The organism is Bacillus sp. SRB3LM (assembly GCF_015712745.1).
In the GTDB taxonomy this organism is placed as follows: domain Bacteria; phylum Bacillota; class Bacilli; order Bacillales; family Bacillaceae_G; genus Bacillus_A; species Bacillus_A thuringiensis_K.
This window is the reverse complement of record NZ_VWVQ01000007.1, coordinates 173,015-229,855: the sequence shown is the minus strand read 5'-3', so window position 1 is coordinate 229,855 and position 56,841 is coordinate 173,015. Positions and strand designations below refer to the sequence as shown.

The window sequence follows — 56,841 nt, the reverse complement described above, 5'->3', positions numbered from 1 at the left end:
TTTTGTTACGTTTCTTTTTCTAAAAAGGATTACGCTCATATAATAGCGAAAAGTGTAATAACATGAAAAATATAGGGGTGGTGTTATGATACTTTTAACGATAGGAGCAATTTTGTTAACGTTGTTTATTTTCTTTATTATCGGTTTCGTTACGTTTATGATGTTTGTTGATAAGGCGACACCTCAAATATATTATACACCTTGTGAATCAGTGACAGTGAAAGCTAAAGGTAAACAGAGAAGGAAGAAAAGTTGAAAGTTGGCTTTTCTTCCTTCTTCTATTACATCCCCGAAAGAACTAATAACAATAACCCAAATAAAAAACTAATAAAGGAAAGAAGAACGATACATATGGAAAATACACGATTATTTCTCCATTCGCGCCAGAAAGTTATAAAACCTAAAATACAAAGGAAAAACCAAATGGGTAGGAATAGGAACTCACTAATTTTCTCGGGAAGTAACGCATAAAAAGTTGATAAATATAAAATCCAATTTGTAAAAAATAAAATGCAAACGATAATAGATTGTAAGTAGGGCCGTTTGGAAAACTCCCCCTTTTTTACGGTTACGAAAATAATAGTTAGCACTGAGAAAAAGGCAATGAATATGAAAATAAGTAAGAGTAATGTAAGTGTCATTTACATCTCCTTTATAAGAGTGTTTTTTACAAGAAATGAATCTATTACATTATATGCTTGTTTTGTAGAGTGCCCGTTATATTTTTCAGTGTACGGATTTAGAAATCCATGTTCACCGTGTAGTTGTTTTATTTCTAATAAAGGGTTATTCTGTTGCTGCAATGTGTGAATGAAAGAGGATACTGAAAAACTAGCTTCTTTTTCAGGGAATATAAGTAGTGTAGCGCATGTAGGCTTTATGTGAACATAGTCGCGTATACGAGAACCGTAGCATCCGATAATAAAATTTATTTTCGGATTGTTACTACATAGCCATGAGATGGTAGCTCCAACACTAAAGCCGATAAGTCCAATATGTGTATAACTACTAGAAAGATGAGAAATGAATTCTTCAATTTGCTTTTTTCCATAATCAAATCCAATATGATTTACAAAATGTTCATATGCCTTTTCTTCATCACGATAATCAAATGCATGTTGTAAGTGTAGAAAATTAGGACAGAATACGTCTATATGAGATGAAGTAAAGTGCTGGGCAACGTGATGCATATGGTCGTTCACACCATATATTTCATGAACAATAACGAGAGCTAATTTTTCCTTCATAGTTATATTGTGCCTCTTTGAGACTTAAATTCTTTCTCAACAAGGCAAATACGCAGGTGGAAGTTTTCATACCATTGCTCACGACCTCTTTTTTTCGCTTCTTTATGTAAGGCGTTCTTTTTCCAATTTTCAATTGCATCAAGTGATTCCCAATAAGAAATTGTTATTCCGAGCCCAGAATTACCTCGTGCACTTTCTACACCTAAAAATCCAGGTTGTTGCTTTGCGAGTTCCTCCATTTCTTCGGCAACGGTATTATAGTCAGTTGTATCATTTGATAAATTAGAAGTGAATATCACCGCATAATAATGACTCGCCTTTTGTGAAGCATTTTCCATATAAATTTCCCCCTTTTAATAAGTATTTTAGCATGTAAAAAAGAAAAGAAGCACTACGCTTCTTTTCTTTTTTTACGCTGTGAATTTTAATCCAGCATATATTTTACGACCTTTTTTTTGAATCCAACACACTTGTGCATTTCTCTTTTGAATATTACGTTCCTCCATTGTTACTTGTATAATTTGGTCAATAACAAGTGGGATGTTCGTTTGTACTTGGCATCCACCTGTACTATAGTCGATAATAGTCGCTTCAATCGGCATCCCATTCATATGCAATGTTCCAGGAGACATCAGTTGCTCACGTATATGTTGTCTGCGAAATTGTCTTGGTGCTTTTTTTGTGTTTTTTATGAAAGATGCAATTGCTAGTGTAAGAAATGCTTTATCGTACACCTTTTCCACCCGGTCATTAACCGGTTTACTAAATAAATGAAGAATGAGTTTACAATATTGCTCATGGGATACATCATCAAATGATACACCAACTTGTACAGAATTTTCTTGTCTTTGAATCCATTTTTTTGTACTATGAATCTTTTTTACCTCGCCAAAAGATAACGTATAGGAAGATAGACTTGATAAAGTTTCAAATGGAATGGAGGAATCTAATTCAAAACGTGCCCCCGTTTCACTAATATCAAGGATATTGCAAGAAATGATCATATCTTCGGCATATAAAGTACCTGGTAAATTTACTACGAAACGTTCTGAATTTCGAAAACGCGGTCTTTCAAATGCTACAAATAGTGAAGTGACAATAGCTATCCCGTTGTATAGTACCCAGAAAATATTAATATATAAACTTTCTCTTTCAATATGATATTGCTCAGGATATAAGAACATAAGTGTTGCACGAATCAGTGCAATAATTGTTAAAATGAGTAATATGAGATGAGGGACGCTTGCAATCCATAAAAAATGCCTTGTATTATTTTGAACTCCTTTTCTTGTCACATGAAATTGAAATTTTTTACGTAAGAAAGTTTCTGATAAAATAGCAAATCCCATATAAGGAGCCATAGCAACTTCGTACACATGACTCCACGTAGTTGTTCGTTTTTTATTAGAAACAGCTTTGAAAATAAGCTGTGATGTTAAAAAAGCAGGTGCCCAGAACATGAATAAGTGCATGAAATTAATTTCTAAACTATAAATATCAAATATTAAAAATAATAGCGGTGCTAGTAAAAATATCATTTTATAAACACCGAAAAACCAATAATGGATTCCATCTGCATATAAAAGACGCTGCATAAAAGATAATCCTTTTATAGTGAAAGGATTCCATTTTTTTACGACTTGAATATTCCCTCTACACCAGCGGTCACGCTGTTTTAATAAATCACTAAATGTTTCTGGGGATAATCCAACAGCAAGTGTTTCATTGACAAATATAGTTTCCCATTTGTTAGCTTGTAGTAGCATACCAGTTGCCATATCTTCAGTAATAACTCCAGTCGCAAATCCTCCAATTTCTTCAAGAGCGGTGCGGCGAAATAGGGCGTTACTACCAACATACATCGTAGCATTAAAGCGATCTTTTCCTTCTTCTAACTGGCGCATAAAGAAATCTTGTTCATTGGCGATGTTATCTTCAAAAAACAAATTATATTGGAAAGGATCAGCATTATAAAAAACTTGTGGTGCTTGTACGAATACAACATTATTTTTAGAAAAATAACCAATCGTTCGCTCTAAAAAGTTAGCTCGTGGTATCATATCAGCATCCATTGTTACGATAATATCACCTTTTGAATGAAGCATCGCATGATTTAAATTTCCAGCTTTTGCATGCTTATTTTCTGTGCGAGTTATGTGCTGAACAGAAAACTCTGCCGCAAGTTGCTTTACACTTTCACGGCGCCCATCGTCACAAATATAAATGTTTAGTAACTCTTTCGGATAAGTAATCAACGTACAAGCAGCTACAGTACGTTTTAACAAATCGATCGGTTCATTGTAAGTTGCAATAAATATGTCGACAGTAGGTAGTTTTTCGAAAGTGGATAATGGTACTTCTTTCCGTTTATATGGCTTCCATGAAACAATGCTGAAAACGATAGATTGTAAGTAACCAGCCCATTCTGTAATTAACAATATAATACCAGCGATAATACTTATGAGATTAATAGTTGGTAACGAATAAAAAGTTCGCCAAATAAGATAAATAGCATTACAAATGAGAAATAGAATAATAAGTAATTTTTTTGAGCATAAATATTTGTGTGCAAGGGCGTAAGTCATAATGATTACGAAAAAAATAATGCCTAAACCTTCGTATATAGAAAGGCTCATACAATTCCTCCTTTATGTATAGAGTAGGAAATGAAAAAAACTTTATATTATTCATCTATAAAGATTTATTTATTTCCAAATCATACATTATCACAAAATATAGGTTTATAGTATAAATTTTACATTTTCTTATTATAATCTTAAAAAATTAGAAGAAATAATAGTTGTATTTTTGATTCATAAGAAAAATGCCACTTCAAAAGAGAAGTGGCATTTCTTATATTTCCTCTAAGCTATTAACTGGAACAGTTAATTCGCGTCCTGGGTTTTTTACTTCATATATGCGGGCGGTTTCATTGCTTTCATCGACGTGTTGAATCATAACAGGCATGCCTTGAAAATTGACATTGGCTTGTTCTGCTGACATAGAAAGCTCTATTGCACGTTGTATATTCATTTATATTCCTCCCATCATTATTATCTTTGCTAAAAAAGAGGAATAATATACCATTTAGAGACATTCTTAAAGTTTTTGTATTATTTGTAATGTTTCTTTAATAAATGAAGTGAAGATGGAATCAGGATAACCATCTATCGTTTGAACTGCTTCTTTTGCTTCTTTCAGAGCAGCTGGTTTATCTTGAAGTTCTATATGACACAGGGCACGATATGATCCAGCTGTTAATAACCATGACTGATCAAGTGGATGACTCATATAATCTGGAATATTAGCACGTTTTAATGTTTCCAAAGCTTCCTCGTAACGTTTTAAACCATACAGAGATTTTCCTTTTTCAAGATAATACAATCCATCGTCTTGAAAGATTGGTTCATCTTTTAGTTTTTCTCGAAATTGTTCTAGATGTTTTAATGCGATTGTATATTCATTAGTAATTGTGTTGTAATAGTATGCTTTTAAAATATCAATAATTGCGATGGATAGAATATCTTCTGTAAAAATGGCAAATTGCTCAGATTTTTTTATGTAATATAAATATCGTTCTTTATCAGCTGTAATGACTTTTTGGTAAGATAAAATCCGGTAAAATTCATCTGTTTTATAATACACTTGATGCTTTTTTGAAAATGCAAGTGCATCTAAAATGACTTTTTCACATTTTTCATAATTGCCGTATGCGAGTAAAATAATGGCTTCTTTTAAGTATAGTTGTATATGTGTAATCAGATCCATTTCTAAATTCTTTGCTTTATATTCATCACGAATTGTAGCAATCATCTGTAAACATTCTTTATATTTTTTACGTTTGAAGAGCATATAGTAAAACAGTAGTTTCGTTTCAGTGCTTTCTCGATATAAAGTATATTTTTCAAATATAGAAACAGCAGTTTCAACGTAATATTCAATATGATAATCGTTCATAATAACTGCTCCTGTTAGGAACTGTTTATATAAGCGAGCTGTATTTAAAGTAGAAGGTAGCTCTGTTTGAACGATAGGTAGTAAAGTCTTGTATACTTCATCGCATTTATTTGCTTTTATTAATAGCTCCATTTTTTGAATGAGTTCTACAATTTCTCCTTCATCTTCTTCTAATAAAAAGCTCATTTCACATTCAAGTTTTTCAGCAATATATTGTAATGTTTTCATAGAAGGTGTAGCTTTTCCATTTTCAATTTGACTAAGCATACTTTTTGTCAGTTCCGAACCTGCCAGTGCTGTTTGCGTAAGCTTTTTTTCTTTTCGTAATGCTTTAATTTTTTCACCGAGAGTCGCCATATTATTGCTCCTTTATATTTAATAAGTTTAATTGTATTTAACTTTTTGTTGTGAAAATTGGAAAGTTGATTATATAATAAGTTTAACACAATTTAACTTTTAAGGGGAGAGAGTCAAAAATGGGAGAGATAAGTATAGGACAACATGATTCAAGAATGAAGATTGCAACTAGAAATATCATTTTAATGATGATTGGAAAAATGACGTCTTTATTAGGCGCAGGTATTTATACGTTCGCAATGGGGTTATATGTATTAAAGACTACTGGTTCAGGGATGGGGTTTGCAATTACGCTCGTTTGCGGATCAATTCCAAGGATGATCTGTGGCCCAATTGCTGGTGCTGTAGCAGACCGTGTGAATCGAAAATGGCTTGTCATTGGTACTGATTTATTAAGTAGTTTAACGATGCTTAGTATGTTTATTCTTGCTACTATATTTGGACCATCACTTCTTTTTATTTATATTTCAGCAGCATTATTATCAATTTGTGCAAGTTTTTATTCCGTTGCATTAACTTCGTCTATTCCGAGTTTAGTAGATGAAGGACGTATTCAAAAAGCGAGTGCTTTAAATCAAACGGCGGCTTCTTTATCAAATATTTTAGGGCCGATTATTGGCGGAGTTGTATATGGTTTCTTTTCAATTCAGTCGTTCTTTTTGTTAAATAGTATTACGTTCTTTTTAGCGGTTATTTTGCAATTATTTATCGCATTTGATTTATATAAAAAAGAAGTGGCTGAGAGTACAGAGCATTTCTTGACGAGTATAAAAGAAGGTTTTTTATATGTAAAAAGACAACGTGAAATATATGGTTTAATGAAAATAGCATTGTGGGTAAACTTTTTTGCGTGTGGTCTAACAGTTGCACTTCCATACATTATCGTCCATACATTGCATTTATCTTCAAAGCAACTCGGTACTGTAGAGGGAATGTTAGCAGTTGGGATGTTAATTGGTGCAATTGCGTTATCAGTACGTAAAGAAGTGAATAATCCGTTTCGTTCTATTTATACTGGACTGTTTTTGTTTGCAGGTTTAAGTTTATGTACAGTCTTTCCGTTGTTAGTTATCATTCCAAAAGTAGCAAGTTTTATTTACTATATTGCTTTTATGATGTTAACTGGTATAGCAATTATGATTGTAAACATTCCAATGCAAGTACATATGCAAAAAACGACAGATCCGAGCTACCTAGGGCGTGTGTTTGGCCTACTTGAAACAATTGCGACTGCAATCGCACCACTTGGTATGATTGTATATGGACTACTATTAGATATGTTGCCAACTAGCATTGTTATGATGACAATAGGCGGAGGTTTATTGTTAGTTGTATTAGTTGGAGTAAAGCAACATATGGCGAAAAAACAAGTAGATGTGTCCGCTTAAAAATAAGAAAATAATAAAAATTTGACTTATCATTATAAAAATGACTAAATTAGTATTTTAGTTTTTGAAACTCTTTTTCATGTATGTTAAAGTAAAGTGAGCTTGCAAAGAAAAGGAGACAACAGCATGAAAAAATTAAGTTTTGTTATGCTTTTTCTGTTAGTCGTGATGGCTGGATGTAGCAATTATGACACATATATTGAAACAGGTATGCAATCATTGAAAGATGAAAAATATAGTGATGCAGCAATGTGGTTTGAAAAAGCAGAAAAAGAGAAGTCCGGGAATGAAGCGAAATCATATAAAGAAATGGCCGAGAAAATGGATCACGGAGCAACAGCATTAAAAGACGGTAAGTATTTAGAAGCGAAAGACATTGCAAATGAAGTGTTACAAATGAAAAAAGACGATGCACTTGAAAAAGCTGTAACATCAAATGCAGAGAATATGCTTCAAAAAGCAAAAGATGTGGAAGAGAAAGTAAATGAAAGAGTGGCAAAGCGTAGAAAGGTAGAAGAAGAAGGAATCGATAAAATTATTAAAGCTGTCGATAGTATAGATGAAGTGAAAGAAAAAGAGAAGAAAGTATCAGAAGCATTAGATAAGGCTGAAGAGGCGCAAGCAAAAATTGAGGCAAAGAAAAATAAATAGATTTATAGTTTAAAAGGCTGTCGTGCATAACGACAGCCTTTTAATTTTTTGTTGCAAATGAAGTGATGCTCTGTAGTAAAAAAGAAATGATTTTAGAATTCCATCTGTCCTCATGATGAATCGTATAAATATTACGCTGAAATTCAAATTCAGGGATTGGTATATAGCATAGCTCATTTCGTTGTATTTCTTGTTCGATAGCCAGTTTAGAAATCAAGGCAATTCCATTACCATATTTTAAAATTTGTTTCATCGTTTCTAATGAGTCTAATTCAATTTCTGATTGGAATGTAATGTTGTGCGCTAACGTCCATTGTGTAAGTAAGTCTCTCGTTGTAGATGGATTACGATGCAATAGTATGCGTTCCTTTTTGATATTTTGTAACGATACATTGTCTTTCTTTGAAAAATGATGTTCTTTGGAAAAAGCAAGAACAAGTGTATCGGGCATTATATTCGTTTGTTTTAAAAGTGGTTCATCAAATGGAGCAGCGGAAATTATCCCAAGATCGATTTCGTGATTTTGTAGCATCATTCGAATTTCAGGGGCTGTTTTAACTAGTAGTGTTATTTTTATATTGGGAAATTCACATTGAAATTGATGAACGACTGCTGGCAAAAGATAAGTCGCTGGTACATAACTAGCGCCGATTGTTATAGCACCTTTATGAAAATCTTTAAACTCTTGCGTGACACGTCTAGCTTCTTTCATAAGTGCATCTATTTTACAAGCATAATGGTGCAAAGCCTCACCAGCCTCTGTTAAGAAATACCTTCCAGAACGTAATTCGAATAAAGACACACCGAGTTCTTCTTCTAAGCTTTTTATATGAAATGTAATAGTTGGTTGTTTAACGCCAAGTTTTTCTGCAACGATTGTAAGCTTTTTGTATTTCTTAATAAGTACTACAATTTCTAATTTTAAGAGATTCATTATGAATTGCCGCCTTTTTATTTTAACTATAGAAAAAATCTATAGAAATAAATAGTTTATTAGAAGTTTTTTAATTTAATCTTTACAGTACATTAACATTCAGTATAAATCTTCCATATAGAATGAAAGCAGGTTAAGAATGAGGGGAGAGAGGTGAAACGATGGATATTATAATTAGTGGATTAGAAAAAACATTTGGAAAAACACAAGCGTTAAAGCCATTGCAGATTGTAATGAAACAAGGGGAATTCACTACACTTTTAGGACCTTCAGGATGTGGGAAAACGACTTTACTTAGAATGATAGCAGGACTTGAAGACCCAGATAAGGGAGAAATATATTTTGGAGAGCAGTGCATGTATTCTGCTACAAAAAAGATAAAGACATCTCCTCATGAACGGAATATCGGTATGGTATTTCAAGATTTTGCTTTATGGCCGCACATGACTGTTTTTGAAAATGTTGCATTTGGTTTAAGGGCTACAAAACAAACGAATCATTTACGAGAAAAAGTAGAGGATGCGATAAAGCGAGTTCGCCTGCAAGGTATGGAGAAAAGGTATCCACATGAACTTTCTGGTGGACAGCAACAACGTGTCGCATTCGCTAGAGCAATTGTAACAAAACCTCATTTTATTTTGTTTGATGAACCGCTAAGTGCACTCGATGCAATTTTGCGAGAAGAAATGAGAATAGAGCTTATGGATATCGTTCATTCCATTGGTTTAACTGCACTGTATGTCACTCACGATCAAACAGAAGCAATGTCAATGTCAGACCAAATTATTGTCATGAAACAAGGAGAAGTATTACAAAAAGGAACACCGGAAGATATTTATGTGAAACCGTCTCATGAATTTGTTGCCAAATTTGTTGGTAAGGCGAATTGGCTTGTAGAGGGTGAAAAAATGATTCGTCCAGAGCATGTGAGTTGGACAAAAAATGATGTGTGCGAAATGTATACAGGTGAAATTCAGCACGTTATATATGTAGGAGAACGTTATGAAGTGAAAGTAAATATGGGGACTTTAGGCATCTGGACAGCCTATCACAATAGTAAGCTAAGCATCGGGAAACCAGTATCTTTATATGTGCCAAAAAAATGTATTCATCATATAGGGGGAGAATCGTATGAAGAAATTCAGTTCGCTTAAGTCTTTATTTGTATGTACTTTACTATTTTCTACTGTAGTAACAGGTTGTAGTTCAAAGACAGGTAATGCAGATGCAAAAAGTGAAAATACGAATGAAAAGAAAATTGTTGTATATAGTGCAGGGCCAAAAGGATTAGCAGAAAAAATTCAAAAAGACTTTGAAAAGAAAACTGGTATAAAGGTGGAAATGTTTCAAGGGACAACTGGTAAAATTTTAGCGAGAATGGAAGCTGAAAAGAAAAATCCAGTCGTTGACGTTGTCGTACTCGCTTCCTTACCAGCGATGGAAGGATTAAAGAAAGAAGGTCAAACGTTAGCTTATAAAGAGGCGAAACAAGCTGATAAGCTGCGTTCTGAATGGTCAGATGATAAAGGACATTATTTCGGGTATAGTGCTTCAGCATTAGGGATTGTGTACAATACAAAAAATGTGAAGACGGCGCCTGAAGATTGGAGCGATATAACGAAAGGAGAATGGAAAGGGAAAGTGAATCTTCCAGATCCAGCACTTTCAGGTTCAGCTTTAGACTTTGTAACAGGATACGTGAAAAAGAATGGACAAGATGGATGGAATTTATTTGAGCAGCTTAAGAAAAATGAAGTTACAGTAGCAGGAGCAAACCAGGAAGCGTTAGACCCAGTTGTAACAGGTGCGAAAGATATGGTCATTGCGGGTGTTGATTATATGACGTATAGCGCAAAAGCAAAGGGTGAACCTGTTGATATCGTATATCCAAAAAGCGGAACAGTTATTAGCCCACGTGCAGCGGGGATTATGAAGGATAGTAAAAATGTTGAAGGTGCAAAAGAGTTTATTGATTATTTGTTATCCGATGATGTACAAAAACAAGTTTCTAAAGCGTATTTATTGCCGGGTAGAACAGATATAAAAGCTGAAAATAGACCAAATGTAGAAGAGATTCCAGTATTAAATATTGATTGGAAAACAGTTGAGAAAGAGCAAGATGAAATAGGAAAACAATTTAAGAAAGTATTTCAATAAGATGGTGATTCCATGGTAAATCGATTCGTATCAGTAAGACAATTTGGAATGACGGTAGCGTTATTACTTGTGGCGATGTTAATCGTCATTCCACTTTTTCTTATTTTATTTTCTAGTGTATATGAAAATAGCAGTTGGAATTTTTTAAAGCCTTTTGAAGTGATGCAGAGTGGTGGATTAGCTGGAATTTTTCTGAATTCGATGCTTCTAGGTGTACTCGTTGTAATAGGAGCTACAATATTTGCATTTCCATTGGCATTTATTATGAGCAAAACAGATGTAGGAAAGTATAGTAAGTTAGATATTGTTTTTATGATTCCATTTATGACACCGCCGTATATTGGATCGATGGGCTGGATTTTGTTCATGCAACCTAACGGCTATTTTGAACAATTTTTCCCGATGCTAAAGACAGTTTCATCATCGTTTTTTAGTTTAGGAGGTATGGTATTAATTATGAGTCTGCATTTATTCCCATTCCTTTATTTCATGCTGAAAAACACGTTACTTCAGATTGGGAGTAGTAAAGAAGATGCTGCAGCAGTTCATGGCGGAAGTTTTTTCTATCGCTTAAGAAAAATAATATTGCCGTTATTAGTATCAAGTTATGTAATGGGTGCTTTACTCATTTTCGTAAAGACGATTGCTGAATTTGGAACACCGGCTACATTCGGACGTAGAATAGGATTCCACGTGTTAACATCAGAAATCCATAAATTTATTTCGAGTTGGCCTATTGATTTTAGTAGTGCAACAGCATTATCTTCTTTATTACTTAGTGCTTGTATGCTCATTTGGTATATGCAAAATGTATTGAATCGAAAGTATTCATATGCAATGGTTAGTGGAAAAGGTGTGAAATCTAAAAGATATACTTTGTCTAGATTTACACGTGTTGTAGCATGGATGTATGTAATTGGCTTATTAATCGTATCAATTGGAATTCCATACTTTTCTATACTTATTGCATCTTTGTCAAAATTAAGAGGCGACGGTTTACATGTAAATAACTTTACAACAAGCCATTATGAGGCATTGTTTACAATGGGATCTCCGGGATTAGAGGCTTTATGGAATAGTTTTCTTTTTTCACTAGTAACAGCGATTATTGCGGTAATGATTGGAGTCTTTTTGGCACTTATGATTCGAAAGGGGAAAAAAAACTCTGAAAAATGGCTTGATATGTGCGGTATGTTACCGAATATGGTACCAGGAATCGTTATGGTTGTAGGTCTTATTCTATTTTGGAATTCACCATATATGCCTATGTCAATTTACAATACACCAATCATGGTTATCGTAACGTATGTTGTTCTGTTTTTACCTTACACGGTGCAATATGTAAAATCATCACTCGGACAAATTGATGATTCTCTCATGCAGGCAGGAAGTGTTTTTTCTGGAAATTATATTTATATTTTTAGAAAAATAATATTGCCTCTTATTATCCCAGGCATTCTTGCTGGATGGGCGATGACATTTACAATTTCGATAAGAGAGTTAGTAGCATCGCTTCTCGTATTACCTCCATCAGTAGAAACGTCAGCAACGTTTATTTTTGCTCAATTTGAACAGGGTGAAGTATCTATAGGCATGGCGATGGCCGTTGTTTCTGTTGGACTTACAACAATGTGCTTATTACTGCTGCAACATATGGAGCAAAAGCGAAAAGGGGTAGCATGATGAGGGTAGAAGTATGGGGAGGAGCAGGAGAGTACGGTCGCTCCTGCTATTTTGTAAAAAATAAAGAGACGAAAATAGTATTTGATTGTGGTATTAATCGATCTTATGAGGATAGTTATCCAAAAATAGAGAGAGAAGCTGTTCCATTTTTAGATGCGGTATTTTTATCACATATTCATGAAGATCATACGATGGGTGTACCTTTATTAGCGAAGTATGGTTATAAGAAAAAAATTTGGACGACTCGTTATACGAAGGAGCAACTGCCGTTATATTATGAAAAATGGAGAAACTATAATGTGATGCAAGGGTGGAATTTACCTTATAGCGACCAAAATATAAAAGATTTAAATTATGTATGTATTGATGAGATTAGCAATCCAAATGAATGGGTACAAATTACTCCTACATTGCGGTTTCAATGGGGATATAGTGGGCATGTATTGGGAGCTGTTTGGTTTTTAGTTGATATGTGTAATACATACGTGTTTTATTCAGGCGACTATTCAGCAGAGTCTAATATACTACGAGCTAATTTACCTGAGAGATTGGGCCACAATATAAAAGTTGCAATTGTAGATGCCGCTTATCACACAGAGGATGTTTCGCAAAATGAAAGATTAGACGATCTATGTGCAGAAATTGAACGAGTTATGCAAAATAAAGGAATAGCATTATTACCGCTTCCACAACTTGGTAGGGCGCAAGATATAGTATTGTATTTATATGAACGATATAAAGAATTTCCGCTTATAGTAGATAAAGAAATTTTGGCTGGATTTGAAGAGATGTTCGTATATAAAGATTGGATAAAAAATAATGAAGAACTTAAATGGATTATGGAGAGTTTAAAAAGAAACATAATAGTGATGGATAATGACATTAGTATGCAAAATAGTTACGGAATAGTTGTAATGAGTGATGCGAATATGCAAACGAAACGAGCACAGTTATACTATGAACAGCTTCGGAATGAAAAGCGGAATGCCGTTATTTTTACTGGGCATATTGCGAAAGGGAGTTTTGCAGAAAAAGTTATGAAAGAGCATGTAAGGAATACATGTAGGGTGAATCGAGTTTCGTATAAAGTTCACCAAAGTATAAGAGACGTTAAAAAGATGTTAAATACATTATTACCAGAACATACGGTGCTAGTGCACGCTTTGAAAGAGGATACGGATCGATTACAACAGAAGCTAAGTACAGCAGGATATGAAAATGTATATTCACTTGCAATGGAACGTATAGAAGTCATTTAAAATGCAAAGGGGATAGGTATATGAAAAAAGTATTTGTATTCGTAAGCATTTTCTTTTGTTGTTTCCTTTATAACGTTAAGGAAGGGTTTGCTGCTAGTCCAATGAAACCTAGTTTTGAAGTAAAGTTATTATTGAAGCCAGAACAAGTATTAGGTGATAACAAAGAAATGAAGCAAGAGGTGCTAGAACATTTCCAAGCTGGTACAAAATATGAAAGAATACAAGTGCAATTTTTAGATACTGCAAATAAAAGTTTAAGTGAGGAAGGTTGGTTCGCTAGAATTCGAAAGAAAGAATTTAGTAAAGATTTTGAACTAACATATAAAAAAAGATATCCTATTCCAAATGGTGTAATTCAAGATGCACTAGAAGTAGCTAAAAAAGAAGGATTCGATAGTAATACGGATAGTTATGAGGCGGAAATAGATTGGGGATTTGAGAAGAAAACATTAAGCATTTCAAATAAGAAAAGTTACAGTGCTAAAGGATATGGAATACTTGATTTACCAAATAAACAAGCTGCTCAAAAAATGTTAATAGAAAAATTACCAGGGAAAATGAACAAATGGTTGTATACAAATTGGGGAGAAGAGATGTTAAAGAATTCCCGTATTTACGGTCCTGTATTAATGCAACGATATACAGGAGAGTTTGAAAACATAAAAGCAAATATTGAAATTTGGCCATTAAGTAATACCGGAAAATTAGAAGATGACTTCGTAATAGAAGTGTCATTTAAAACAAATGAAGAAAGTATTGCGACAAAGCAAAGGGAATTATTAATGGAGAGTTTAGAGAAAAAAGGCTGGTTGTTACCGAAAGATAGTTTGAAGACAGAGCTTATTTTTCAGTAAATGAGAAAAAAGGAATCCATATTTCGTGGATTCCTTTTTCTAATATATGAGTATTAAGCTAAGTCAGCTGACACGAACATATCACTATTTTGAAGGTTTTTAGAGCGTAAACTATAAGCAACTACCTTCTTTTTATATTGTTTTACAACATCAACATGCTCTTCATGACTATAAATATAAAATGTGAAATCTTTTTTACCACGTTTTGCATTGATAATTAAAGGAGTACCCTCATTGTGTGGCGGTGCATAATAGCGATCTAAAAATAAACCTTCGTTAAAATCATGAATAATTTTTGATTTCTTTTCGCCTACTAAGTTATTTCCGTTCATTGTAACAGTCACATTCTCTTCTTCCAGTTGTGGATGTGTTTCAAAGCGACTAATAATGGATTCAATAACAGTGTTAGGAAGGCTAGAAACGATAATTTTAAATGCTCCAAATACAACTAACATTACAATAAACCAAGTCGTCATAGTATATCATCCCCTTTATTCTATTTAATAATATAACTCATATGGTAATAGTACATATGGTGAAGTTTTGTATAATTTGTGAAAAATATGCCATTTTCACGAACGAAATGTTAGAAAAATCAATTTTGTTACAAAAAGTTGAAATCGAAGTATTTTAAAAGAAAAAGGTTTATAATAAAAATATAACTAATAACCACATTACTAATTATAAGGAAGTGTAACTATGAGTACTGTAGCAATCGTATATGGTATTATTCTTTCCACAATTATTGTTTTGTTTTTTGTTGGGGTTTCACGTTATATTCATAAATGGAAAGAAGGCGTTGCGAAATTAAATCACATTGAAGAAGAACTTAGTGATTTAATGTTACATCATGGTAAGTAAACATTTATTTTTTAACTAAAAAATGTGAAGAATATCACAAAACGTGCTTTCCTAATGAAGGCATGTTTTTTTGTTATGTGAAAGTTAGACATATTCATGAGATTTTCCATACAATACAGTGTGAAATAAAATAATGATTCTTTGTGTGTAGGAAGAGTCAATCTGTTTTGTATAATTTTGTAATTTCATTCGGTATAATTATGATATAGAAGGAAATTTGTTAGAGGAGGTATATTGTGAACATATTAAAGATTATAGGAATTGTTGCAGGAGTCATTATAGTAGCCGTTATAGCTTTCTTTGTTATTATGAAGTACTACTTGTCAAAAGAAGATCCGAATTACGTATTAAAGTACATAAAAGAACATAAAAGTGATAAAACATGTTCATTACTGATTAGAAAAAATGGGGAAATACTAACATCTATAAATGAAAATGTAAAATTGCCTTTAGCGAGTACAGCAAAAATCGTAATAGCAGTTGAATTTGCTAAACAAGTATCAGAAGGGAAAATAAGTAAAGATGAACAAATTTCATTGCAGGAGCTAGAAAAATATTATGTTAAAAACACTGATGGTGGAGCACATCCTGACTGGTTAGAAGATGCCAAAGTGAGAGAATTAGTGAAAAACGGAAAAATTTCTTTAGAAGAAGTCGCTAAAGGGATGATTCATTATAGTTCTAATGCAAATACAACATATTTATTAGATAAGCTTGGATTAGAAAGAGTAAATGAAAGTATAAAAGAGTTAGAGCTTACTAGTCATGACAAGTTCTCTTCGTATACTGCTTCACTATATATGAGAGGGTATGTAGAAAATGAGCTTCATGAGCCAGAAAATCAATCATTAGAAATGATACGTAACATGTCAAAGGATGAGTATAATAAACATGTGTTACAAATTCATGAATGGATGAAAGATGAAGAAGCATGGAAGAAACGGGATATCCCATTAAAGGTAGATATGGAATTTCAGCGAATTTGGTCAGATCGATTAGTGGGTGCAAACGCTAAAGATTATATGAGTATAATGGAAAAGATAAATAGTAGAAATTATTTTCCAAAATCAATGCAAGAAGAGATCGAGAACATTTTCAAAGGAACAGTTAAAAATAGTAAGTTCGAATATGCTGGTCAAAAAGGTGGTTCTACCGCATTCGTATTGACAAAAAGCTTGTATACTACAGATAAGAAAGGGAATAAAGTAGAAATTGTCATTATGTTTAACGATATAGAAGATCAAGTTTCATATCAAAAACTGAGAAATAATATAGATTATTTTATTCAAGATGCTATAACAGATGAAGAGTTTAGAAATAAATTATAATGAAATAATTTTATTATGTAAACAAAGGGGCACTTATGAAAAGTGCTCTTTTGTAATACAGGATTTTCCAATCTTATTATTGAATATAGATGGAAAATAAGAAAGGAGGTTAAAAAATGACAACAATATATTTCGTTCGCCATGCCCATTCTACATATACAAAAGAAGAACGGGAACGACCTTTATCTGAAAAAGGGCACTGTGATGCAGAAAATGTAACGCATTTATTAAAAGATAAACATATTGATGTTGTTATTTCTAGTCCTTACAAAAGAGCAATCCAAACTGTACAAGGAATTGCGAATACATATAAATTATCAATACAAACTGAAGAAGATTTGCGTGAAAGATTATTGAGCACAGAGCCAGTATCAAATTTTAATGATGCTATGCAGAATGTGTGGAAAGATTGGAGTTTTGCATACGAAGGCGGAGAATCGAATACTGTAGCACAAAAGCGCGCTGTAATATGTATACAAAATATATTAAAAAAATATGAAGGTAAGAATATTGTAATAGGTACGCATGGAAATATTATGGTATTACTAATGAATTATTTTAATTCGAAATATGATTTGGAGTTTTGGAAAACACTTCATATGCCTGATGTGTATAAATTAAATTTTGATAAAAATCGTTTCATTTCTGCTGAAAGAATAGAGAAAACAGGTCATCGGTTAAATATTTTGTAAAAGTTTATCAAAAAAAGAGGAAAGAGAGAAGTTATTGTAGAAGTATGACTTTGTAACATAAAAATTATATGTTAAAGGAGGCTGTTTACATGTTTGAGAAAGAGAAAGAAGGGCTTATTGAAGTTCACAACGTATATGAAATTGCACCAGCAGATGGAACAATTATTGGTATGGCAACAGAAGAAGAAATGGAAATTGCTGCTGAACTAGAGCTGCAGTACTATGCCCATTCTCGTTTGCTAGAAGCAAATATTCAGTTAGACGGTTCCTCCTATAAAGAGTTACTTCAGGAGTTCCAGGAGTACGAAAGAAAATCAATGAGCTTTTGGCGAGCAATACATAAGCGTTTAGCTGTGCCATGGGCATGGGTATTACGTATTGATGTTGCGAATGGCCCTATTTATGTAAGTAATGGGAATGCTTATTACGAAGAAATCGATGATGAAGAAGATTATGAATAGATAAGTAAGGAAGCAACTTTAGTTGCTTCCTTTTTTTATTTATAGAGATTGAACAGCCCCAATAATAATATCAGGCCGATCAATTTCGATTCCGTGACCAGCATGTTCGGCAATTATATATTGGCTATGTATGGAGAGTTGTAATTGTTCATGGATCAGTTCTTGCCACATTGCTTCAAGTTGTGTTGCTTCCTCTTTTGGCATGCCACCCTCAGTTAACTGAGTAATAGAATAATGAGGATCTCTACCGATAACGATTAATGGTATTTCTAATGTTTTATATAGCTCCTTTATTGAGCGAGCACAATTTTTCCACTCATATAGTTCAGAAGCTGTTGCTTTATATAACAGAGGAGAGGTAGAAAATTCAATGTACTGTCTTGATTGGTTAGCGAGTATAGATTTTAGTTTATTAGAAAGCATGTCTACATCCATTTTGGAGTATGTATTATATTTTTCAAGCCACATATCATCCGAGTCAGTTTGATCAGAAATTGGTAAATGAAGTTCATCTAAACGGTGTAAGTTCATCGAAGTAGAATCAACTAAAATAAGTGCTTGCAGCTTATCTTCATGTAACATCGCAAAATGTTGTGCACATAATCCTCCATAGGAATGACCGATTAGAATAAATGGCTCTTGAATAGCTAGTTTGTTTAGTAACATATGCAGCTCTTTTGTAACTTGCCTTATTGTACGTGGTTGATTTCCTAGCTCACTTTTCCCGTAACCTGGGCGATGGTATGAAACGACTGTAAAGTGCTGTGAAAGCTTTTTTATAATAGGAAGCCAATCATAAAATGAGCAACTCATTCCGGTTTGAATGACTACAGTTTGTTTACCACCTCCTTTTATATGTACTTCTATATTTTGCCCCATTATTTCTACAAATTTATGAATGTTAATTCCTCCTAAGCTTGAAATAATTTTTGACAAGCAAAAACGATACACCAAACACCTATACCGAGTAGGACAGATGTACTAAGTGTAAATGAATTTTTTAAACCAATATAGACAATAAATAATAGTAGTGCTGATGCGGGGAATCCATATAATACCCCTAAAGCAAATTGACTCAATTCTTGTTTATTCCCGCCTTCAAATGAAATCCAAAATAGACTAAGTAAACTCACGAGAGGAAGGGCAGCAATAAAGCCACCTATCGTACTGTAGTGTTTAGCGACTTCAGTGATAACGCCGATAATAAGTGCCGAAACGATTACTTTAACGAGGAAATGCATATTTTGCCTCCTTCGCTAATAACGAAAATGCTTTTTCAATTAATTGTTGTTCTTCTTTTGATAACTGTGATTCTAATATTTTTATCTTTTCTTTATCTAGTAAAGTATGTTTTTCTAATACTTCAATTCCTTCAATTGTTAATGTAAGGTTTACCACTCTTTCATCTTTTTTATTTCTCTCTTTAACGATGAACCCCTTTTGAATAAGGCGCTTTATATGTTCAGATGCTGTGTTATGAGAAAGGCTAAGCTCAGTAGCGACTTTTCCAATTGTTATATCTTTCTCACGAGAAACGATTTGTAAAATACGAATTGCTTGGTGGGAAAGATTGTCCTCGTATTCGTATCGTAAGTGATAATAAATGCTCTCCCAATGTTGATTAATGTTGTTCATAATAATAAATCCCCTTTTTTATATCGTATAGTAAGATATATTCGTTGTTTTAGAAATAAAATCCTTTTATTTGGATAAAAAATGTTGAAAAAGTTTATTTTTATTGAAATATAAGGTAATCTATGTGTAAAGGTATACATTTAGCAAGAGAGAGGATGATAGTTGTGAATACATTCAAATGGATGAGTCATGAACAGATGTATGTAGATGAAATACATGTTGAAAAATGTGGTCCTCTTTCAGTCGGCGTATATGGGGGAAATCAAGAAAGTGATGCATATGAACGAGGAGATGCGGTACTTGCTTGGTGGGACCCTGAATTACAATTTGAATTTGTTATGATTTTTGATACACACCACAAAACAAAAAATATTGATTATATAATAGAAGCGATTTCAGAAAGAAAAGAGAAATTAAAAGAGTTATTTTCCTATCCAATACATTTAGCTTTTCATCATACACATATGTACTTATTAGCGTTATTTACAGATGAGTTATTTATTAAAAAGTGTGATCAAGATGATGAGGAACTCGCTTGCTTAATTTGTTTACGAAAAGGCGAATTTTTATATTGGTTATCAGTTGGTGATTGTTTCGCGTATTTATTCCATTCTGAGAAAACGAAAAATGGAAAAGGACGATTAAATAAACGGAAAAATTACGAATATATTGGCAGGAAAAATATTTTTGCAGCAAATACACCTTGCTTTACGTCAGGTGTAAGAGGATTAGAAAAAGGAATGAATCACATTGTAATGGCAACGGACGGTATTTTAGAGTGTGACAAACGAAGGTTTGATGATGATCAATCTTTAGTAGAAATATTACACGACGGAAATAGCTTGCAGATTGAGCCCGTATTAACAAATGTACTGCAGTGGAAAGGTAGAGACTGTGCCACGATTATTGGATGGTCTATTGATACTGATAATAAACAATGTGCTAATTAATATAAAAGGAGTTCAAGGTTTTTATCCTTGAACTCCTTTTTGTTAAGCAATATGGATGTGATATGTTTTCAACCATTCATTTACTTGTAGCATATACTCCATGGCACTTCTTGCTTCAAAATTGTTAATCACTTTATTACTTTGATCAGCAATTGAAAGTAAGATGGAATGGTTAATAAGTGAGAAAATAGGATTGTTTTTATTGTTACACATATCAAGTGTTAAATTACGGATTGTTTGTAAGTAGTGTGGATCTTGTGAAGTTGGATAAGCGCTTTTTCTTCTATTGCGTACATCGTCAGGTAAAGCTGGTTGTAGTGCTCTACGTAAAATGCCTTTTTCAATATTATCAATACTTTTTATGTTGAAAGGAACATTCCATAAATATTCAACTAATCTATAATCGCAAAACGGTACACGAACTTCAAATCCAACAGCCATACTCATACGATCTTTACGGTCAAGTAAGAAAGGAAGGAATCTTGTTAAAAATAAATAAAACATTTGACGTTGTTTCGCGGATTTTTTACTTTCGCCTTCAAGAGTAGGTACTTCAAGTATCGCTTCTTGGAATCGTGTATCAATATAGTCTTCTAGATTACATTGGTTACTTACTTCATTTAGTAGAAGAGGAGATGTATTTTTCCAATTTGTTAGCCAAGGAAACTTATCTACATATAGTAGTCCTTCTTGATGAAACCAAGGATATCCACCGAATACTTCATCAGCCGATTCGCCGGATAAAGCTACGGTCGCATCTTTTTTCATTTCGCAAAATAGTAAATATAGTGAAGTTTCCATTTCACCAGCACTCGGTAAATCTTTTGCATGAAGGGGAACGAATAAGTGATTTGCTAATTCTTCAGCATTCACAATAATATCATGATGCGCTGTCCCGACATGTTCAGAAACGCGTTTTACCCAAGGAGCGTCTAAACCAGTGCGAGCAAATGTCAGTTCGAAATCTTTTGCGCTATTTACAAAGTCAACAGAATACGTATGAAGTGTTTTATTTTCAGCAGCAAATTCTTTACCCGCAAGTGCAGTAATACCGCTAGAGTCTAATCCGCCTGATAACATACAAACGAGAGGAACATCGGCAATTAATTGTCTTTTTACTGTATCTTGTAAAATAGATAAAATATGCGAAGATGTATCTTCTATAGAGTCTGTATGGAACTTACTTTCTAAATTCCAATATTTAGTAACTACTTTTTTATGACGTGTAAATGTTATAGAATGTCCAGCACGTACTTCTTGAATATGTTTAAAGACGCCACATCCTGGAGTGCGAAATAAGCCTAATCCAAATATTTCATTTATTCCATTCGCATCAAGTTCAGCAGGGACAGATGGATGCGCTAATAATGCTTTAATTTCAGAGCCGAAAATAATACTGCCATTTCTTTCTGTAAAAAAGAGTGGTTTTACACCTAAATGATCTCGTGCTAAAAACAATTGTTGCTTCTGATCATCCCATAAGGAAAAAGCGAAAATTCCGTTTAAATGTCGTACGCAGTCTTCTTTCCATTCTAAATAAGCATGTAGTAGTACTTCTGTATCTGAATGGGTTTCAAATGCATGCCCACATTTTTGAAGCTGCTCTCTCAGTTCACGGAAATTATAAATTTCTCCATTATAAGTAAGAGCATACGTATAATCACCAGCACGAAATGTCTTAGGCTGTGTCCCGCCTTCTGGATCAATTACAATTAAACGCCGGTGTGCAAAGGCCGCATGAGGTGAAAACCAAAATCCTTCAGCATCCGGACCACGATGCTGAATACTATTTGCCATCCTTTTTAAAATAACATGTTGATTTGAAAGGTCTTCTTTCCAATCTACCCAACCTGTAATTCCACACATACACATCTCATCTCCTAATTTTTAAAATAGATTAATGAAATAAAATGTACACTAAATTAAAGAGTGACTATATAAATAGTGTACTACATGAATTAAATTACAGACTTGAGAAAGTTTTCCTTGAATGCATAGTTATGTGAGAAAATGGCTAAGGGAAAGTATTCCATTACATACAAAAAATAAAAAAGATGAGAGAAAAAATTTTCTCAGACGTTATATAGGGTGTAAAAGCTTTTACAAAACAATAAGGGGAATCGCTACATGAAATCAAATGAGAAAAATTTTATAAAAAGATTACAGCGGCAAAAAGAAGACGCGTTAGAATTCGTTGTCGATACATATTTACCACTCATAAAGGGGATCACGCATAAAGTTCTACTTCCCATTCAAAATGATGGACTCATAGAGGAATGTATAAACGATATATTTCTTTCCATTTGGAATAACGCAAATAAATTCCATGGAGAGCCGAGTGATTTTAAAAAGTGGATTGCAGCGATTGCGAAGTTTAAAGCAATTGATTATTACCGGAAATCGACTAAAACAGTAGAAATCATTTCAGATGAGTTTCATATCAGTACAGAAAAATCAGCAGAAGACGAATTAATCGTTATGGAAGATAGGGAAGAATTATTGAAGCTCATTAATCAATTAGAACCGCTAGATCAAAAGGTGTTCATTATGAAATATTTACTTGGTATGAAGACAGAGGAAATAGGTGACAAGTTAGGATTAACTCGGGCAGCAATTGATAATCGAGTGTACCGGGGGAAAAAGAAACTACAACAAAATGCTACGAATATTAGTTTTGGAGGTAGTGTAATATGAAAGACATTTATGAACTATTAAATGATATTGATATAGATGAAAAAGAACTAGAAGAAATTGAGACTTCTGAAATCGAAAAGGAAAAAGTAAAACGAAATGTAAAACAATCGATACGTACGAAGAAAAAGATGAAAAGTTGGAAAAAAGGTGTCGCTGCTGCATCTATTTTAGTAGGATTATCAATTGCAACACTCGGTATCGGATTTCCTACATATGCTGGGGGATTGCCAATTGTAGGTGACATATTCCGATTTTTAGATAATGGTAGAACAGGGTTATATGAAAACTCTAAAGCTGACGCAGGGAAGATAATGGAGCCTCATTATAATTATAAACAATACGCTACAGTACTAAATATGACAAAAGAAAGCAAGGGAATAAAGATAACGATTAATGATGCGATTTTTGATGGGAAGACAATATCAATAAACTATTCTATAGAAAGTAACAGAGATTTAGGCGAGAATCCAATTACGTTGGATTTTTTAACTATTAAAGGAGCAGGTGCCCAATCAGGTAGCAATAAAATTACTAAAGTCGCAGATAGAAAATATACAGGTTTAATCAAAACAAGTAGCGATCTAGTTGGTAGTAAAGAAACTATAGTAAATGTTGAATGGATTGTACAAAGTATAGCCATTTTAGAAACTGAAGAAGAGATAAAAGGGGATTGGAATTTTAATATTAATCTAAAAGGAATAGAAAATAAAGAGCAATTGATTGGAGGTAGTACAGAAAAAGATGGTGTCAAAGTAAATATGGAGAGAATGGAAATAACACCAATTTCGTTTATTCTATACTACAACCAAGAAGTATCTCAAGAGATAAGGGGTGTATGGGATGGAGTAGATGTCGATTTAGAAGTGAGAGATGATTTAGGTAATCAGTATTATGGAGAAGGAAATGGAGGTTCAGGTGAAGATTCTTATAATTTTAATTGGAGTAAAACATTCCAACAACTTAATGAGAACGCTACTAAGTTAATAATAACACCTCACGTTAATTTAAGAATCCACACTTCTGAAAATTATGAATCGGTAACAATAGTTGAAGGACAAGTAAAGGAGCGTTTTGTACCTCGAAGACTGGGAGGCAATCAGGCTATTGTGTTAGATAATATTGTAATCGACTTAAAGAAATAAAAGAAAGACTGCCTAAAACCATTAGGCAGTCTTTTTTACATCAATAACTAGTTACGAGTAACGCATGCGGATGCTGCGTTTTATACTCATCTTTCCACGGAATGTTTAGTTGTTCCCACGATTCGCCGCTATCATTGGATTGAAAGACGCCATTGTTATTTAACGTGTAGAACGTATGTGGTTCGGCTTCGTTTGTCGCAAACATCGAAATGACTGTACCGATTGCAGATGGTAGTCCTTGTTGTACTTGCTGGAAAGGAGTATCTTTCGTTTTTCGATAAATATAAGACTCATAAGGGATACGATGATGAGCGAGATCAGCACTTGGCGCGGCAGAAACGAGAATCGTATCACAATCAGCTGGATCAATAGCCATGCTGTATAAATAATGATGTTCAAGTCCTGCACTACATGAGATCCAGCTGTTTCCATTGTTATAACTCTCAAGATAAGCACGATCAGGTCCGCCCATAAATCCGTCACCACATGATGCATAAAGGCGATTTGGTGCTTCAGGGTGCATAAGTAATTGATGAGCATCGATAGGAGCACCGAATTTTTTATCAATCCATGTATGCCCTTTATCGTTACTTTGAATAACAGCACCAGCTTCGATTGAAACGTGTATTGTATTAGGGTTGTTTGGGTCAACTGTAATCCAGCGTACGTGATGGGTAAAAGGTCTAGGCGGAAATGCCCACGTATAAGAAGATAATAATGATTTCATATTTTTAAGTTCAGTCCACGTTTCACCACCATTTTCAGAGCGAAATAAGGCGCTTGGTTCTGTGCCGACATAAACGACACCATATCCGTTAACTTGTTCATTTGAGCTTATTGTTATGGAAGTGATAGAGGAGTGCAAAATACCATCTTCTTTAGGGAAATCAAAGTAACGATAAGAATCTCCAATTGGTCTCCATGAACCCCCACTATCGTCACTTAACCATAGACCTCGTCCAAATGTTCCGCAATATACACGATTCTTTTGAAATGGATCAACAGCGATACAGGTAGGTTGCATATTTTGTAAGTGATAAGTCGTTTCATAGTTATCATTGTGTTCTTTCACTACAACAAGTTCACGTTCCATACAGAGAAATAAACGTTTCATTTAAGTAACCTCCTTAAAAATTCTTTCATTAGTAAACAATATGAAAATAAAAAAGAAGTAGTCTTGTTTTATTTGAGAAAAAGGGATTGTTTAAAAAATAGCGAAGTGTGTATACAGAGGAAGCGGGCGTTTACAATCAGTCGATTCGGGATAAACACGGGGAGTTTGTTTCATACTAACATACAGATATTGTACTTAAAGGAGTATAAGTATGGGACATTCGCATGATCATGGTCATTCAAAAAATAAAAAGGCGTTACTAATTGCCTTCCTACTAACAACAAGTTTTATGATTGCAGAAGTTGTTGGGGGATTTGTAACAAATAGCTTAGCACTACTATCTGACGCGGGGCATATGCTAAGTGATGCAGTATCTTTAGCTTTAAGTTTACTTGCGTTTAAACTCGGAGAAAAAACAGCAACAACTGCGAAAACATACGGGTATAAGCGAGTCGAAATGTTAGCAGCATTATGTAACGGTGTCGTTCTTATTGTCATTTCGGTATACATTTTTATTGAAGCAATCCGTCGTTTTAAAGAACCAGTTGAGATTGCTAGTAATGGGATGCTCATTATTGCAGTCCTTGGTCTGCTTATTAATATTTTATCAGCTTGGATATTAATGAGAGGCGGAGATGTGAAAGGTAATTTGAATTTAAGAAGTGCTTTCCTGCACGTACTAGGCGATCTATTGGGTTCCGTCGGAGCGATTATTGCTGCGTTACTTATTAAATTTTTCGGATGGACTGCTGCAGATGCGATTGCTAGTATTCTTGTGTCTATTTTAGTCATTATTAGTGGATGGCGTGTAACACGTGATACGGTTCATATATTAATGGAAGGTGCACCACAGCACATAAATGTTGAAGAGGTAAAAAGTACGTTATTAAATATTCCGATTGTCAAAGAAGTTCATGATTTGCACATATGGTCTGTCACATCAGATTTTCAAGTATTAACATGTCATCTTATTATTAAAGGGAATGAAACGCAAAGTGTATTAAAAGAGGCTACGTACGTATTAAAGGAGAAATTTCATGTAGAACATGTCACCATTCAAGTAGAAATAGATGGTGAATTTAATCATGATGAGACAACTTGCAAAGTATGAAAGAAAAAGGATAAGAAAAAGTGTCATAACATTTTTCGCACGGCATACATATATATAATGTGGCCACAAGTACTTTGCAAGGTAAATATTTCATGAAATTACTTTACTTATAAAGAGTCATCTTTTATAATCAAAAGTGGTAATTGATAGAGATTATCATTTTCAATGATCGTAGAAAGGAGTTTTTTAAAAGATGAGTAGTCAACTCCGTTTTGCTGTTGAAAATCGTAAGAGGCATTTAATTGATGAGTTAATTGGAGCAGGTGTGTTTAAGATTCGCGACCGACAATTATACGAGCTGTCTTTAGAGGAATTGGAAAAAGAGTACGAAGATATGGAAGATTATGCGAATATTCAGGCGTAGCTATATAGATTAGTAAAAGGAGAGCTGGTTACGATTTTGTGTAACCAGCCCTCTTTTTATTTCGTAGAAATTATTTTTTGTATTTCTTTCATGGGACGGAGCCAGTTTTGGGTCATTATTTGTTCCATTTGTTTTTCGTCCTGCTTCTGTAATGCTTGAATGATAGAGTGATGTTCTTCAATAGATTGACTTGCTGGAACAAAGTTTTGGAAAAACAAATATTCAAGACGTAAAACGTGAAGTTGCATATTTTCTAGAAAGGGTTCAATATATTGGTTTTTAGCAATAGAAGAAATTGTATTGTGGAATTGTATATCTAATTCTAAAGCTTGTTTTGCGTTTTTTTTCTCTATAGATTGCTGAAAATGCTCATTTATCTCAGAAAGTAGTTGAATATCAGCGTTTGTAATGTTTTGAAGAGCTTGCTTTCCTATAATAGAGTGAAGACCAGCCATCGTTTCATAAATGATAGATACGTCGTCTAACTTAATAGGAGCAATTTTCGTTTTTTGCCCTGGTACCATTTCCACTAATCCAGAAAGCTCTAATATTTGAAGTGCTTCTCTTACAGGTGTTCTGCTTACTCCTAGTGCCTCAGCCAATTCCCCATCATTAATTTTTTCATTGGGCTTCAGTACACCTTCAATAATCCAATTTTGTAGTTGATTTAAAACGAGTGATTTTGCTGAAACTCTTCCTGGTTTTTTATAATTTTGAGGGACAGGCATAGTGAATTCAATCCTTTCATTGTATATTTTCCTTTTTTGCATGAACAAGCTTTAATTTTTGTTTCCCTTCATCCGGCTTTTGGCTTAAGATGAGCACCATTACAATGACACAAAAAGCGCCTAATAACTGAAAAGATTGAAATGGCACTTGCAATATAAGTACAGAAGAAATAATAGCTGCGAGTGGTTCTGTGCAACCAAATAATGTTGTTTCTTTCGGAGTCAGGTATCGTATGCTGTCTAAGTATAAATAAAAGGCAATAAGTGTCCCGAAAATGACGACAAATGTGATGAGCGGTAGGGTACTTAGTTTTACATATTTCATAGTTGATAATAAAATGAATTCGTTTGTAGAAATAAAGTGTACAATCGTTACACCAATACCCCCAATAATCATGCCCCATCCAACGATAACGGAGGAAGACCATTTTTCTAACAATTCCTTTGAATATAAACTATAAAAAGCGAGAGATAATCCAGATAAAATCCCCCAAATAATAGCTGGTGTAGAAACAGCCAAGTTATGAACAGACCCGTTTGTTAGTAAGAGAAAAGTGCCTACTAATGAAAGGGTAATTGAAATGAAATCAATTTTTGATGGACGAACGTTCCATTTGAAAAGTAAGTATACAGTGATGAATATAGGAGCTAAATATTGTAATAATGTTGCCACGGCAGCATTTCCTTCTTTAATTGAAGCGAAATACGTATACTGTACAGCAAGCATACCGAATAGACCAAACAAAATCATTTTAATAGCATCAGATTTTTGTTTCCAAATGCTAAATATCTCTTTTTTTCTCGTTCCGAATGAGGAAATAATGAGCAAAATAATTCCAGATATAAGTAAACGGATCGTAACTAACCATTCGGTTGAAACATTGTCATATTGAAAAAGTTGTTGTGCAGCTGTACCAGACAAGCCCCATAAACAAGCACCGATTATGACCATTATAATTCCTTTTAATCGATTTGAATCCATATGATCTAAAATTCTCCTTTCTAAAAATACAAATTGAATACAATATGCAATATATCACAGAATGACTCATTAATAAACTGAAATTTCTAATTTGTTTTTTATGTATAGTAAAATATTCTAGAGGAGGGGGAGTATATGTTAGCTGGATTTTTAGTTTGTTTATTTGTTGGGTTACTTATCATTTTTTTAGGGTATCAAATACATGTGAAAAAGAGGGTGTTTTTGTTAGCAGGATATCAAGAAGAAACGTTTGTTGGAGATAAAAATAAATTAGCGAAGCTTTCAGGATCATTTTCTTATATAGTTGGAGTTGCTACTATAATATTACCGCTTGGCTTAGAAAAAATAGGTAATGTAGTTGGTATCGTATATGCTATATTAATTGTTTTAGGTACAATTGTATTCATAATTAAAGCAAACTTATTAAATAAGAGTACTATAAAGTAAAAAGGCTTCATTCTACTGAAGCCTTTTATTAATTGTTATGAAGTATAAGTAAAAGCCGGGATAGGATCAATAAATGTATTCCAGTTTTGTTGCATTTCTTTTTCTGTTAATAGACAATCATCTAATGATTGTTCAATTAACGAACGGTTCATATCAATTCCAATAAATACGAGTTCGGTTATTCGATCTCCATATTGTGTATCCCAGTTTTTCAATACTTCTGGTTCTTCTGCAATCATTTGATTTCTTTCAGTTTCAGGTAATGCGGCTATCCATTCACCGGCTCCTTGAATTGTAATAGAGGAGCCTGCTTGAGATAGAAGCCCTATTATATTATTACGAGATGCCAGCCAGAAGAATCCTTTCGCTCTTACAACATCTAAAGGCCATCTTTCTAGCCAATTCATAAGGCGCTCGGGATGGAAAGGATATTTGCGGCGGTAAACAAAGGAATTGATACCGTATTCTTCCGTTTCCGGTGTATGATGGTCACTATTTAATTCTTGTATCCAGCCGGCCGATTGACTGGCTTCTTCATAATTAAATAGATTTGTGTTTAAAATTTCTTGTAATGGTACTTTGCTAAACGAAGATTCAAGAACTTTTGCATTAGGATTTAATTTTTTTAGTAAATGATGAAGCTCTATTACATCTTCTTTTTCTAGCAAATCTATCTTATTAAGAATAATTACGTTTGCAAATTCAATTTGATCTATTAATAAATCAATAACTTCCCGGGTATCATTCTCATCGATTGCTTGTTTTCGGTCTAATAAACTTTCTCCATCTGCAAAATCATCCCAAAATCTATTTGCATCTACAACTGTAACCATCGTATCGAGGCGACAATTTTTCGTTAAATCAATGTTAAGAACTTCGTCTGTATAAGTAAACGTTTGAGCAACTGGAATAGGCTCACTTATACCAGAAGATTCAATAATAATATAGTCAATATCACCATTTTCCACAAGACGATTCACTTCTATCATTAAATCTTCTCGTAGTGTACAACAAATACAGCCATTTTGAATCTCTACTAGTTTTTCCTCCGTACGTGAAAAACCACCCTTTTTTATAAGAGATGCATCAATGTTTACTTCGCTCATATCATTAACGATAACAGCTACTTTTAAGTTATTCTTATTAGTTAAAATGTGATGTAGTAAGGTAGTTTTTCCAGATCCTAAAAAACCACTTAATACAGTGATAGGTACTTTTTTCATGAAATGATCTCTCCTTTAAATCGTAATGATTACGTTTTATATTAAACGATGGGAAAAGAAAAATCAATAATAAATCATAATGATTACGATTTAAGAATAGAAATAGACTATAAAATTTGTGCTGTAGTATGAAGGCATTTGGACAAGCACATGTTTACATATAAATAAAATGGAGGCGAGAAGCTTGGTCTTTAATAGAGTTTCAAAAGAATTAGTAGGCATAGCTCTTATCGCTATGTTTCTCTTTTTATTATTTTTTGTAGATTTTACAAGTCTAGCAAATTTGCACAAAAATATGCCACAGGAATGGTTGAATGTGAATACAGTATTTTTAAGTATCATTTTTGAAGCAATACCCTTTATTTTATTAGGGGTAATTGTTTCTTCATTTATTCAAGTGTTTGTGACGGAAGATATGATTCAAAAAGTAATGCCGAAATCTCCGATTGTTGCAATGATTCCAGCAGTATTTGTGGGAGTTCTTTTTCCAATGTGTGAATGTGTCATTATACCAATTGTAAGAAGGCTCATTCAAAAGGGGCTACCACTTCATTTAGGCATTGTTATTTTATTGAGTGCACCCATTATGAATCCAGTTGTTCTTTTATCTACTGTATATGCGTTTCAAAAAAATGATTACGTTGTATATGCACGCTTTGGGATAACAATTCTAGTTGCTCTATTCATAGGTCTAATTGTGTATTATTGCTATCGCGAAAGAAATGTTTTAAAAGATGTAGAGGTTTCAGTTCAAACAAGCAAAAAAAGAGTTGGAAAGGTGTTACGAATCACACTGTAGATGAGTTTTTTGATACTGGTAAGTATTTATTGATTGGTGCTTTTTTAGCAAGTGTATTTCAAACGTTTTTTGATCGGAATGTACTGGATGCAGTAGCACATAACGAAGTAATTGCCCCCTTTATTATGATGGGATTTGGTTATGTTTTATCAATTTGCTCTGCAGCCGATGCTTTTATAGCGGCATCTTTTGGACATGTCTTCTCAGTAAAGGCACTTCTCGCATTTCTTGTGTTTGGGCCTATGCTTGATATGAAAAATACGTTAATGCTATTTGCATATTTTCAAAAGAAATTTGTATTCTTTTTGATGGGAATTGTCATTGTATCTGTGTATACCATCCTGCAGATCATAATGTTATAGGAGGTGAGAAAGAATGGAGAAAGAGGAGCAGAAGGCATATCATCGCTATATTCGTGGAATTATTTTAATTGGTTTAGCAATGCTCTTATTTAAACTACTTGTAACAGGGAATATTTATAATTTTATCGCTCCAAAAATGATTAAATTTACGTATATAGCTTTTGTAGTGATTTTACTTCTTGGTTCTTTACAAGTTTGGAGAGAAAAAGAGGGTGATTGTAATTGTTGTAAGCACCATACAGCATTAAAATCAGGGATAAAAAGTTTCTTTGTATATGTTTTATTTGTTGTTCCGATAGTTAGTGCTTTTCTCTTTGGAAGTGTAACAATTGATGGAAGTTTAGCAGGAAAAAGGGGTATGAATCAAAGTGTACAGGCGAGAAGTATGGAAGGTAACGAAAAAGAGGGGAAACAGGATGATTTTGATGGGCAAGAGGTATTCGATGATCCAGATGAAACATCAAATTTATCAACGACTTATGAAACGGAAGAGCAAGTAGTAAAAAGTATGTTAGGACAACGAAAAATACAAGTAGAGGATAAGGATTATGTTCAAACAATGAGTATAATTGGTCAAAATGTAAAAGGATTTAAAGGGAAAGAAATTACATTCTCAGGGTTTATGTATAATGATAAGGATGTGACGGGTAATAAAGCGGTAGTGGCTCGATATGGCATAACTTGTTGTATTGCGGATGCATCAGTCTGGGGGATGATTGTTACGGGGAAAAATGTTGAAAATATTCCAGAAGAAACATGGGTGAAAATAACAGGATTATTAGATGAAACGACATATAAAGGAACAGTCTTTTCACTTGTAAAAGTAAACAAAATCGAGAAAATTAATAAGCCAACTGACCCATATGTATATGATGTTTTACCTCAATAGAAAAGAATAAATTCTTCATATTTTCATGAAATAGAATCATAATCATGGCGATAAAAAAATAAAGATAAGAGTAATTTGGTTTGTTAAAAATATGTGCAGAAGGAGTTATGCGATGAACTGGGTTACTCATAAACCATCATTTGAATTTGAAACATTTAGTCCTATTATTCGGTCACAATCTGCGTGGAGTGGACATTTAGATTTTGCATATGACTTAGTACGATTTGAAAAACCAGAAACTTTAGTCGAGCTAGGTACACATTTAGGAGCTTCCTTTTTTAGTTTTTGTCAGGGAGTAAAAGATGGAGGGTTATCGACTAAATGCTTTGCAGTAGATACTTGGGCTGGAGATGGGCACACAGGTCCATATGGAGAAGGGGTTTTTCAAATAGTAGAAAAAGTAGTGAGCGATAACTACCTTAATATAGGAAATTTAATTCGATCTACTTTTGATGATGCTGTAGACCGGTTTCAAGATGAAACGATAAATCTTTTGCATATTGATGGATATCATACGTATGAAGCTGTTTCTCACGATTATAACACCTGGCTGCCTAAAGTCGCGAAAAATGGTATTGTATTATTTCATGATATTGAAGTTAGAAGTGGTGATTTCGGCGTATATAAGTTTTGGGATGAGGTAAAAGCGAAGTACCCTCATTTTCAATTTGCGCATTCATATGGACTGGGAGTGTTATTTCCGAAGGGTTGTAGTGATAAGTTTGAGGAAATACTTAAAAATAAAGAAGAAATACAAAATATGTATAAATAAAGGTAGGGCATGCATCATTTTTATGATGTGTGTCCTATTTTTGCGTGGGAAATAATGGTGTGAATTAAAAAGTGAAGATAGTTGTAAAAAGTTTTGTTGCAGCAAATATTAAAAAAGTTAGTATGGGATTTTTCTTTGTAAATAAAGTGAAGCTTTAATACGTTCATGTCAGTCCGGGATGTTACAGTAGTTAATTTCTTACCTAAGTGCTTTGCGCTTACTGAATTTTAAGGCGGAGGTCTTATTGGCCGAAAATATCGGGATAAATAAAAATACAACATTTTTTATATTTTTCATTGCGAAAAACGTAATCTACTTTTACAATAGAAAGGGTTGTGAATATATTATACTGGAAAAATAAATCGAAATAATATGAAAATTTTGTTTTGTCTTCGCTAATTGTATATTACATACATGTAAGACGACATACGTCATGTTATCGACTTGTAAGGAGAGAAAAAAATGAAAAGTGTAAGATTACCATCGATGCTAGAAATCATAGTTCTTTTATTACTATTTCTTGCTGTTGTCTTTTCCTTCCAAACGATTTTTGATCTCCCAATTCAATTAGCGCTATTTATTTCATGGTTTTTAGTAATTGCGCTTGGATTAAGATTAGGATTTCGTTATCAAGAATTGCAAGATGCAATTACGAAAGGGATTTCTAACGGATTAGAAGCAATACTGATTTTAGTTGCAGTAGGTGCTTTAATTGGAACATGGATTGCTGGTGGGGTAGTACCAACATTAATTTATTATGGATTAGAATTTATTCACCCTAGCATATTCCTATTAGCAACATTAATTATTTGTTCTATAACTTCTATCGCGACAGGAACGTCTTGGGGAACAGTAGGAACAGCAGGTATTGCTATGATGGCGATTGGTGAAGGACTTGGTTTACCACTTCCGCTTGTTGCTGGTGCAGTTCTTTCAGGAGCTTATTTCGGTGACAAATTATCACCACTTTCTGATAGCACAGTTCTTGCAGCTTCTATGGCGAAAGTAGATGTTATTGCTCACGTTCGAGCTATGCTCGTATTAGATGTTCCGGCTTATATTATTACTAGTATTATGTTTACTGTAGCTGGTTGGATGTATGGCGGAGATAATGTTGATTTGAATCGAGTAGAATTTTTAAAAGAAGCTTTATTAAAGCAATTTGATATTAAAATATGGATGCTTGTTCCGGCGATCATTGTTATCGTTCTATTAGCGATGAAGAAACCGTCTATGCCAACAATTGCAATGGGAGCTTTAATTGGTGCAATTTGGGCAACTCTTTTCCAAGGGATGAACTTTGGAGAAGCGATTGGAACAGCTTATAACGGATTCTCAATTCAATCTGGTGTTGAGTTTGTTGACAAGTTATTAAACCGTGGTGGAATTAACGGTATGCTTGGCTCAGTAGCTGTTATTATTTTCGGTTTAGGATTTGGTGGATTACTTGAAAAACTAGGTGTTTTAAAAGTAATCGTATCAAAATTTGAGAAGAAATTAAATTCTGCAGGTAATGTAACGTTGTCTACATTAATCGTGGCATTCTTAGCTAATATATTTGGTTGTGCGATGTATGTATCACTAATTTTAACACCAAAAATTATGGAAGATAGCTATGATAAATTAAAAATAGACCGTCGTGTATTAGCACGTAACTCAGAAGTAGGTGGAACGTTAACTTCAGGTATGGTTCCATGGTCTGATAATGGTATTTTTATGGCTGGTATTTTAGGTGTAGCAACGTTCTCATACGTTCCGTTTATGTGGTTAAGCTTCGTATCGTTAATTTTAGCAGTTATTTATGGATATACAGGCAAATTCATCTGGTATGTAGATGATGCAGATAAAGGAAAGCAAGCATCATAAAATAAAAATCACCTTCTACAATATGTAGAAGGTGATTTTTTTATTTTGTAATAGCATCTGCTGAAGTTATTTCATTCTCATATTTAGCAATTTTTTGTTGTATCTTTTTTAAGTTTTTTTCAGTGTCTTGGATAAGCTGTAAGACATTGGTCTCCTGTTGTTTCATTAATTCCAACCGTTGAAAGATGGTAGATTCTCCTTCCATAGACCAGTCGATAAATTGTTTTATTTTTTGAATAGGCATACCAGTGTTTTTTAAACACAAAATCATTTCTAAATATTTGAGTGCTTCTTTATCAAAAACTCGATCTCCTTTTTCATTTCTTTGCAGAAAAGGGAACAGTCCTTGTTTATCGTAATAACGTATTTGAGAAATAGTTAAGTGTTGCATTTTGGCGACTTGCCCAATTGTATAATACATATCATTCATCCTTTTGTTACCAAGGTATAATGCCATTTTTATTTAGTATTTTACCATTATAGTTTGTTTCACTTAATGCATATTTAATAATAATTTTAGCACTTTCAGTGGTTGTATGGCCACCGGGGGAATTTCCATTAAGATCTGTAGTTGTAAAACCAGGAGTTACCCCAAATACTTCTGGACCGTTAGTAGCAAATTCTTTACTAAAAGCTAATGTTAAAGCATTAATAGCTGTTTTGGAAGAATTATATCCTAGTGTATTGATTGGATGTGTTTCACCATTAGCAAACATTGTTAGTGAGGCCATGTCAGTAGTTATATTTATTATTTTACTGTTTTTTGAATTCTTTAATAATGGTAAAAAGGCTTGTATCATTTGGAAAGTTCCAAAAAAATTAACTTCAAATCCTTGGCGTAAAGTTTCAATATTTAATTCACTAGGTAGTGTATTGAAGTCTATCGCTATGCCTGCGTTATTAATTAATAAATGTAAGTGGTCAGTCTTTTCGTAAATTTTCTTTGTTGCTTCTTGAATGGATTGTGAATTTGAAATATCTACTTGAATATAGGAAACGTTTGAAACATTTAAAGATTCTACGGCTTGTTGTCCAAGTTGTTCATTACGAGCACCTAAAAATACGTGATAATCTTTTTCTGCTAATTGACGAACAAGTTCATATCCAATTCCTTTATTCGCACCTGTTATAAAAGCATATTTTTTCATATTGAATTCCTCCAGTAGTGTTATAGTAGGTTACAATGGAAAGGATACAGCCTAAACTTAAGTTTAGGTCAAGAGGAATTTTTTAAAATACATATAGAATATCTATATATAAGAGTGAGAATTCTTATCATTTAAGAGAAAGTCTGTTATTATAAGAGATGTAGATATTATATTTTCAAGGGGATGAAAACATGGAGTACAGAATTGAAAGAGATACATTAGGGGAAATAAAAGTTCCAGCTGATAAATTATGGGCAGCACAAACACAACGTAGTAAAGAAAACTTTCCAATTGGAACAGAGCAAATGCCGCTTGAAATTGTAAAAGCATTTGCAATTTTAAAGAAGAGTGCAGCGCTTAGCAATCAAAAATTAGGAAAGCTATCACAAGAAAAAGCAGAAGCAATTGTAGAAGCTGCTGATGAAGTGATTGCAGGGAAATGGAATGAACATTTTCCGCTTGTCGTATGGCAAACAGGTAGTGGTACACAGTCAAACATGAATGTGAATGAAGTAATTGCAAATCGTGGGAATCAAATTTTGAAAGAGAAGGGATCTGACGTACATATTCATCCAAATGATGATGTGAACATGTCACAAAGTTCAAATGATACATTTCCAACGGCACTTCATGTAGCTTGTGTAATCGCAGTAGAAAATCACGTATTACCAGCAATTACGAAATTAAAAGAAACTTTAGCAGAAAAAGTAACTGCATTTGAACATATTATAAAAATTGGTCGTACACATTTACAAGATGCAACACCGTTAACTTTAGGACAAGAAATTAGCGGATGGCACCGTATGCTTGAAAAAACAGAGCGTATGATTGCAGAGAGCAATACATATATGAAAGAGTTAGCAATTGGTGGAACTGCGGTTGGAACAGGTATTAATGCTCATCCTAAATTTGGTGAGATGGTATCAGAGGAAATTAGTCAATTTACAGGTAAACAATTTGTTTCTGCACCAAATAAGTTCCATGCATTAACGAGCCATGATGAAGTTGTATATACTCACGGTGCATTAAAAGCATTAGCTGCGGATCTAATGAAGATCGCTAACGATGTACGTTGGCTTGCAAGTGGTCCACGTAGTGGTCTTGGAGAAATTATTATTCCAGCAAATGAACCGGGAAGCTCTATTATGCCAGGTAAAGTAAATCCAACGCAAAGTGAAGCATTAACGATGGTTGTAGCACAAGTGATGGGGAATGATGCAACGATCGGATTTGCTGCGAGCCAAGGTAACTTTGAGTTAAACGTATTTAAACCTGTTATTGCTTATAACTTCTTACAATCAGCCCACTTATTAGCGGATGCAATTGTTTCGTTTAATGACAATTGTGCAGTTGGTATTGAAGCAGATAAAGAAGTAATTAATGAAAATGTGAATCGTTCACTAATGCTTGTAACAGCGCTAAACCCACATATCGGATATGAAAATGCAGCGAAAATTGCGAAGCATGCTCATAAAGAGGGATTAACTTTAAAAGAAGCTGCATTACAATCTGGACTACTAACAGAAGAGAAATTTGATGAAATTGTAGATCCGAAGAAAATGATTGCTCCAAAAGAGTAATAGAAAAAGCCAAGGTTCTTAGTATAGAATTTTGGCTTTTTTGATGTTCATTTTTATGTTTCATCTACTTGCAATACTGCAAGTTTCAAAATATATTATTTGTTAGCAGGCGTATTCATTACTCTCATCTGTGGGCAGTTCTCTTTTAAGAGTGAAATGAATTTTTCTTCTTCTTGTGGTACGAAAGTGGTCACTGAGTCAAATAAATTATAATTAATTTCTAATTGTTGCCTAGTCCATTTTTTTGAACGAAGTTTTTTGCCAGAGTACTTAATATGGCGAATGTCTTTGAATGAGATTTCAGTACGAAGTATGAAACCGTGTTTTACAACAAGAGATGATTCCGTTACGTTGTAGTGAGAGAAATAGAATGAAGAAAGATTCACGATATTTAATAGCATCATGAGAGTGAAAAAAATAGAATTTTCATTTTGGAAGAATAACGAAACGAAAAAAATAATTATAAATAATGTAATGAAAATGACGTGGAATGGATTTTTTTTCGCTTTAAATTTCAAGTCAGTCACCTCGGTTTACTTGTTCTTTAACTAAATTAAATCATAATATTGTAATAAAACGTATGAATATGCAGAATTGCATATTCATACGTTTTATTATTCATGTAAAATTTCTTGATGGGATAAATTCAAAAGAAGTTTTGTAATAGTGGAGTGGCATGAAGTGACTTACAAGAATAGAAAGATAGCGTTAGTCATAATTAGTTGTATGATGATTATGAGTAGTTGTGCTAATAAATTTGTTGAAGATAGAAATCGAAAGCATACATTTGTACGAGCAAGTAAAGTTTTAGTAGAGACTGTAAATAGAATATATAAAAAGTAAAGGATGTTTTCTTATACGAAAACATCCTTTTTGTCGTTAAAATTGAATACTGAAGTTTTGTAATGAGTGAATACAGGTTCCATATTCACTAATCGCATATGTATTCTGTGCAATTTGCTTAACGGTAAACCAAGGGTCTTGAAGAATATTCATATTCTATTTCACATTTTATAAAATGAATTTGTATAAACATATTCGCTTTTCGTTGTATTAAAGAAGTTCGGTAGATGTTTTTATAAAAGTTTATAAAATGGGTAAACGAAAGATTGAAATGTTTGTTTACGTTGTGATAAGATGGTAAAGTGACAATAAACGTTATGGTAATTTGTTTGGTTTTAAAATAAACATTTTGAAGGAGTGTTTAGTGTGAATGATATTTCAGAGAAGTTTTGGGATGCGTCAATAGAAGAATTAAAGAAAGGGTATGTGTTTGATGAAGCAAAAGAGGAGTACATTTGCTTAGCTTGTGGTGAAACATTTATTAAAGGTGTTATTTATCAAGATAATCAAGTTTGGTATGAAGCAGAAAAGTTCGTCCAATTGCATATTCAAAATGAGCATACATCTATGTTTGATTATTTATTAAATATGGATAAGAAATTTACTGGTTTAACGGATTTACAAAAGAGAATGGTTCAGTTTTTCCATATGGGACTGAATGATAAACAAATTGTAAAAGAGTTGGATGGCGGAAGTACATCAACAATTCGTAATCATCGATTTACACTGCGAGAGAAAATGAAGCAAGCAAAAGTATTTTTAGCACTAATGGAATTATCAGAAGAAAAATCAAAAGTACAAACGAAATTTGTGCCAATTCATAGAACAGCAACGATGGTGGATGATCGATACAATATTACGGAAGAAGAAAATGATGAAGTATTAAAAGCTCATTTTACAGAAGGGTTAGATGGACCTCTCTCTAAATTTCCGAAGAAACAAAAGCGTAAATTAATTATCTTACGTCATTTAGTAAAGAAGTTTGATAGTAATAAAAAGTATACTGAAAAAGAAGTAAATACAGTGATAGAAAATGTATACCCTGATTTTGTAACTTTAAGAAGATATTTAATCGAATATGGATTTTTAGATCGAACAGCCGATGGAAGTCAATATTGGGTGAAGTTATAATCATGCGGAAGGAAAATGAATAGAAGCACAGTATTATAACAACTATACAAAGAGATAGATATTGAAAACAGATTTTTAATAAAAGGAGAAATGAAATTTGAAACCACCTGCAGATAACAATAAAGAAGGTGCGGAGTCACAAAAGTTGGAAAGTGAGAGTAAACCGATTTGGAAATCGATGTCTCTGTTTTTAGTACCGTTATTATTAAGTAATGTACTACAATCAGTTGGACAATTATTTGGTATGGTAGTAGTAGGAAGATGGCTTGGAGTTAATGATTTAGCGGCTATATCAGCATTCTTTCCTTTGTTCTTTTTACTTGTTTCATTCGTAATTGGTATCGGTTCAGGAAGCTCTATTTTAATTGGTCAGGCGTTTGGTGCTAAAAATGAAGATCGTTTAAAAGCTATTGTCGGTACTACGCTTACGTTTACTTTTATTATCGGAGTTGTATTAGCGATAATAGGTAGTATTTTTGCGATGGATATTATGCGTCTTATGGGAACGCCAGAAAATATTATTGAAATAAGTGTACATTATGCACGAATTTTATTTATATCGATGCCAGTATTATTTTTATATTTTGCATATACAACATTTATGAGAGGTACAGGAGATTCTAAAACGCCATTTTACTTTTTAATTGTAAGTACAGCGCTAAATATGATCTTATTACCGATTCTTATTTTTGGATGGTTAGGAGCTCCGAAATTAGATGTGTATGGAGCGGCCTATGCTTCTGTTATATCTACAGTTATTACGTTTCTTGTCATGCTTGTGTATTTAAAGAAGAAAAATCACCCACTACAACTAGATGGCACAGTAAGAAAGTATCTTCGAATGGACTGGGAGTTATTAAAGCTATTGCTAAGGCTCGGTATTCCAGCGAGTATTAATATGATATTAGTTTCATTATCTGAAATTGCCGTAATCGCGTTTGTAAATCGTTACGGTTCGGATGCAACAGCTGCTTACGGCGTTGTGAATCAAGTTGCAAGTTATGTGCAAATGCCAGCAGTTAGCCTTGGTATTACAGTTTCTATTTTTGCGGCGCAATCGATTGGGGGGAATCAATTTGATCGATTGCAGAAAGTTGTGAAGGCCGGAATTATTATGAACTACGTCATCGGTGGTGTGTTAATATCTCTTATTTACTTATTCTCAAGAGACATTTTATCACTATTTTTAACGAGTCAAACTACAATTGAAATTGCTCATAGCTTAGTTATGATTACGTTATGGAGTTATTTAATTTTCGGTCATGCACAAATTATTAGTGCGACAATGCGAGCGAGCGGTACAGTACTTTGGCCAACTGTTATTGGAGTTGTTTCAATTTGGCTTGTAGAAGTCCCCGTAGCATATTATCTTTCTTACCATACAAGTCTTGGAATAGAAGGCATCTGGATCGGGTATCCAGCAGCATTTATTGTCAGCTTAATATTGCAGTATGCATATTATAAGCTTTCATGGCAAAAGAAACGAATTACACGATTAGTTAGTTAAATAGAAAAATGTCCCTAAGTAATTAGACTTAGGGACATTTTTTCGTAAGTGGAGGTTTACAAATAGCTTTTTAAAGTGATATCAAAATGTTGTCTAATGAGTGTTTGATCACTCATATAAAACTCCCACGCTTTTTCTGGTTCACCGATAATCTCAAAGGATTCCTCTGTAATATATAAAGCACAATTATCCTCCAGTGCAATTCCTTCTATATTCCCTTGATGATTTTGTAAAAAGGAATGGAAGGCGTTCATTCTGTTTAATTGATTATAATGTGGACAAAATCTTTTATTAACAATACCCCATCCGTTACTCTCTATATAACCAAAACCTTCATAATCTGATCGGATACTAGACGTGAACCAACACATAGCACCAGCACTATAACCAGCAATAAGTGTTCCTTGCTGTAGAGCCAATAATAATTTTTCATCAAGTCTATATTCTTTCCATTGTGTAAGCATGTGAATATAGTTTCCACCACCTAAATAAATTAAATCGGCTGAATGAATCATCTCGTCTATTTCATACTTAGAAGGTGAATCTGTTGTAATGCGTAAAATTTGTACTTCACAATGTAATTGTTTTTCAAACGTGTCTAAAAATAATTTTATATAGCTTTCATCATCATGACTAGCCGTTGGAATAAACAATATTTTTGGGTACTGTTTATTTGTTAATTCTATAAGGCGTTCATTAATAGGCAAGTGATTTGAATCTTGTAAATCACCGCCACCAATGACAGCTAATTTCATAGTAAAGCACCACCTAATCATTTTTGTTATATAAAAATTCGATAGAAGAGAGTTACATTCCTTCCGTAATGTAATCAATAATTAGAAAATATAGCTTAAGTATATCGGAATAGTAAAGAAACTACTGACTATATATACCAATGCATTAGAAACCATTCATTGATATATAATATTTCATACTAATGTTTCAAAATATGGAAAAAATATGTTTAAATAGATATAATGACGCATTCATTCATATTGAATTTATACTTATATTTTAAAAGGGTATCGGAAATAATAGCGATTTTCTAAAACAGTTTTTACTTTTAATAGGAAGTTTTATTACAATATGGTAAAATTATTTCAATATATTTATTTAATATGAAATACAAAGAAGGAGCGTGAAAAAAAAGTGGATTTTCGATTTGAATTTACAACGAAGCTGAAAGAATACTTAGACGATGAGAAGGATGAAAAAATAATAAAAGATGGACATAGAGATGTAATTTTTCACTATTTATATGCGTTAGAGACTGAAATTGGCGTTGTTAAAAATCCTAATTTTACTTTTTTTGCATCAGGAAGACGTTCACATATAGTGTTAGAAAACGTTGAATTTAAAACAGAAGTAAATGTAAAAAGTAATATAATTGAAATTACAAAAATAGTGGATAATGTAGTTATTCCGTTAGATACTATCGTAGCGAAAGATCGGGAATTATTTGCCCTTGGGCGTAATGAGAAGTTTAGTGTACAAATATTAGAGCAGTATCTCTTTGATACATTTGGAGATAAGTTAGGCTTATAATGAATAGAATGAGGTACGTATTTATAGGTAGTGAATTTTAGTTTATATTACTTGCGTTTGACCTCTCATTTAATTTGTACTACAATTCGTAGTGTGAAAGGAGTCATACGATGTTTACGCAAAACTATAGGTTAAATGAGCAAGGATTAAATCATTTCTTTGGACCGCTTGAAGCGAGGATTATGGAGATTATTTGGTCTACTGAAGGTATTACTATTAAAGAAGTCCAGCGGAAGTTAAGTGAAGAATCGCCTGTGAATTTTAATACTGTTATGACAGTTATGAACAGGTTAGTAGAGAAATTACACTTAGAAAAACAGACTGTGAAAAGAAGTGGCATATATCGTGCTATACAAACGAAAGAAGAATTCTTATCTAATCAAACGAAGAAAATGACACAGGAATTAGTGGGGGAATTTGGAGATTTAGTTGTAACACATATGATAGATGAGTTAGAGCAGGCTGATCCGAATTTAATAAAAAAATTAGAAGACAAATTGAATCAGTTAAAAAAAGAGGATCGATGAAATGAAATGGCAAATGCGTAAAATCGTATTGTTAGCGCTCATTGTTAGTACCCTCTTTTTCAGCTTGTTATTGTATTATGTTACATATCCATTTCTCTTTCAAAATAGGGCATTATTCCTTTCAAAGTTTTGCTTGTTTCAGTTAGAAAAACATATGAAAGAACTATCAATGGTTCGTATTATAATAGCGGGGTTATTATTAATTACTGTATTGATTGTGTGTAAAAGAATTTGGCGGCAATTTTTCTATAGTAAAAAAGTACAAAAAGTACTTATCCCATTTATTAGAAAAGGGAAACAAATATATATATTGCCGACTGCGGAAGTTGCAGCGTTTACAATTGGATTATTCCGTCCGAAAGTTGTCATGTCAGAAGGTTTGCTTCAGACGTTTTCAGATGAAGAGATTGATGCGATTATTTTCCATGAAGAATATCATCAAAATAATTGGGATCCGCTAAAATTATTTTGTTTTACGTTATTAGCAGAAGGAATGATTTACATCCCGATATTAAAAGAATTGTTACAACGATACCATACGTATCAAGAGTTAGCAGCAGATAAATATGCGATGCAAAAAATGGAATCTTCATTTGAGTTAGGTAGCGCGTTATTAAAATTAATTAAAATAAAGACAATGGAAAATCGATGTGTTAAAGCTTCATTTGCAAAAACAGCAATAAATTTACGAATCGAGCAAGTGTTAAATGAAAAGGTTATTAAGCTTACTATTCCGTTACATACGAATTCGGTATATGTAACAGTAGGTTTATTCTGTATGTCGGTTGTACTTATTGTCGGAGAGTGCATATAGCCTCTTTTTTTTAAGGATAAACACTACTCTATGTAGTGTGGATAGAGTAGTGTTGTTATTTATATCATTATACTTTTTATCGCTATATATATATCTTGTTTATCATATATTACAGGTATTTTATTGTATACAAATCAAATGACGAAAATTACAGCATTCTTTATTCGTCTATTCGGTGGATTTACAGGTTTTTAAAAATGAGGAGGAAGAAAAGTGAAGAAACTAATTGCTATTATACTAGTAGGTGCTCTCGTTTGGGCGGGGGTTAACTTTTATAATTCAAAGAAAGAAGAAAAGGAAAGAAAAGCAAAGCAAGCAGAGTTACAAGAGAAAGAAGTATTACCACAAGTAGGTTTTAAAGCACCTGGCATCACATTAAAAGGATTAGACGGAAAGTTGCAGTCGTTAAATGATGCCAAGGGAAAACCATATATTATTAATTTTTGGGCATCATGGTGTGGGCCGTGTGAAATGGAGGCACCTGACTTAGTTCATATGTATGATAAATATAAAAAGGATGTTGAAATTTTTGCGGTGAATGCAACTGTTAGTGACCCAGTACAAGAAGCAAGCGCATTTGCTAATCGCTATGGATTTGAGTTTCCGGTTCTACTAGATATGGACGGAGTAGCTGGACTAGATTATAAAGTATTCTCTTTACCGACGACATTTTTTGTTAATAAAGATGGAATTATAGTAGATCATGTACGAGGTGTATTACCACCAGATCAATTAGAAAAGAAATTTAAGAAATTGATTGAGAGTTAAAAGGGGATTTCGTGATGATGGAGTGGATCGTGAGATTACAACCCGCATCTCTTATAATTGGAAGTCTATTTGGATTTATGTTGATGAAACGAAAGATGAGGCATCAAAATGTATCATATGAAAAAATGATGGATGCCGTAACAAATGTGTTTCTTATCATCGTATTTGTATGGAAGTTTGCACCAGCAATTTTAAATCCTATATGGGCTTTTGAGGCGCCAGTGCAAGCACTATTAGCTGTTGGAAGTATGCAACATATTGTAGTAGGATGCGTAATTGCTAGTGTATACATTGTTTGGAAAAGTAAAAAGGAACAATTTTTGTTTCGTATTTTACTTGATGTACTCCCTTTTGGATTGTGTGTGAGCACTATCTTTTATTTTCTATTACATCATGAAGTAGGTGCACCAACGACACTACCATGGGGAATGAAAATATATGAATCTAAACTATTATATCACCCTATTTTCGTATACGAGATCATCCTTGCTCTTTGTATAATGGGCTTGTTATGGATGAAAAATGAAAGGATCGGAAATGGAAAGAATATAAGTATTTTTCTAATTGTTGAGGGGTTTGCTCAAATCATTATTTCGCTTGTTAGTGAACAAAATTCGGTTCAGTTTGGTCTATCAGCACAGCAAATAATGAGCTTTTGTATTATTAGTTTAGGGATTTTGTTAGTGCCGAAAAAATAAAAGATAGCCATATACAGAGAGTATCTGTGTATGGCTATCTTTTATAAGCGTATTTCTTCATCATATGCTAAATCATTATATTGTAGAAATCTAAAAACCCCTTTATTAGGGGTTTTTAGGTTTCTATAGGTCTGCATGTGTTTCTTGTTTATCTGTATCCCATTTTGGAAGTTGTTTTGCTTGTTGATTTTCAGTGAAATTATTAAAGCCAAAAGCAAGTATGCATGTAAAGGTTAAAATAGCTAAACTAATCTTTTTCATTATCTTAGTGCCTCCTTAGTTAATAATTTTTGTTTTGCTTCGTAAGTTTTGAAAAAATATTTTTGAGATTTCTCTATTTTATTCACTTTATGAAATTCTACTGCTAATAATTCGTAATATTCTTGTGCATAATCGTATAATTCTTTACTGTTAAAATATGTAGTGCCTGCAATGATTGCGTTTTCTAAGTCGTCTAGAATACCAGTGTGTTGTGTTTTTAAGATAGTGAAATGGTGTTTATATTCTTGATTATTTAATTCATTACAAATTTCTAAGCCTTTTTGAACCCAATCGTTTGCAAGTTCTTTTTCATTTAAACTAAAATGTTCTTTGGCTTGTAGAAAATTGGCTTTTAGGTGTTTAGGTAATTTGTTTGTAACTATTGTAAGATGTCTAATAGCAAGGGTTGATAGATTTTGAGAAGAGTAGAGCCAACCTAAGTTATTTCGAACTTTTAAGATTAGTGTATCGTCTTTCAGCTTTTGTAAAATATTGATTGCTGAATTATAGTTCTCTTCGGCTTGTTCGAATTGTTTTAAATAAACAGAACATGAGCCTAAAATGTTTTCGCATAGAGCTATTTTAATTTCATAACGTGGATATTTTGACAAAATCTCTTTCGCTTGATTTGCATAATTGATTGCTGTAAGTGGTTTGTTTGTATGGTGATTAAATATAGCAAATTTATATTTATATTCAGCTTCTTCTAGTTCGCCTGGTACATGTTTTAAAAGGGATTCAGCTTTTTCGTATTCTTTTTTTGCTTCATCATAATTTCCAATAATGGTAGCATGTTCAGCTTTAAAAAAGTGATAATAATAAGTAATAAAGTCTTCAGTTATTAGATTGTCAAAACGAACAATTTGACTAAAAGTATCATACTTAATATTTGTCCAATCGGTTAGGACCTTATATTTAAAGTTTAGTAGGGAGTAGTAAAGCGATAGATTTTAATCAGCTTCAATTTTATTAATCTGTTTCTCTATTTTTTCTTTTAATTGTTTCGCTTCAATTAATTGCTCCGCTACCATTACTTGATATAAAATGTTTAATTCGTTGACAATCTGTTCATGCCCTTTTAATAACACACTCATTATATATTCCCCCATCCGATAAAAGTATCCTAATTTAATTATTTCTATAATAGCAAAATAGAAGAAGTATAAGAGTAATTTTACCATATTTTTCAAGAAAATTCCGAAAAATCAATTAATTTTTACGTGTTTCTTATTTTTATGTGAATATTACAAGTGCCTCTGGTAGTGGTGGGATGAATCTGATTCATGATACGTTAGCGTCAATGGGAGGGATAGTTTCACTTGTAAATATGTTTTTAGGAGGCTTGTTCAGATTGGGTCCAACTGTTAAGTTTTTAACAAAAATTTCACTTTCTTATTTAATAAAAACAGGATAATCCGCATTTTATAAGAATCATCCTGTTTTTATTGATACATTAAAAAATCGGCGGAGTAACAGAAAACAAAACAATGGCATTTTTTTTAAAATGATTCACCCATTTATGTTTTAAATAAGCAGGTATCTTTACACTGTCGCCAGTTTCTAATACGTATTCTTCCTCATTTAAATATAATGTGATTTTCCCATCTAAGACAAATGCCAATTCTTCCCCTTTATGTTCTAGCACATTTTCTGATGAAGCTGTATTAGGCGGGATAGTCATAATTGCTGTTGCTAAATTTCCAGTGAAATCAGGTGAAAGCATTTCATATGATAAATTATCGATAATCATTTTCTTTCGTTTATGGGAACGTACAATTAAATCGTCTGTATTTGTATCTTCAAGTAAAAAGCTAAATGTTGGCACATCAAGAGCTTTAGCAAGCACTTTTAATGTTTGAATAGAAGGGTTAGCGGACCCGCGCTCAATTTGACTTAACATAGATGGTGTAATATCAGCCATCTTTGCTAGTTCTTTACTAGTTAAACCTTTTTCTTTTCTTTGTTTTTCAATTTTTTTACCGATATCTATATTTTCCATAATGAAAATCTCCTTAATAATTATTAAATTATATTTAAAAAAATTAAATTAAAATTAACTTAATTGAATGATTTGTGTTAAACTATATTAAAATTAATTTAATTATAATTTATTAAATCGTAAGCTACAAGGTGATGAGGAGGAAGAGAAATGAAGGAAATAGAGAAATTAAAAGAGGAATATCCACTATTAAAGAAATTAATCGCAACAGAAGAAGTATTTTGGATAAATCCAAACATAGAAAAGTATGAAACAGCAATAAAAGGTACACCATTGAATGAAGAGAATGTAAAAGATGCGGAAGAGAGATTAAAGCGTTTTGCGCCATATATTGCGAAAGTTTTTCCTGAAACGAAAGGGACGAACGGCATAATCGAATCACCTTTAGTGAAAATACCTTCTATGAAAAAAGCTTTAGAGACAAATTACAAGCAACCTATTTTAGGAGAATTATTATTAAAATGTGATAGTCATCTCCCGATATCAGGATCAATTAAAGCTAGAGGCGGCATTTATGAAGTGTTGAAACATGCTGAGCAACTAGCATTGCAGCACGGAATGTTAACAGAAGAAGATGATTATTCCATTTTAGATAGTGATACATGTAGAGAGTTTTTCTCGAAGTATTCAATTGCGGTAGGTTCTACAGGGAATTTAGGACTTAGCATAGGAATTATGAGTGCGAATCTAGGTTTTAATGTAACCGTTCATATGTCAGCAGACGCAAAAGAATGGAAGAAAAGTTTATTAAGAAGTAAAGGTGTAAACGTTATTGAATATGAAGATGATTATAGCAAAGCAGTAGAAGAAGGAAGACGACAGGCGGATGCGGATCCTAGCTGTTATTTTGTAGACGATGAAAACTCACATGATCTATTTTTAGGATACGCAGTAGCTGCATCACGATTACAAAAGCAATTAGAAGAGTTAGAGGTTGTAGTAGATGAAGATCACCCTTTATTTGTTTACCTTCCGTGCGGAGTAGGAGGAGGACCGGGCGGCGTAGCATTCGGTTTAAAGTTATTGTATAAAGACAACGTTCATTGTTTCTTTGCAGAGCCAACACACTCTCCTTGTATGTTACTCGGCTTAATGACAGGCCTTCATGACAAAATTGCCGTTCAAGATATCGGAATTGATAATGTAACAGATGCGGATGGACTTGCGGTAGGAAGGCCATCTGGATTTGTCGGTAAAACGATGGAACCATTTTTGAGTGGGAATTACACAGTAAGTGATGAAGAGTTATATAGATTGTTAAAAGAACTAGCTGATACGGAGAATATTGGTTTAGAGCCTTCTGCACTAGCAGGTATGATAGGGCCAGTGAAAGTATGTAAAGAAGATGAGTATTTACAAAAGCAACAGTTAACAGAGAAGGTGAAAAAAGGTACTCATATTGTGTGGGGAACGGGTGGAAGTATGGTTCCAAAAGATGTAATGAATGAATATTATAGGAAAGGTTTGGAGTTAACGGTATAAGAAAAATGAGGCTAATTGTAGCCTCATTTTTTCATGTACATAAAAATCTTTGTTATTTTCACAATAGTTCTTTATAGTATATATAAAGGATAACTAATATTGAATAAATACAACAAAAAAGCTTTATTTTACATAATAAGAGGATGTGTATACGATGTCATTACAGACTAAATATATAGCGGGTATTTCGCTTGGGGTTATGGGTGTCGGCTTCGCGGCTTCTATCCCTTTTCAAGGAACGGTAGCAGGAGAGATTATACAAGGGGGATTTGAAGCTGGATTGGTTGGCGGGCTTGCAGATTGGTTTGCGGTTACTGCTTTATTCCGTCATCCGATGGGAATTCCAATTCCGCATACAGCGTTATTACCTAAAAATCGTAAACGAGTAACGAAAGGGCTCATTCATACGTTAGAAAATGAATGGCTGACGAAAGAAAGTATTACGAATAAAGTAAAAGAGATGCAGTTAGCACAAATGGTACTGCAAATTGCTGAGAGAGAAATGCAGTCTGATGCTGTGAAAAAGGGGATTGTAACGATTGCAGAGAAAGCAATTGTAACAATAGATACAGAAAAGTTAGCTGTTATTATTGAAAAAGAATTAAAAACATATTTACATACAATTAATACAAGTAACATTTTACAAGTGCTTGTTGATCAATTAGTTGTGCAAGAATATGATGAAAAGACACTTGATTACATATTAGTGAAGGTAAAAGATTGGACCGCGCAAGATGAAGCTCGTTACCAGCTCGGTAGCTTAGGTATGAAGGCGATGGAAAATATAAAAGTAGATGGATTCTTGCAGTTTACTTTGAAATCATTTATGAATATTGTAGATGAAGATAAAATTGGCGGCATTTTGCAGAAGTTTATCATTAGTAATATTAACAGCTTACAAGAGGCTGATAATACCACAAGACAACTTATATTAGCGAAGATTCGTCAAGAAATTATCAATGTAAAAGAAAATGAAGCCTTACTAAAGGAATTAGAAAATTGGAAAGAAAAGTGGATTGCGAATTGGGATGCTACTGACAAAATAAAAGAGATGCTAGAGCAAGTACAACAAAGAGCAGTTGCTTTTGTAAATAATGAAGAATTTGCTGATAAATATGTTATTCCATTTTTACAAAAACAAATGAATAAAATAAAAGAAGATGAACAGATAGTTCAAAAAATAGAAGATTGGTTACAAAAACAAGTTGTGAGTCTTGTTGAGAAGAACCATTCGAAAATTGGTAAGCTTGTACAAGAAAACCTTGATAAGTTAGATGATAAAACGTTAATCGAAATGATTGAAAATAACGTCGGTAAAGATTTACAGTGGATCCGAGTAAACGGGGCTGTTTGCGGATTTATGATTGGATTAGTGTTAGAAGGAATTAAAGCGATTATATGAGAAAAACCTTCCGCAATTGCGGAAGGTTTTTTATTTTTCGATAACGCTCATATTCAAATTATAAGTTTTCTCAATATTTAACTTGTACGTCCCATTTCCAGTTTTAATCGAATTTTTATACCAATGTTCTTGCTCGTTTAATTCTGGATGTTCTTCTGAAGAATTATTTTCTTTTTTCGTTAAATCTTCTACTTGCTCCCAAGGTGTGTTTCCGTGTATTTCTTTTTGATTCGTTATTGCTGTTAAAGATACATCACTTTCTTTTGCAAGATGGACAGACACTCTTGAGCTTTCCTGTACAAACCAATTATTTTGTAATTGACCTGGATAAAGAGATAGTTCGTTATTTGAAGCACGGATTTCCACATTTTTATTTTGCGGAAGAACAAGCGTTGGTTTCACCTGTGGTGCTGAATTAAATAACGTATGCTGAACAGGTAATGATTTTAAAGTGATATACATCGTTTCTCCAGCCGTTTGAACTGAAAGGAAATCATCTTGTTTTAAATTGAGTTTTTCATTTGCTTTCGTTGTCATTTCATAAGTTCCCAAAAGATGAATTTGATTTGTATTATTTCCCTCTATCGTTAGAGGCTGATGTCCTGCATCTACTACGATTTTTTTGATAGATTCAGGTATATCAAATTGTCCGTCTGGAATATTACTCGTTTGCCTCGTTGTGTTAATAGAGTGACGAACTTCTTCTAGTAATCCAGTTGATAATAAACAGTAAAAAGCAATTCCGACGCTTCCTAAAACGCCGATAAAGAAAATACTAAAAATATCATATTTAATAAATGATTGTTCCTTCTTAGAAAATAGAAGGTATAGTAAAACTTCGGCTCCAAGTATGATGAGTAAAACTGGCCACCATGCAGTTAGTGTATCTAATACTTGAATTCCTTTTACGACTGAAAATAGTAAAAAGCATCCTAACGATATAATAGAAAGCCCCATTGAGAATGTTCCAACACGCCAAGTCCTCATTCGTTTGTCCCACCTTTGTTTTCTTTATTTCCAAGTAACAATTTAAAGCCGCCGCCAATTAAAAGGAGCGCAACGATAGATGTTTGGAAATAGCGATAATATAGTTCACTAAGATGAATATTAAATATAGTTACAAAATAATCATTCAAAATAGGAAGGACTGTTTGATTTAATAAATAATAACCACCGAGTGTAATTAATCCGATACCGATCCATCTTTGATGATTTATAAAATAATCGATAATGGGTTCGTCTTGAACTCGTTCTTTTCCGTATTTTGCTGTTTGCTGTAACGCATCAAAAAAGCTATAAAACCAAATGATTGGTACTAAAAATAAAAATGCAGAAAGTCTTAATAAGTCGAGTAAATAAATAGATAGTAAGAAGGCTGCCATAAGCTGAAGACCACGGCGTTGTAAGCCTAAATACATATGACCTGCTCCAGGGAACATCGCTAAAATAGAAGCAAATGTTTTACTTTTCTTTTCCTGCTCTCGATGTTCTTCAAAATCTTCGAAAATAGTACGGTCAATTAATTGCTCGCCACGTTCTTTTTTCTGTAGTTGCTGAACAACGTCAAAGAAATTATAAATCCATAAAACAGGTAACGTAATAAGGAAGATAAGAAAACTTTCTTGCGATGTTAAAAGTGCAACGAAAATGATCATACTTCCGATTCCTGTGCAAGCTACTAAAAATGTAAGTCCGCGTTGCATAAGTCCTAATTGGAAATGGCCAAGTCCAGGGATGATGGATAAGAGAATGATATAAAATCGTTCGCTCTCTTTAGAGGAATTTATCACTTCTCCAGCTTCTTGCTTTTTCGTTTGGTTTATAATGGTGATAACTAAATCTAGTAAGTTAATTACCCATAGAACAGCTAGTAAAAATAGAGAAAGAAAAGCAATATCACGTTCTCTTACTACTATGGTACAAAATACTGCAAAGGAGAATAGAAATAGTGATCCCCCGCTATATAAAATAAACCGTCCTAGCTTTTTTAAGTATAAATGTCCAAGCCCAGGAATTAGCCCTAATACAAGTGCTAAAAAGGGATTTTTATTCATGCTTTGAACCTCCGTCCTTTTTCGATGTGTCTACCGATTTGTTTACAATTTGTTGTGAAATAGAAGACTCGTTATGTTTTGAAGATTTCTCTAAATTTGATGTCGCTGTAAAAATATACTGAAATAAACCACTTACCATAAAAATAATTGTAGCCGCAGTCGCAATTATGTAGTGAATGATCGTGCGCTTTAGTGAGGTTGTTTTTATATTTTCATTAGACTGTAGTGTTTCAAAATTAATTTGCGTCATAACTTCGTTCGTAAATGAATCATCATTTATCATTGGAAGGTTTTCATGTTGTTCATCAATACTTTCTATATAAAGTGCTAAACAATGATCACATTTATAAAGATGTTCTTCCATAGATTCACGTTCATTGCTTTCTATAAAATCTAATGTATAATTGCGCCAATCTTCTTTTGAATAATGCATCATAGAAACTCTTCCTCCTTCCAATGTTTTTTAATCCATTTTCGTGCTCGATACAGTTTCATTTCGACTGTTTTTACTTCGATGTTTTCCTGTAAAGCAATTTCTTGATAGCTCTTTTCTTCTAAGTAATGTGCGAGAACGACGTCACGGTAATTTTCGGGAAGTTCTCGCAGTTTTTGAGCAATGAGTAATTTCTGCTCTTTCGTCAATAATAAAGCCTCAATATTATGAGAGGACTGTATATTTTCCTCAGCTTCTTTACATAAGGAGAGTTCTTCACTTTCTCTAGCTTTCTTTCTCTTATAATCAATAGCGTGATTGGTGGCAATACGTGCCATCCACGTTTTTAATCCACGAAATTGATAATTTGGGAGAGAGGTGTGAATTTTTACGAATACTTCTTGTGTAACATCTTTCGCATCTTCTTCATGTCTTAAAATAGAAAAGATAACTTGAAAAATATAATGACGATATGTTTGTACAAGGATACGAAAAGCATGCTCGCTTCCTTGCTGTGCTTTTTCAATTAATTGTTTTTCCTCAATCGGTCTCTCCCTCCTTTTTGACGCATTCTATTATATAGACGTAAAGAATGATAAGTCACCCTACACATTTTGTAAAAAAAGAATAATATATTTTTTGCAGAAGAGCTAGATGAAAAAAGGTGTGAAAAAATGGTAAAGAGAAGTATATAATGAGCAAGTAGGAAATGTTATACGGAGAAAGGATGTGAATGTTAGTAGGGAAAGATTCATACTAACAAACATGAAAATTAAAATATTAATAGCAGATGATAACTCTTTTATTAGAGAGGGCATGAAAATTATTTTAAATACATACGAAGAGTTTGAAGTAGTAGATACTGTAAATGATGGGGAAGAAGCTGTAGCATATTGTAAAAAGCATGAAGTTGATATTGCTCTTTTAGATGTTCGTATGCCAAATATGAACGGTGTAGAGGCGACGAAGTTCATTTGTGAAGAGACGAAAACAAAACCGCTTATTTTAACGACGTTTGATGATGATGAATATATTTTGGATGCAGTAAAAAACGGTGCGAAAGGTTATTTATTAAAAAATAACGATCCGGAGCGTATTCGTGATGCAATAAAAGGAGTATATAACGGCCAAACTGTTATGCAAGATGTAGTTCTCGATAAAATTAAGTCCAATTTAATGGAAAGTAAAGAGGAAGAATGTAAAATAGATAAAAGTCTTTTTACTGAAAGAGAGCTTAGTATTATCGCATTAATTGCAAAAGGTTTCTCAAATAAAGAAATTTCGAAACAGCTTTTTATATCTGAAGGAACAATCGCAAATTATATTACATCAGTTTTAGGGAAAACGGGACTTGAACATCGCACACAAATTGCGATTTACTACTTAACAGGGAAAGTAGATTAATGATATGGAATTTTGGTTAACTGTAAGTAAATTAATTGTCTTTATATATATTGTGTTCAGTTACATACATTCAAATGTTACGAACTTACCATGGGTTATATTTGCTTTGCTTTTATATCTTTCTGTAAACGTGCTAATCTCTATATTAAAAAAAGATACGTACAAAAAAATATTGATTTGTATTTCAATTAGTGTAGTTATGTTATTAACATGGAGGGTTCATCCGTTTTTTATTTTGTTTTTACCTTTGAATTTATACGAAATTACATTCCATTACATAGACAAGAATTGGTCACACTTTGTTATTATGATGCTTCCAATTACAATTACAGATGAAAGTATTCGAATGACTTATGGATTAATTGTTGCATTTTCTTTTCTCGTTTTAACTATGGCAGATCGATATATATCACGTGTAGTAAAGCTTGAATCGCAAAATGATAAGATGCGAAAAGATATGCAACGACTTACGAAAAGCTTACATGAAAATAAAGAGTACATAAGACAATCAGAATACACATTTAAGTTAGAAGAGAGAAATCGATTATCACAAGAAATTCATGATAAAATTGGTCACTCGATGACAGGCGCATTAATTCAAATGGAAGCAGCAAAGAGATTAATGGGGATAGATAAAGAAAAATCTGCGGAGTTATTACAAAATGCAATTCACATTTCAAAAGATGGAATTGAAAGTATTCGCATTACATTAAAAAATATGAAGCCACCAACTGAGCAAATTGGCATTCACCGTATGAAATTATTCATAGAGGAGTTTGCTAGTAAGCATGATGTAAACATTCCTTTCGTATATAAGGGAAACTTAGATATGATTTCTCCCATTCAGTGGAAAATTATTGGTGAAAATGTTACAGAGGCATTAACAAATGCGATGAAATATGCTGATGCGACAGTTATTTCTATAGATATTCATGTACTTAACAAGATGGTTAAGGTGCAAGTGAAGGATAACGGAAAAGGCGCAGCCCTTGTTAAGAAAGGTCTCGGTATTATGGGGATGGAGGAGCGAACAGCGTCTGTAAACGGAAAAATTATTGTAGATGGAACAAGTGGTTTTTTAGTGACGATGTTGTTGCCGATATAAGAGAATGGGACGAAGATGAACCATCTCATATGAAAAAAGTGAATAATCTCATGTGAAAAGAATGAACTTCTGCACTGAGCAGGTTCATTCTTTTTGTTTATACTAATAGCAGAGAAACCGAAATAGGGGTGAAATGATGAATACATTAGAAATTAAAAATTTAACGAAAAAGTTTGGTGATTTTATCGCAGTTGATAATATGTCTTTATCTATTAAAGAAGGAGAAATATTTGGCTTTTTAGGATCAAATGGTGCTGGTAAGAGTACAACGATAAATATGATTGCTGGTTTGTTAAGAAGTAATGAAGGCGAAATTAGCATACTAGGAAAAAATATAAAGAAACATAATCGATTTGCAAAAATGAATATCGGAATCGTTCCGCAAGATATTGCGATTTATGAAGAGTTAACTGCCTATGAAAATGTGAAATTCTTTGCTGGATTGTATGGATTACGAGGAGCCGAATTAAAAGCTAGGGTAGAGGAAGCTCTTCAATTTGTAGGACTTAGTGATAAACAGAAAAGCTATCCGAAGAACTTTTCTGGTGGGATGAAGCGAAGACTGAATATTGCTTGTGCAATTGCACATAGACCGAAGTTAATTATTATGGATGAACCGACAGTTGGAATTGATCCACAGTCAAGAAACTATATTCTTCAGTCTGTCCGGAAGTTAAATGAAATGGGAAGCACGATTATTTATACGAGTCACTACATGGAAGAGGTAGAAGAGATTTGTACGAAAATAGCGATTGTAGATCACGGTAAAGTGATTGCAGAAGGTACGAAAGAACAACTAAAATCGATTATTATTGACACGAAAGATATTTGGATTGAAGTGAAATCGGTAGAGAATTTAGATGTAGAAAAATTAAAAGAGATAAACGGTGTGAAAGCTGTTCAAATTGAAGAGAACGTAATCAAGGTAAACTCGGATGCAGGATTAAATAATTTAAATAAAATTATTCAGCATTTCATTAATCACGATATTGAAATTCGTTCGTTAGAAGAGCAGGCACCGAATTTAGAAACTGTATTTCTTACGTTGACTGGAAGAAACTTACGAGATAAATAAAAAGTAAATGAAGAAAAGGTAAAGGGAGGTTCATCAATTGAACATCTTCAATATTGCAGTTATGCATATTAAAAGAGATTTCAGAGACGTAAGAACTTTAGTTTTTATGTTAGCATTTCCGGTTGTACTTATGCTTGTGTTAGGAACAGCGTTAACGA

Annotated in this window: 64 protein-coding genes and 2 pseudogenes (2 of these 66 only partly in view); 39 read left to right on the top strand and 27 right to left on the bottom strand. The window is 33.2% G+C overall.

Annotation, left to right across the window (positions count from 1 at the left end; genetic code table 11):
* Both F3I02_RS05780 and F3I02_RS05775 read left to right on the top strand, forming a co-directional pair.
* Positions 1-23, top strand: the 3' end of a protein-coding gene (locus F3I02_RS05780) for an AzlD domain-containing protein (RefSeq protein ID WP_000425944.1). It extends 289 nt beyond the left edge of the window; the window shows 23 of its 312 coding nt (coding positions 290-312); its start codon lies beyond the left edge, outside the window; it ends in the stop codon at positions 21-23.
* A gap of 62 nt (positions 24-85) precedes the next feature.
* A complete protein-coding gene (locus tag F3I02_RS05775) occupies positions 86-256 on the top strand; it encodes a DUF3951 domain-containing protein (RefSeq protein ID WP_000602242.1) in 171 nt (56 codons plus the stop codon).
* Between the two features lie 25 nt (positions 257-281).
* Here F3I02_RS05775 and F3I02_RS05770 read toward each other — a convergent pair whose 3' ends face one another.
* The 6 genes from F3I02_RS05770 to F3I02_RS05745 form a co-directional block, all read right to left on the bottom strand.
* Positions 282-641: a hypothetical protein gene (locus tag F3I02_RS05770; RefSeq protein WP_046945489.1), complete on the bottom strand. Its 360-nt coding sequence runs from the start codon at positions 639-641 to the stop codon at positions 282-284.
* Entirely contained in the window at positions 642-1,247 is a 606-nt protein-coding gene (locus F3I02_RS05765; RefSeq protein WP_196477742.1) for a dienelactone hydrolase family protein, read from the bottom strand.
* Positions 1,248-1,249: 2 nt separating this feature from the next.
* Positions 1,250-1,585, bottom strand: coding sequence for an antibiotic biosynthesis monooxygenase family protein (locus F3I02_RS05760; protein WP_000426498.1), 336 nt, complete (start codon positions 1,583-1,585; stop codon positions 1,250-1,252).
* 72 nt (positions 1,586-1,657) lie between these two features.
* Positions 1,658-3,883, bottom strand: coding sequence for a glycosyltransferase (locus tag F3I02_RS05755; RefSeq protein WP_196477741.1), 2,226 nt, complete (start codon positions 3,881-3,883; stop codon positions 1,658-1,660).
* Positions 3,884-4,100: 217 nt separating this feature from the next.
* Positions 4,101-4,280: an H-type small acid-soluble spore protein gene (locus F3I02_RS05750; RefSeq protein WP_001025731.1), complete on the bottom strand. Its 180-nt coding sequence runs from the start codon at positions 4,278-4,280 to the stop codon at positions 4,101-4,103.
* Between the two features lie 66 nt (positions 4,281-4,346).
* On the bottom strand, positions 4,347-5,561 hold the full coding sequence (locus F3I02_RS05745) for a helix-turn-helix domain-containing protein (RefSeq protein WP_196477740.1): 1,215 nt from the start codon (positions 5,559-5,561) through the stop codon (positions 4,347-4,349).
* 119 nt (positions 5,562-5,680) lie between these two features.
* Between F3I02_RS05745 and F3I02_RS05740 the strand changes: the two genes are divergently transcribed.
* Positions 5,681-6,949: an MFS transporter gene (locus tag F3I02_RS05740; protein WP_196477739.1), complete on the top strand. Its 1,269-nt coding sequence runs from the start codon at positions 5,681-5,683 to the stop codon at positions 6,947-6,949.
* 126 nt (positions 6,950-7,075) lie between these two features.
* Positions 7,076-7,600 (top strand): COG3014 family protein, encoded by a 525-nt coding sequence (locus tag F3I02_RS05735; RefSeq protein WP_000736424.1) that lies wholly within the window; start codon positions 7,076-7,078, stop codon positions 7,598-7,600.
* Between the two features lie 40 nt (positions 7,601-7,640).
* Here F3I02_RS05735 and F3I02_RS05730 read toward each other — a convergent pair whose 3' ends face one another.
* On the bottom strand, positions 7,641-8,534 hold the full coding sequence (locus F3I02_RS05730) for a LysR family transcriptional regulator (RefSeq protein WP_001050595.1): 894 nt from the start codon (positions 8,532-8,534) through the stop codon (positions 7,641-7,643).
* A gap of 161 nt (positions 8,535-8,695) precedes the next feature.
* Between F3I02_RS05730 and F3I02_RS05725 the strand changes: the two genes are divergently transcribed.
* The 5 genes from F3I02_RS05725 to F3I02_RS05705 are packed head-to-tail and all read left to right on the top strand — an operon-like array spanning position 8,696 to position 14,487.
* Entirely contained in the window at positions 8,696-9,688 is a 993-nt protein-coding gene (locus tag F3I02_RS05725; RefSeq protein ID WP_000351365.1) for an ABC transporter ATP-binding protein, read from the top strand.
* Positions 9,666-10,691 (top strand): ABC transporter substrate-binding protein, encoded by a 1,026-nt coding sequence (locus tag F3I02_RS05720; RefSeq protein WP_000714713.1) that lies wholly within the window; start codon positions 9,666-9,668, stop codon positions 10,689-10,691. The genes F3I02_RS05725 and F3I02_RS05720 overlap by 23 nt, the downstream gene beginning before the upstream one ends.
* Positions 10,692-10,703: 12 nt before the next feature.
* Entirely contained in the window at positions 10,704-12,374 is a 1,671-nt protein-coding gene (locus F3I02_RS05715) for an ABC transporter permease (RefSeq protein ID WP_196477738.1), read from the top strand.
* Complete coding sequence (locus tag F3I02_RS05710; RefSeq protein WP_002181700.1) at positions 12,371-13,633, top strand: MBL fold metallo-hydrolase; 1,263 nt, start codon at positions 12,371-12,373, stop codon at positions 13,631-13,633. The genes F3I02_RS05715 and F3I02_RS05710 overlap by 4 nt, the downstream gene beginning before the upstream one ends.
* 20 nt (positions 13,634-13,653) lie before the next feature.
* Entirely contained in the window at positions 13,654-14,487 is an 834-nt protein-coding gene (locus F3I02_RS05705; protein WP_163050951.1) for a hypothetical protein, read from the top strand.
* Between the two features lie 53 nt (positions 14,488-14,540).
* Here F3I02_RS05705 and F3I02_RS05700 read toward each other — a convergent pair whose 3' ends face one another.
* Positions 14,541-14,963, bottom strand: coding sequence for a YfmQ family protein (locus tag F3I02_RS05700; protein WP_196477737.1), 423 nt, complete (start codon positions 14,961-14,963; stop codon positions 14,541-14,543).
* 41 nt (positions 14,964-15,004) lie between these two features.
* Between F3I02_RS05700 and F3I02_RS05695 the strand changes: the two genes are divergently transcribed.
* The 5 genes from F3I02_RS05695 to F3I02_RS05675 all read left to right on the top strand — a co-directional run bounded on the left by F3I02_RS05695 (position 15,005) and on the right by F3I02_RS05675 (position 17,829).
* Positions 15,005-15,121, top strand: coding sequence for a hypothetical protein (locus F3I02_RS05695; RefSeq protein WP_001987133.1), 117 nt, complete (start codon positions 15,005-15,007; stop codon positions 15,119-15,121).
* Positions 15,122-15,186: 65 nt separating this feature from the next.
* Positions 15,187-15,348 carry a hypothetical protein gene (locus tag F3I02_RS05690; protein ID WP_000108701.1) on the top strand — a complete coding sequence of 54 codons (162 nt, stop codon included), beginning with the start codon at positions 15,187-15,189 and terminating at the stop codon, positions 15,346-15,348.
* Positions 15,349-15,584: 236 nt separating this feature from the next.
* Positions 15,585-16,676, top strand: coding sequence for a serine hydrolase (locus F3I02_RS05685; protein WP_001023328.1), 1,092 nt, complete (start codon positions 15,585-15,587; stop codon positions 16,674-16,676).
* A gap of 116 nt (positions 16,677-16,792) precedes the next feature.
* Complete coding sequence (locus F3I02_RS05680) at positions 16,793-17,368, top strand: histidine phosphatase family protein (RefSeq protein ID WP_000208266.1); 576 nt, start codon at positions 16,793-16,795, stop codon at positions 17,366-17,368.
* Positions 17,369-17,457: 89 nt separating this feature from the next.
* On the top strand, positions 17,458-17,829 hold the full coding sequence (locus tag F3I02_RS05675) for a hypothetical protein (protein WP_000461766.1): 372 nt from the start codon (positions 17,458-17,460) through the stop codon (positions 17,827-17,829).
* A 39-nt stretch (positions 17,830-17,868) separates the two neighbouring features.
* Here F3I02_RS05675 and F3I02_RS05670 read toward each other — a convergent pair whose 3' ends face one another.
* The 3 genes from F3I02_RS05670 to F3I02_RS05660 are packed head-to-tail and all read right to left on the bottom strand — an operon-like array spanning position 17,869 to position 19,464.
* Positions 17,869-18,780 carry an alpha/beta fold hydrolase gene (locus F3I02_RS05670; protein WP_196477736.1) on the bottom strand — a complete coding sequence of 304 codons (912 nt, stop codon included), beginning with the start codon at positions 18,778-18,780 and terminating at the stop codon, positions 17,869-17,871.
* Positions 18,741-19,070, bottom strand: a complete 330-nt coding sequence (locus F3I02_RS05665) for a DUF3147 family protein (RefSeq protein WP_000545640.1) — start codon at positions 19,068-19,070, stop codon at positions 18,741-18,743. Before F3I02_RS05665 ends, F3I02_RS05670 begins: the two co-directional genes overlap by 40 nt.
* Positions 19,054-19,464: a MarR family winged helix-turn-helix transcriptional regulator gene (locus F3I02_RS05660; protein WP_001059785.1), complete on the bottom strand. Its 411-nt coding sequence runs from the start codon at positions 19,462-19,464 to the stop codon at positions 19,054-19,056. Before F3I02_RS05660 ends, F3I02_RS05665 begins: the two co-directional genes overlap by 17 nt.
* Positions 19,465-19,586: 122 nt before the next feature.
* On the opposite strand from F3I02_RS05660, the gene F3I02_RS05655 reads away from it, so the two are divergent.
* Entirely contained in the window at positions 19,587-20,414 is an 828-nt protein-coding gene (locus F3I02_RS05655) for a PP2C family serine/threonine-protein phosphatase (RefSeq protein ID WP_001999549.1), read from the top strand.
* 42 nt (positions 20,415-20,456) lie between these two features.
* Here F3I02_RS05655 and asnB read toward each other — a convergent pair whose 3' ends face one another.
* Positions 20,457-22,280, bottom strand: a complete 1,824-nt coding sequence (gene asnB, locus F3I02_RS05650; protein ID WP_196477735.1) for an asparagine synthase (glutamine-hydrolyzing) — start codon at positions 22,278-22,280, stop codon at positions 20,457-20,459.
* Positions 22,281-22,541: 261 nt separating this feature from the next.
* Between asnB and F3I02_RS05645 the strand changes: the two genes are divergently transcribed.
* Entirely contained in the window at positions 22,542-23,108 is a 567-nt protein-coding gene (locus tag F3I02_RS05645; protein WP_078439617.1) for a sigma-70 family RNA polymerase sigma factor, read from the top strand.
* Complete coding sequence (locus tag F3I02_RS05640; protein WP_046945475.1) at positions 23,105-24,250, top strand: DUF4179 domain-containing protein; 1,146 nt, start codon at positions 23,105-23,107, stop codon at positions 24,248-24,250. Before F3I02_RS05645 ends, F3I02_RS05640 begins: the two co-directional genes overlap by 4 nt.
* A gap of 40 nt (positions 24,251-24,290) precedes the next feature.
* Here F3I02_RS05640 and F3I02_RS05635 read toward each other — a convergent pair whose 3' ends face one another.
* Entirely contained in the window at positions 24,291-25,364 is a 1,074-nt protein-coding gene (locus F3I02_RS05635) for a WD40/YVTN/BNR-like repeat-containing protein (protein ID WP_196477734.1), read from the bottom strand.
* Between the two features lie 211 nt (positions 25,365-25,575).
* Between F3I02_RS05635 and F3I02_RS05630 the strand changes: the two genes are divergently transcribed.
* On the top strand, positions 25,576-26,475 hold the full coding sequence (locus F3I02_RS05630; RefSeq protein ID WP_000510035.1) for a cation diffusion facilitator family transporter: 900 nt from the start codon (positions 25,576-25,578) through the stop codon (positions 26,473-26,475).
* 193 nt (positions 26,476-26,668) lie between these two features.
* Entirely contained in the window at positions 26,669-26,839 is a 171-nt protein-coding gene (gene fbpA, locus F3I02_RS05625; protein ID WP_000098302.1) for a Fur-regulated basic protein FbpA, read from the top strand.
* A 56-nt stretch (positions 26,840-26,895) separates the two neighbouring features.
* Here fbpA and F3I02_RS05620 read toward each other — a convergent pair whose 3' ends face one another.
* A complete protein-coding gene (locus F3I02_RS05620) occupies positions 26,896-27,567 on the bottom strand; it encodes a GntR family transcriptional regulator (RefSeq protein ID WP_001987091.1) in 672 nt (223 codons plus the stop codon).
* Positions 27,568-27,583: 16 nt separating this feature from the next.
* Positions 27,584-28,549, bottom strand: coding sequence for a DMT family transporter (locus F3I02_RS05615; protein ID WP_000378087.1), 966 nt, complete (start codon positions 28,547-28,549; stop codon positions 27,584-27,586).
* Between the two features lie 135 nt (positions 28,550-28,684).
* Here F3I02_RS05615 and F3I02_RS05610 point away from each other — a divergent pair, with 135 nt between their 5' ends.
* On the top strand, positions 28,685-28,996 hold the full coding sequence (locus tag F3I02_RS05610; protein ID WP_098021421.1) for a DUF3784 domain-containing protein: 312 nt from the start codon (positions 28,685-28,687) through the stop codon (positions 28,994-28,996).
* A gap of 35 nt (positions 28,997-29,031) precedes the next feature.
* On the opposite strand, the gene F3I02_RS05605 is transcribed toward F3I02_RS05610, so the two are convergent.
* Positions 29,032-30,219, bottom strand: coding sequence for a GTP-binding protein (locus tag F3I02_RS05605; protein ID WP_196477733.1), 1,188 nt, complete (start codon positions 30,217-30,219; stop codon positions 29,032-29,034).
* A 184-nt stretch (positions 30,220-30,403) separates the two neighbouring features.
* Here F3I02_RS05605 and F3I02_RS05600 point away from each other — a divergent pair.
* From F3I02_RS05600 to nhaC, 4 genes and pseudogenes are all read left to right on the top strand, one after another.
* Positions 30,404-31,380 (top strand): annotated as a pseudogene (locus F3I02_RS05600) (permease).
* Positions 31,381-31,393: 13 nt separating this feature from the next.
* Positions 31,394-32,269, top strand: coding sequence for a TIGR03943 family putative permease subunit (locus F3I02_RS05595; protein ID WP_000409947.1), 876 nt, complete (start codon positions 31,394-31,396; stop codon positions 32,267-32,269).
* A 112-nt stretch (positions 32,270-32,381) separates the two neighbouring features.
* Positions 32,382-33,041 carry a class I SAM-dependent methyltransferase gene (locus F3I02_RS05590; RefSeq protein ID WP_001104670.1) on the top strand — a complete coding sequence of 220 codons (660 nt, stop codon included), beginning with the start codon at positions 32,382-32,384 and terminating at the stop codon, positions 33,039-33,041.
* A 462-nt stretch (positions 33,042-33,503) separates the two neighbouring features.
* The gene (nhaC, locus tag F3I02_RS05585) at positions 33,504-34,907 is read left to right on the top strand and encodes a Na+/H+ antiporter NhaC (RefSeq protein WP_000843987.1); all 1,404 of its coding nucleotides are present in this window, start codon (positions 33,504-33,506) and stop codon (positions 34,905-34,907) included.
* Positions 34,908-34,947: 40 nt separating this feature from the next.
* On the opposite strand, the gene F3I02_RS05580 is transcribed toward nhaC, so the two are convergent.
* The gene (locus F3I02_RS05580) at positions 34,948-35,328 is read right to left on the bottom strand and encodes a MerR family transcriptional regulator (protein WP_000291864.1); all 381 of its coding nucleotides are present in this window, start codon (positions 35,326-35,328) and stop codon (positions 34,948-34,950) included.
* A gap of 16 nt (positions 35,329-35,344) precedes the next feature.
* Positions 35,345-36,055 carry an SDR family NAD(P)-dependent oxidoreductase gene (locus tag F3I02_RS05575; RefSeq protein WP_196477732.1) on the bottom strand — a complete coding sequence of 237 codons (711 nt, stop codon included), beginning with the start codon at positions 36,053-36,055 and terminating at the stop codon, positions 35,345-35,347.
* A 191-nt stretch (positions 36,056-36,246) separates the two neighbouring features.
* Between F3I02_RS05575 and fumC the strand changes: the two genes are divergently transcribed.
* Complete coding sequence (gene fumC / locus F3I02_RS05570) at positions 36,247-37,635, top strand: class II fumarate hydratase (RefSeq protein ID WP_000456625.1); 1,389 nt, start codon at positions 36,247-36,249, stop codon at positions 37,633-37,635.
* A gap of 95 nt (positions 37,636-37,730) precedes the next feature.
* Here fumC and F3I02_RS05565 read toward each other — a convergent pair whose 3' ends face one another.
* The gene (locus F3I02_RS05565; protein WP_000669074.1) at positions 37,731-38,153 is read right to left on the bottom strand and encodes a PH domain-containing protein; all 423 of its coding nucleotides are present in this window, start codon (positions 38,151-38,153) and stop codon (positions 37,731-37,733) included.
* A gap of 163 nt (positions 38,154-38,316) precedes the next feature.
* Here F3I02_RS05565 and F3I02_RS05560 point away from each other — a divergent pair, with 163 nt between their 5' ends.
* The 3 genes from F3I02_RS05560 (at position 38,317) to F3I02_RS05550 (ending at position 41,116) form a co-directional block, all read left to right on the top strand.
* A complete protein-coding gene (locus F3I02_RS05560; protein ID WP_033672969.1) occupies positions 38,317-38,478 on the top strand; it encodes a hypothetical protein in 162 nt (53 codons plus the stop codon).
* Positions 38,479-38,844: 366 nt separating this feature from the next.
* The gene (locus tag F3I02_RS05555; RefSeq protein ID WP_000997949.1) at positions 38,845-39,609 is read left to right on the top strand and encodes a DUF2087 domain-containing protein; all 765 of its coding nucleotides are present in this window, start codon (positions 38,845-38,847) and stop codon (positions 39,607-39,609) included.
* A 97-nt stretch (positions 39,610-39,706) separates the two neighbouring features.
* Entirely contained in the window at positions 39,707-41,116 is a 1,410-nt protein-coding gene (locus tag F3I02_RS05550) for an MATE family efflux transporter (protein WP_000804132.1), read from the top strand.
* A gap of 56 nt (positions 41,117-41,172) precedes the next feature.
* Here the strand turns inward: F3I02_RS05550 and F3I02_RS05545 are convergent, their stop codons facing one another.
* Positions 41,173-41,871: a peptidase E gene (locus F3I02_RS05545; RefSeq protein ID WP_000762113.1), complete on the bottom strand. Its 699-nt coding sequence runs from the start codon at positions 41,869-41,871 to the stop codon at positions 41,173-41,175.
* A gap of 394 nt (positions 41,872-42,265) precedes the next feature.
* Between F3I02_RS05545 and F3I02_RS05540 the strand changes: the two genes are divergently transcribed.
* From F3I02_RS05540 to F3I02_RS05520, 5 genes are all read left to right on the top strand, one after another.
* Positions 42,266-42,661: a DUF3942 family protein gene (locus F3I02_RS05540; protein ID WP_000347526.1), complete on the top strand. Its 396-nt coding sequence runs from the start codon at positions 42,266-42,268 to the stop codon at positions 42,659-42,661.
* Between the two features lie 110 nt (positions 42,662-42,771).
* Positions 42,772-43,188, top strand: a complete 417-nt coding sequence (locus F3I02_RS05535) for a BlaI/MecI/CopY family transcriptional regulator (protein ID WP_196477731.1) — start codon at positions 42,772-42,774, stop codon at positions 43,186-43,188.
* A gap of 1 nt (position 43,189) precedes the next feature.
* The gene (locus tag F3I02_RS05530) at positions 43,190-44,002 is read left to right on the top strand and encodes a M56 family metallopeptidase (protein ID WP_196477730.1); all 813 of its coding nucleotides are present in this window, start codon (positions 43,190-43,192) and stop codon (positions 44,000-44,002) included.
* A 213-nt stretch (positions 44,003-44,215) separates the two neighbouring features.
* Positions 44,216-44,770: a TlpA family protein disulfide reductase gene (locus tag F3I02_RS05525; RefSeq protein ID WP_000733185.1), complete on the top strand. Its 555-nt coding sequence runs from the start codon at positions 44,216-44,218 to the stop codon at positions 44,768-44,770.
* A 17-nt stretch (positions 44,771-44,787) separates the two neighbouring features.
* Positions 44,788-45,468 carry a prolipoprotein diacylglyceryl transferase family protein gene (locus F3I02_RS05520; protein WP_196477765.1) on the top strand — a complete coding sequence of 227 codons (681 nt, stop codon included), beginning with the start codon at positions 44,788-44,790 and terminating at the stop codon, positions 45,466-45,468.
* A 123-nt stretch (positions 45,469-45,591) separates the two neighbouring features.
* Here F3I02_RS05520 and F3I02_RS05515 read toward each other — a convergent pair whose 3' ends face one another.
* The 3 genes and pseudogenes from F3I02_RS05515 to F3I02_RS05500 all read right to left on the bottom strand — a co-directional run bounded on the left by F3I02_RS05515 (position 45,592) and on the right by F3I02_RS05500 (position 47,728).
* Positions 45,592-45,729: a hypothetical protein gene (locus F3I02_RS05515; RefSeq protein WP_000724010.1), complete on the bottom strand. Its 138-nt coding sequence runs from the start codon at positions 45,727-45,729 to the stop codon at positions 45,592-45,594.
* Positions 45,729-46,823, bottom strand: a pseudogene (locus F3I02_RS34620) (response regulator aspartate phosphatase). Before F3I02_RS34620 ends, F3I02_RS05515 begins: the two are co-directional and overlap by 1 nt.
* Positions 46,824-47,182: 359 nt before the next feature.
* Positions 47,183-47,728, bottom strand: a complete 546-nt coding sequence (locus F3I02_RS05500; protein ID WP_061883987.1) for a helix-turn-helix domain-containing protein — start codon at positions 47,726-47,728, stop codon at positions 47,183-47,185.
* A gap of 150 nt (positions 47,729-47,878) precedes the next feature.
* Between F3I02_RS05500 and F3I02_RS05495 the strand changes: the two genes are divergently transcribed.
* A complete protein-coding gene (locus F3I02_RS05495; protein ID WP_000658341.1) occupies positions 47,879-49,210 on the top strand; it encodes a D-serine ammonia-lyase in 1,332 nt (443 codons plus the stop codon).
* A gap of 154 nt (positions 49,211-49,364) precedes the next feature.
* Complete coding sequence (locus F3I02_RS05490; protein WP_000058310.1) at positions 49,365-50,612, top strand: DUF445 domain-containing protein; 1,248 nt, start codon at positions 49,365-49,367, stop codon at positions 50,610-50,612.
* 30 nt (positions 50,613-50,642) lie between these two features.
* On the opposite strand, the gene exsE is transcribed toward F3I02_RS05490, so the two are convergent.
* From exsE to F3I02_RS05470, 4 genes are read right to left on the bottom strand one after another with little or no spacing between them, the layout of a single operon-like run.
* Complete coding sequence (gene exsE, locus F3I02_RS05485) at positions 50,643-51,599, bottom strand: exosporium protein ExsE (RefSeq protein WP_001261421.1); 957 nt, start codon at positions 51,597-51,599, stop codon at positions 50,643-50,645.
* Positions 51,596-52,666 (bottom strand): hypothetical protein, encoded by a 1,071-nt coding sequence (locus F3I02_RS05480; RefSeq protein ID WP_001039120.1) that lies wholly within the window; start codon positions 52,664-52,666, stop codon positions 51,596-51,598. Before F3I02_RS05480 ends, exsE begins: the two co-directional genes overlap by 4 nt.
* Positions 52,659-53,102 carry a hypothetical protein gene (locus F3I02_RS05475; RefSeq protein WP_196477728.1) on the bottom strand — a complete coding sequence of 148 codons (444 nt, stop codon included), beginning with the start codon at positions 53,100-53,102 and terminating at the stop codon, positions 52,659-52,661. Before F3I02_RS05475 ends, F3I02_RS05480 begins: the two co-directional genes overlap by 8 nt.
* Positions 53,099-53,587, bottom strand: a complete 489-nt coding sequence (locus F3I02_RS05470) for an RNA polymerase sigma factor (protein WP_080029649.1) — start codon at positions 53,585-53,587, stop codon at positions 53,099-53,101. Before F3I02_RS05470 ends, F3I02_RS05475 begins: the two co-directional genes overlap by 4 nt.
* A 277-nt stretch (positions 53,588-53,864) precedes the next feature.
* Between F3I02_RS05470 and F3I02_RS05465 the strand changes: the two genes are divergently transcribed.
* The 4 genes from F3I02_RS05465 to F3I02_RS05450 all read left to right on the top strand — a co-directional run.
* Positions 53,865-54,503 (top strand): response regulator transcription factor, encoded by a 639-nt coding sequence (locus tag F3I02_RS05465; protein WP_000694093.1) that lies wholly within the window; start codon positions 53,865-53,867, stop codon positions 54,501-54,503.
* Positions 54,504-54,507: 4 nt separating this feature from the next.
* Complete coding sequence (locus tag F3I02_RS05460; protein WP_000397657.1) at positions 54,508-55,608, top strand: sensor histidine kinase; 1,101 nt, start codon at positions 54,508-54,510, stop codon at positions 55,606-55,608.
* 136 nt (positions 55,609-55,744) lie between these two features.
* Positions 55,745-56,683, top strand: a complete 939-nt coding sequence (locus tag F3I02_RS05455) for an ABC transporter ATP-binding protein (RefSeq protein ID WP_196477727.1) — start codon at positions 55,745-55,747, stop codon at positions 56,681-56,683.
* 37 nt (positions 56,684-56,720) lie between these two features.
* On the top strand, positions 56,721-56,841 hold the beginning of the coding sequence (locus tag F3I02_RS05450; protein WP_001020192.1) for an ABC transporter permease. The gene runs 989 nt beyond the window's last position; 121 of the gene's 1,110 nt are visible here — the first part of the coding sequence; the start codon lies at positions 56,721-56,723; the stop codon falls past the right edge of the window.

Excerpts from the sequence above, each read along its gene's own strand:
- F3I02_RS05775 (WP_000602242.1), top strand. The coding sequence starts at position 86 with ATGATACTTTTAACGATAGGAGCAATTTTGTTAACGTTGTTTATTTTC.
- F3I02_RS05770 (WP_046945489.1), bottom strand. The coding sequence starts at position 641 with ATGACACTTACATTACTCTTACTTATTTTCATATTCATTGCCTTTTTC.
- F3I02_RS05765 (WP_196477742.1), bottom strand. The coding sequence starts at position 1,247 with ATGAAGGAAAAATTAGCTCTCGTTATTGTTCATGAAATATATGGTGTG.
- F3I02_RS05760 (WP_000426498.1), bottom strand. The coding sequence starts at position 1,585 with ATGGAAAATGCTTCACAAAAGGCGAGTCATTATTATGCGGTGATATTC.
- F3I02_RS05755 (WP_196477741.1), bottom strand. The coding sequence starts at position 3,883 with ATGAGCCTTTCTATATACGAAGGTTTAGGCATTATTTTTTTCGTAATC.
- F3I02_RS05750 (WP_001025731.1), bottom strand. The coding sequence starts at position 4,280 with ATGAATATACAACGTGCAATAGAGCTTTCTATGTCAGCAGAACAAGCC.
- F3I02_RS05745 (WP_196477740.1), bottom strand. The coding sequence starts at position 5,561 with ATGGCGACTCTCGGTGAAAAAATTAAAGCATTACGAAAAGAAAAAAAG.
- F3I02_RS05740 (WP_196477739.1), top strand. The coding sequence starts at position 5,681 with ATGGGAGAGATAAGTATAGGACAACATGATTCAAGAATGAAGATTGCA.
- F3I02_RS05735 (WP_000736424.1), top strand. The coding sequence starts at position 7,076 with ATGAAAAAATTAAGTTTTGTTATGCTTTTTCTGTTAGTCGTGATGGCT.
- F3I02_RS05730 (WP_001050595.1), bottom strand. The coding sequence starts at position 8,534 with ATGAATCTCTTAAAATTAGAAATTGTAGTACTTATTAAGAAATACAAA.
- F3I02_RS05725 (WP_000351365.1), top strand. The coding sequence starts at position 8,696 with ATGGATATTATAATTAGTGGATTAGAAAAAACATTTGGAAAAACACAA.
- F3I02_RS05720 (WP_000714713.1), top strand. The coding sequence starts at position 9,666 with ATGAAGAAATTCAGTTCGCTTAAGTCTTTATTTGTATGTACTTTACTA.
- F3I02_RS05715 (WP_196477738.1), top strand. The coding sequence starts at position 10,704 with ATGGTAAATCGATTCGTATCAGTAAGACAATTTGGAATGACGGTAGCG.
- F3I02_RS05710 (WP_002181700.1), top strand. The coding sequence starts at position 12,371 with ATGATGAGGGTAGAAGTATGGGGAGGAGCAGGAGAGTACGGTCGCTCC.
- F3I02_RS05705 (WP_163050951.1), top strand. The coding sequence starts at position 13,654 with ATGAAAAAAGTATTTGTATTCGTAAGCATTTTCTTTTGTTGTTTCCTT.
- F3I02_RS05700 (WP_196477737.1), bottom strand. The coding sequence starts at position 14,963 with ATGACGACTTGGTTTATTGTAATGTTAGTTGTATTTGGAGCATTTAAA.
- F3I02_RS05695 (WP_001987133.1), top strand. The coding sequence starts at position 15,005 with ATGGTAATAGTACATATGGTGAAGTTTTGTATAATTTGTGAAAAATAT.
- F3I02_RS05690 (WP_000108701.1), top strand. The coding sequence starts at position 15,187 with ATGAGTACTGTAGCAATCGTATATGGTATTATTCTTTCCACAATTATT.
- F3I02_RS05680 (WP_000208266.1), top strand. The coding sequence starts at position 16,793 with ATGACAACAATATATTTCGTTCGCCATGCCCATTCTACATATACAAAA.
- F3I02_RS05675 (WP_000461766.1), top strand. The coding sequence starts at position 17,458 with ATGTTTGAGAAAGAGAAAGAAGGGCTTATTGAAGTTCACAACGTATAT.
- F3I02_RS05665 (WP_000545640.1), bottom strand. The coding sequence starts at position 19,070 with ATGCATTTCCTCGTTAAAGTAATCGTTTCGGCACTTATTATCGGCGTT.
- F3I02_RS05660 (WP_001059785.1), bottom strand. The coding sequence starts at position 19,464 with ATGAACAACATTAATCAACATTGGGAGAGCATTTATTATCACTTACGA.
- F3I02_RS05655 (WP_001999549.1), top strand. The coding sequence starts at position 19,587 with ATGTGTAAAGGTATACATTTAGCAAGAGAGAGGATGATAGTTGTGAAT.
- asnB (WP_196477735.1), bottom strand. The coding sequence starts at position 22,280 with ATGTGTGGAATTACAGGTTGGGTAGATTGGAAAGAAGACCTTTCAAAT.
- F3I02_RS05645 (WP_078439617.1), top strand. The coding sequence starts at position 22,542 with ATGAAATCAAATGAGAAAAATTTTATAAAAAGATTACAGCGGCAAAAA.
- F3I02_RS05640 (WP_046945475.1), top strand. The coding sequence starts at position 23,105 with ATGAAAGACATTTATGAACTATTAAATGATATTGATATAGATGAAAAA.
- F3I02_RS05635 (WP_196477734.1), bottom strand. The coding sequence starts at position 25,364 with ATGAAACGTTTATTTCTCTGTATGGAACGTGAACTTGTTGTAGTGAAA.
- F3I02_RS05630 (WP_000510035.1), top strand. The coding sequence starts at position 25,576 with ATGGGACATTCGCATGATCATGGTCATTCAAAAAATAAAAAGGCGTTA.
- fbpA (WP_000098302.1), top strand. The coding sequence starts at position 26,669 with ATGAGTAGTCAACTCCGTTTTGCTGTTGAAAATCGTAAGAGGCATTTA.
- F3I02_RS05620 (WP_001987091.1), bottom strand. The coding sequence starts at position 27,567 with ATGCCTGTCCCTCAAAATTATAAAAAACCAGGAAGAGTTTCAGCAAAA.
- F3I02_RS05615 (WP_000378087.1), bottom strand. The coding sequence starts at position 28,549 with ATGGATTCAAATCGATTAAAAGGAATTATAATGGTCATAATCGGTGCT.
- F3I02_RS05610 (WP_098021421.1), top strand. The coding sequence starts at position 28,685 with ATGTTAGCTGGATTTTTAGTTTGTTTATTTGTTGGGTTACTTATCATT.
- F3I02_RS05605 (WP_196477733.1), bottom strand. The coding sequence starts at position 30,219 with ATGAAAAAAGTACCTATCACTGTATTAAGTGGTTTTTTAGGATCTGGA.
- F3I02_RS05595 (WP_000409947.1), top strand. The coding sequence starts at position 31,394 with ATGGAGAAAGAGGAGCAGAAGGCATATCATCGCTATATTCGTGGAATT.
- F3I02_RS05590 (WP_001104670.1), top strand. The coding sequence starts at position 32,382 with ATGAACTGGGTTACTCATAAACCATCATTTGAATTTGAAACATTTAGT.
- nhaC (WP_000843987.1), top strand. The coding sequence starts at position 33,504 with ATGAAAAGTGTAAGATTACCATCGATGCTAGAAATCATAGTTCTTTTA.
- F3I02_RS05580 (WP_000291864.1), bottom strand. The coding sequence starts at position 35,328 with ATGTATTATACAATTGGGCAAGTCGCCAAAATGCAACACTTAACTATT.
- F3I02_RS05575 (WP_196477732.1), bottom strand. The coding sequence starts at position 36,055 with ATGAAAAAATATGCTTTTATAACAGGTGCGAATAAAGGAATTGGATAT.
- fumC (WP_000456625.1), top strand. The coding sequence starts at position 36,247 with ATGGAGTACAGAATTGAAAGAGATACATTAGGGGAAATAAAAGTTCCA.
- F3I02_RS05545 (WP_000762113.1), bottom strand. The coding sequence starts at position 41,871 with ATGAAATTAGCTGTCATTGGTGGCGGTGATTTACAAGATTCAAATCAC.
- F3I02_RS05535 (WP_196477731.1), top strand. The coding sequence starts at position 42,772 with ATGTTTACGCAAAACTATAGGTTAAATGAGCAAGGATTAAATCATTTC.
- F3I02_RS05530 (WP_196477730.1), top strand. The coding sequence starts at position 43,190 with ATGAAATGGCAAATGCGTAAAATCGTATTGTTAGCGCTCATTGTTAGT.
- F3I02_RS05520 (WP_196477765.1), top strand. The coding sequence starts at position 44,788 with ATGGAGTGGATCGTGAGATTACAACCCGCATCTCTTATAATTGGAAGT.
- F3I02_RS05515 (WP_000724010.1), bottom strand. The coding sequence starts at position 45,729 with ATGAAAAAGATTAGTTTAGCTATTTTAACCTTTACATGCATACTTGCT.
- F3I02_RS05500 (WP_061883987.1), bottom strand. The coding sequence starts at position 47,728 with ATGGAAAATATAGATATCGGTAAAAAAATTGAAAAACAAAGAAAAGAA.
- F3I02_RS05495 (WP_000658341.1), top strand. The coding sequence starts at position 47,879 with ATGAAGGAAATAGAGAAATTAAAAGAGGAATATCCACTATTAAAGAAA.
- F3I02_RS05490 (WP_000058310.1), top strand. The coding sequence starts at position 49,365 with ATGTCATTACAGACTAAATATATAGCGGGTATTTCGCTTGGGGTTATG.
- exsE (WP_001261421.1), bottom strand. The coding sequence starts at position 51,599 with ATGAGGACTTGGCGTGTTGGAACATTCTCAATGGGGCTTTCTATTATA.
- F3I02_RS05480 (WP_001039120.1), bottom strand. The coding sequence starts at position 52,666 with ATGAATAAAAATCCCTTTTTAGCACTTGTATTAGGGCTAATTCCTGGG.
- F3I02_RS05475 (WP_196477728.1), bottom strand. The coding sequence starts at position 53,102 with ATGATGCATTATTCAAAAGAAGATTGGCGCAATTATACATTAGATTTT.
- F3I02_RS05465 (WP_000694093.1), top strand. The coding sequence starts at position 53,865 with ATGAAAATTAAAATATTAATAGCAGATGATAACTCTTTTATTAGAGAG.
- F3I02_RS05460 (WP_000397657.1), top strand. The coding sequence starts at position 54,508 with ATGGAATTTTGGTTAACTGTAAGTAAATTAATTGTCTTTATATATATT.
- F3I02_RS05455 (WP_196477727.1), top strand. The coding sequence starts at position 55,745 with ATGAATACATTAGAAATTAAAAATTTAACGAAAAAGTTTGGTGATTTT.